Source organism: Zhihengliuella sp. (assembly GCF_031178195.1).
Taxonomy (GTDB): domain Bacteria; phylum Actinomycetota; class Actinomycetes; order Actinomycetales; family Micrococcaceae; genus Zhihengliuella.
This window is the reverse complement of sequence record NZ_JAPSJL010000011.1, coordinates 1-56,010: the sequence shown is the minus strand read 5'-3', so window position 1 is coordinate 56,010 and position 56,010 is coordinate 1. Positions and strand designations below refer to the sequence as shown.

Sequence of the window (56,010 nt, the reverse complement as noted above, 5' to 3'; positions counted from 1 at the left end):
GTGCCGAAGCGCTCCATGACGGTCTCGTAGCTGGTCAGCCCCGCGATGCGGACGGCCTCGAACAGTTCGGCGCGGGAGAAGGCGATGTGCTCGCACATGGCCCGGGAGACCTCGATGCCCGACTTGACCAGCTCCTGCTCCAGGAGCTTCTTGAGCATCGGCACGCAGGAGCCGCACTGGGTCCCCGCCTTGGTGCAGGACTTGAGGCCCGCGAGCTCGCGGACCGGCTCGCTCCCCTCGCAGGTGCCGCACCCTCCCACCGCGTCGCGGAGGGAGCCGGCGGTGACATTGTTGCAGGAGCAGAGGGTGGCATCGTCGGGCAGCTCGGACTCGGGCGCCGCTCCGCCGCCGGCGGCGGAGAGATAGGCGCCCGGCTCGGCGGGCAGCTCCCGGCCCAGCAGCGGGCGCAGAGACGTGTAGGGGGCGGCGTCGCCGACGAAGATGCCGCCGAGCAGCGTCCGGGCGTCATCGCTCACCACGACCTTCTGGTAGACGCCGCGGGCGGGGTCCGCATAGACGACCTCGAGCGCGCCGTCGGCCTTCGCGAACGCATCGCCGAAACTGGCGACGTCCACGCCGGAGAGCTTCAGCTTGGTGGCGGTGTCGAAGCCGGCGAACGTGGCCTCGCCGCCGTGGATGCGGTCCGCGACGATCTCCGCCATGGTGTTGGCCGGGGCCACCAGCCCGATGCAGAACCCGCCGAAGTTCGCGACCTCACCGGCCGCCCAGACGTGGGGGACGTCGGTCGCGCAGGTCTCGTCGATGACGACGCCGCCGCGCGGGCCCATGCGGAACACGGGGCGGTAGTCCTCGGCCGGCTCCTGGTCCGTCCCGACGAGTTCCTCGACCGGCTTGCCGGCCGCGGCGGCGGCAGCCTCGCGGGCCCGGCCGTTGACCTGGCGGATCAGCTCGTCGCGCGGACGGACGCCGATGGACACGATCACCAGGTCCGCGTCGATGACGCGGCCGTCGGCCATCTCGACGCCAGTCACGCGCGCCTCGCCGTCGACCTCCTCGGTGAGGACCTTGGAGGGGAAGACCCCGCTGTGCACCTCGAGGCCCCGGTCGGCGATCAGGCGGCCCATGGCCTGCCCGGCGCCCTCGTCCAGCTGTGTGCCCATGAGCCACGGGCCGCCGTCGATCACCACCGGCCGGGCGCCGAGCGCCTGGACGCCGGCCGCGGCCTCGAGCCCGAGGAGGCCGCCGCCGATCGTCACAGCGGTGACCGTCCGCCCGTACCGAGCGGTGAGCTCGGCGATCCGTCGGTTGATCGTCCAGACGTCCTCCAGATGCCGGTACACGTGCGTGTGCTCGTTGCCGGGGATCGGCAGCGTCGCCGCGTTGGAGCCGGTGGCGAGGACGAGCTCGTCGTAGGCGAACCGGCGGCCGTCGGCGGCGATCACCTCACGGGAGTCCAGATCCAGGTCGACGACTCGGGCGCCCGTGACCAGTTCGATCCCCTCGTGCGCCCACAGTGCGGGGTCGCCGAGGGTCAGGTCCACGTCCGTCGTGATCAGCGCCTTGGACAGCGCCACTCGGTCGTAGGGGGTGTGGGGCTCCTCGGTGAGGACCGTGACCTCGAACCCGTCGAGGCCCCGAGCCGCCATCGCGTCGGTGAACCGGTGCGCGGCCGGGCCGCCTCCGACGACGACGATGCGGCGGTTCTCCGTGCTGCTGGTGTTGGTCATGGCTGCCTCACTCGGTAGTTGGTGCACCCGGCCCGCGGTCGCCTCGTGCTGCTCGGCGGGCCCGCTCTGCGTGCGGTCTCGGTATCGAATGTAGGGATCGGGATTTGCCCGGCGGTTGCTGGGGTGTCACGCCATAGAAACATCTTCTCTGTTTCGACCATGCGACGGAGTGAGGAGCATGAAATCTGACCGAAACGCTGCGTCACGCCCGGCAACACGGGGCCGGGAAACGGCGAACGGAGCGGGCCCTCGGCAGCGATGCTCGGCGGCCCTCCTCCCGTCGTCGGCGGCTCACGGGGACCGGTCCGGCACCGTGAGGCAGCGTTTACAGCAGGGTGACGGCTCCCGGGGCCCGGCCGTAACAAGGGCTACCTAGTGTTCTCGGCAGGTCGCTGATCCGACCGTCCCGGGGGCAACCGCGCCGGGGACGCCAGCCAGAGTGAAGAGGAGTGGACCATGACGATCCTGCTCGACGAGAACGCAGACGCCGCCGTCACCACCGCCGTCGACGGGGCCGAGGTCCTCGACGCCTGCCGCATCGAGGACCTCGCCCCCGGCTGGGGCGAGGCGGCCTGGCTGAACGGCCGCCAGGTGGCCCTGTTCCGGTTCCCGGACGGCACCGTCCACGCTGCCGACCAGCGCTGCCCGGCCACCGGTGCCCCCGTCATGTCCCGCGGCATCACGGGCAGCCGGACCATCGACGGCCGGCAGGTGCGGACCATCGCCAGCCCCCTCCACAAGGAGGTCTACCGGCTGGACACGGGCGAATGCCTCACCGCCGACGGGGGCCATGCGGGCGCCCCGCCCCGGCTCGCGATCTTCCCGGCCCGTCTCGAGGGCGACCGCGTCCGCGTGGAGGTGTCGTGACATGAGCACGCTCCTCGTCCGGGATCCGTCCTGCCTCGCCTCCCCCGCCCCCGACGCTCCGTCCTCGACCGAGGCCTGGACGGGCTGGGTCCCGCGGGTCGCAGCGGCACCCTCGTGGCGGCCTCCCACGGCACGTCCAGCCCGGCCGGGCAGCAGGCGGTCCGCGCGCTGGTCCACGCCGTGGCCGCGTCCCGCCCCGGCGTCCGCGTCCAGGAGGCCTTCGTGGACGTCCAGACCCCCGGGGTCCCGCAGGTCCTCGCCGGTGCCGGAGAGGAGCCGCGGGTCGTCCCGCTGCTGCTCTCCAGCGGTCACCACACCCGCCACGATCTGGCGGAGGCCGCTCGGACGGTTCCGGGGGCCACCGTCGCTCGTGCGCTCGGCCCGGATCCCCGCCTCGCGTCGGTCCTCGCACGCCGGCTGCGCGAGGCCGGCCTCCGGCGCGACGACCACGTCGTCCTGGCCTGCGCCGGGTCCACGGATACCCGCGGCGTCGAGGAGTGCCGGACCACGGCCGCGATGCTGTCCGAGACGATCGGCCTGCGCGTCGAGGCCGCCTTCGTCTCCGCCGCCGAGCCGACCCTCGAGCACGCGGTCGGCGCCGGCGTCGCGCGCCTGGAGCGAGGATGGTTCCCGCGACGCCGGCCGGGCCACGGACGCGTGGTGGTCTCCACCTACCTTCTGGCCCCGGGGCACTTCGGGGCACGAGCGGCCGCCTGCGGCGCCCACGTGGTGGCCCAGCCGCTCCTCGTCCCCGGACGGCCCGTGCCGGAGGAACTCGTGGAGATCGTCCTCGACCGCTACGACCGCCCCTAGCGGTCCGGCCCGATGCGCCGGGGCCGTGACCGAAGACTCGCACTGCCCTTTCTGCCCTGGTCAGCAGCGCTTTCTGCGCTCGACCCAGCGTCTTCTCGGGTGCCGCCAGAGGCCCGGATTATGCTCTGAGCGTGCAGGGGGTACCCAAGCCGGGGTTTATCGCGTAGGCTCTAACGCGTAGTAGTCGTAGTTCTTCACGCAGTATTTGCAGTGCCATGTTCCTGACGGGGCTGGACCGTTGTAAGTCGCGGCGAATTTTCCGCATCTACAATTTGGCCACGAAACTGTGGCCTTATCCCAGGCGCTTCGGCGCAACGTCTCGAAAGGACATCATCATGGCAACAGGTACCGTTAAGTGGTTCAACCCGGAAAAGGGCTTCGGCTTCATCGCACCGGAGGACGGCTCGGCTGACGTGTTCGCACACTACTCCGCCATCCAGTCCAACGGCTTCCGCTCGCTCGAAGAGGGCCAGCGCGTCGAGTTCGATGTGACTCAGGGCCAGAAGGGCCTTCAGGCCGAGAACATCCGCGCGCTCTAAGCAGCCCGCGGCGATGCGCCCCTGAAGCCTGACGACTCGATCGTCAGCCGCTTCTGACGGGCACGCATTCTTCCAGCAGCCGACGTACTCGTCGACGCCACCGGTTCATCCGGCGGCCGAGACCGAGCACGTCGGCTGCTGTGTTTTAAGTCGCTCCCGTGTCGGTGGGAATGATTCGCCGACGCAACTGGTTGGCAACGGACGTGAAGCTCTCAGTCCTGGACCTGGCCCCCATCCGCACGAACGGCAGCATCGCCGAGACATTCGCCGAATCCGTCGAACTCGCGCAGGAGGCCGAGCGACTGGGCTTCGAGCGCGTCTGGTACGCCGAGCACCACAACATGGCGACCATCGCCTCCAGTGCCACCTCGCTCCTGATCGCGCACATCGCCCACCACACGGAGCGCATCCGACTCGGCTCCGGCGGCGTCATGCTCCCCAACCACTCCCCGCTCGTCATCGCGGAGCAGTTCGGCACCCTCGAGACCCTGTTCCCGGGCCGCATCGACCTGGGCCTCGGCCGGGCGCCGGGCACCGACCAGCTCACCTTCCAGGCATTGCGCCGCGACCCTCGCTCCTCGGACGCGTTCCCGCACGACGTGCTGGAGCTGCAGGGCTTCCTCTGCCGCGAGTCCCGTATCAAGGGCGTGCACGCCTACCCGGGCTTCGGCACCAACGTCGCGCTCTACATCCTCGGGTCGAGCCTGTTCGGCGCACAGCTCGCAGCGCAGCTCGGGCTGCCGTACTCGTTCGCCTCCCATTTCGCGCCCGACGCCCTGCACCAGGCCATCCGGGTCTACCGGGAGACGTTCCAGCCGTCGGAGCAGCTGTCCGAGGCGTACGTCATCGCCGGGGTCGGCGTCGTCGCGGCGCGCACCAACGCGGAGGCCCAGGCCCAGTTCGAGGCCGTCCGGCGCGACCGGGTCGCCAAGTTCCTCGGCCGCAACCGCATGGCGCCCGGCTCCACCGAGGCCCCGTTCACGGACGAGGAGATCGACATGCTGCTGGACTCCCCCGCCGGCGAGCAGGTCCTGGGCATGCTCAAGTACACGGCCGTGGGCACCCCCGAGGCCGTCGGCGCGTACCTCCGCGACTTCGCGAAGAGCGCGGATGCCGACGAGCTCATCACCGTCCAGTCCGCCATTACTCCGGCGGAGCGGCTGGAGTCGCTGCGGCTGACCGCGGAGGGCGTCGGCACCGTCCAGGTCTGACCCGGCGCACTCCCGGGCCGGCGCCCATGGCCACGCTGCGACGGCGCCGCCCGCACGCGGCTCAGAGGGCGCCGAGCAGGTCCTTCCAAATGGCCTTGCGGACGGCGACGCCGTCGGGAGCCGGGACGCGGGTGTGGGTCGCGGTCACGAGCACCCGGTCCTCGCCCCTCTCCTCGAAGGAGACGGCGACGCGCGTACCGTCGTCGAGGTCGAGGCGCCAGTAGGAGCGCTTGTCCGTGGCGGACGTCCGGGGCTCACCCTCCGGCCCGGCACCGGCGATGGATCCGGCGTCGGCGAGACGCCCGGCGGCGAGGTCCGCCCAGCGCTGGGCGACGCCGTCGCGTCGTCCCGCCACGGTGCGGCTGACGGAGGCGTCGAAGGTGCCGTCGGCTCGCTGGCCGGGCAGCCGGCGCCCGATGTGCTGCTCGTAGGCGACGGCGATGGACTGGGCCCACCAGCCATTGTTGCCGTTCGCCACGTCGAGCCGTTCGTGGGCGAGCTCCGCGATGCGCGGGTGCGGCTCCTCGCGCGCGCCGGCCTCGTCCAGCAGGGCGACCCAGTCGGCCCAGGAGCACCCGGACGCCTTCTCGATGGCGGCGACATTGGACGGGTTCACGGGGTTCGACGGCTCCACCATGCGCTCAGGATACGCCGACGGCCCGGCCCCGAGGAGGCCCCGGGGCCGGGCCGCCCGCCAGCGTCAGGCGGGGTCAGTTGCCGAACGTGTCCAGCAGGCGACCCTCCGCCGACCAGAGCCCGAGCGAGTCGCCGCCGTTGTTCAGGACCGCTCCGCCGTCGTTGTAGTAGGCGTCGTCTGCGTCGGTGCCGGAGGCGGAGTACACGCGCAGTGTCTCGCCCGGCTCCAGCACGTAGCCCTCGCCGATGCTCAGGACGTTGTTGGCGGCGTCGCGGAGGTAGTAGCCGGACACGTCGACGGGAGCGGCGCCGTCGTTCACGAGCACCACGTGCTCCCCGTGCTGGTCCTGCGTGTCCGAGCCGGGCGCGTCGTTGACGGCCCCCTGGATCCGCACGCTCCGGCCGCCGGGGAAGGGGTCGCGGCCGTCGAGGTAGCGCTCCAGCTGGATCGGGAAGTCGCCGGTGATCCGCTCGACGCCCAGGGCGAGCGCCTTCTCCATCTCATCCTCCGCGTTGACCGTGTAGACGCCGATCTCCAGACCGGCGGCCTGCACGCGGTCCACGGCGGCCTGGTCCAGCGTGCGGTAGTTGGTGCCGACCGAGTCGACGAACCCGGCCAGCCGCTCCAGCTCCGCCTCGCCGGGCACGGTCCCGGCCAGCTGCTGCAGCGGGACCTCGGGGGCCAGCTCCGCGAAGCGCGCATTCGATGCCGCGTCGAACCCGAGGACCTCCACCTTGTCCGCGGCGACGAGCTTCCGCCAGCTCGCGTCCCCGTGGAGCGCCCCGGCGACCACGGCCTCGACGCCGGGCGAGTTCTTCGGGGACTTGATCTCGATGTAGACGCCGGTCTGCGGGGTCGCGATCCGGGCGGCGTCGTCGAGGTGCGGGATCCTCTCGCCCGCGAATTTCTGCGAGAAGTAGGAGCCGACGTCCAGCTGCTGCAGCTCGTCCCAGGTGAAGGACGTGATCGGGTCGTCCTCGCGCCCCGGGAAGACCTCGGCGACGTCGGTGGTGCGCGCGGGCGTGTCGTCGTGGAAGAGGAACGGCACGCCGTCCGCGGAGAGCTGCACGTCGATCTCGAAGTAGTCCGCCCCGGAGGCCCGGCCGTCCTTGAACGCCGACACCGTGTTCTCCGGCGCGGTGCCGGCGGCCCCGCGGTGGCCGATCAGCACGGGCTGCTCGCTCTCCGGCAGACCGGCGTTGGGGCCTTCGGCGGCGGCGTGCGCGCCGGCGGCACCGGCCAGCAGGACGACGGCGCCGGTCGCCGCCGCGGCGAGTGTCCGGTTCAGGGGGTGCTTCATCGTGGGGTCCTCGTCTTCGTCTCAGGGGTGCTGGGTCGTGCTGCCGCTCGCGACCGTGGCGGGAGGCAACTGTGCCACCCTGCCGTGCCACGATGACGCTGCGCCGACGCCCGAGTTAATGCACCCCAAAGAGCGGCCCACATGTGGAAGACTCGGCGGAAACGGCCATGTCACGGAGAGAACAGCATGTCGCAGACCCAGAACCGCGCCGAACGGCTCGACCTCGCGGGACGGTCGGGACGATGACGGAGCGGCCCGCCCCCGCGCAGCACGTGCTCGCCCAGGTCGCCGACGGCGTCGGAATCATCACGCTCAACCGGCCCGAGAAACTGAACGCCCTGACCGAGGAGATGGTCGACGCCATTGGGCGGACCCTGACCACGTGGCAGGACGACGACGCCGTGCAGATCGTCGCGCTGCACGGCGCCGGCGAGCGCGGGTTCTGCGCCGGCGGGGACATCAAGGTGTTCTACGAGTCGATCACACAGGACCGGCACGGGGACTTCCTGCGCTTCCTCAGCCGCGAGTTCGAGGTCGACCAGCAGATCGCGCTCTACCCCAAGCCGGTGGTCGCCTTCATGGACGGGCTGTGCATGGGCGGCGGGGTGGGGCTGGCCGCGCACGCCGCGGTCCGCATCGCGACGCCGCGGTCCCGGATCGGCATGCCCGAGGTCCGGATCGGCTACAGCCCGGACGTCGGCGGGACCCATCTGCTCGGCCGGGCGCCGGGCCGGATGGGCGAGCATTTGGCGCTGACGGCTGCGGCGATGGGCGCCGCGGACGCGATCGACGCCGGGTTCGCCGACTTCTGCATGCAGGAGGACGGGTTGGACCAGTTGCTCGCCTCGCTGCCCGACCTGATGGGGCTGAGCTCCCCGGAGGTCGCGTCGGCCCTCGAGGTGCTCCACGGCGTGGCACCTCCCGCCGCCACCCGCACGCTCACGCCGGGCCGGACCTGGATCGACGTGGCCTACTCCGGCGAGACCGTGGCCGACATCCTCGTGGTGCTGGACCAGACGCCGGTGCAGGCGGCACGCGAGGCCGCCGCGGAGATCCGCAAGCACTCGCCACTGTCGCTGGAGACCGCGCTGCAGGCCGTCCGCGCAGCCCGCGACGACGCCTTCCTGCCGTCCGCCTTTACCCGCGAGCTGCGGATCGCCGAGTTCCTCATGGACCACCCGGACCTGCCGGAGGGGATCCGCGCCCAGGTGATCGACAAGGACCGCACGCCCCGGTGGAACCCGGCCGATGTACGCGAGATCGACCGGGAGGCCGTCGCCGCCGCGATCCAGCCGCCCGGCTAGGCGCCGCCGCCCCGTGCGGCGGACCCCAGCGCACCCGCCGCTCAGAGCTCGGAGACGTGGATGCGCTGCCCGTCCGCGCCGAACAGGGCCACGAGTTCCACGGCCTCCGGGCCTGCGGCGTCGAACCAGTGCGGGGTGCGCGTGTCGAACTCCGCTGCCTCGCCGGGCCCCAGCTCGAATTCGCGCTGGTCGGCGCCGACTCCGAGGACCAGCCGCAGGCGTCCGGAGATGATGTACATCCACTCGTGCCCAGGATGGCTGCGCGGGTGGGGACGGGCCGGCTCCCGCACGGCCGGCAGGATCTGCTTGTAGGCCCGCAACCCGGGGCCGTCGTCGTTCCCGCCGCCGACCACGCCGTGGCTGAGGGGCAGCACGGTCCGTCCCTGGCGGCGGATCGGCCGGATGTGCACGCGCGGGTCCCCGACGGGCGGCGCCCCGACGAGGTCGTCGAGCGGGCTGCGGTAGTGGCGCGCCAGGGGCAGCAGGAGCTCGAGCGTCGGCTTGCGCTGCCCGGATTCGAGGCGGGAGAGCGTGCTCACCGAGATCCCGGTTCCCGCCGAGACCTGGCTGAGGGTCAGGCCCCGGGCCTGTCGGATGAGCCGCAGCCGTCCTGCGACCCCGTCCAGCGCGGTCCGGTCATGTGATGGCTCCTCGCAGCGCCCATGCTCCTCGTCGTCCATGGTGCCAGTTTGCCATAGCAGCAAACATATTTGCCACCGGACACGGAGACGGGAACACTCATCTTGAGAACACTTCTCAAGAAAGGGAGGCACCATCGCCATGGACCATCACATCCCGCCTACCGCCACGATGCACCACAGCACGGAGATCGCCGACGTCGCCATCATCGGCGGCGGCTTCGCAGGGCTCGCGGCGGCGACCGCCCTCGGTCGCTCGCTCCGCAGCGTCGCCGTGCTCGACGCGGGACGGCCGAGGAACGCGGCCTCACCGGCCGCGCACAACGTCCTCGCGAACGACGGCGCCGCCCCCTCGGATCTCCTCGCCGCCGCGCGCTCCGATGCGGAGAAGTACGGCGTCCACTTCCGGCAGGCGGAGGTCACGGCCATCCGCCGGTTGGATCTCGACGGGGACCTCCTCGGCACCGACGACGCCCGGGCCCGCTTCGCCCTCGTCGTCGAGGACGGCGACGGGAGGCGCGAGCTGCGCGCCCGGCGGATCCTGCTGGCCACGGGACTGCACGACGAACTGCCCGACGTCCCCGGGCTGGCCGAGCACTGGGGCACGCAGGTCCTGCACTGCCCGTACTGCCACGGCTGGGAGGTGCGCGGGCAGCGAATCGGCGTGGTGGGGACCCACCCGATGGCGACCCATCAGGCGCTCCTGTTCGCCCAGCTGAGCCGGCGGGTGTCGCTGATCGCGCACGCCGTGGACCTGACATCCGACCAGCGAGCCGAAATGGCGGCGGCCGGCGTCGAGGTCGTCGAGGCGCGGATCGCGTCCGTCTCGAGCCACGACGGGAGGCTCGACGGCGTCGTGCTGGCGGATGGGGCGAAGCTCGATCTGGACGCCCTCACGGTCCAGTCGAGGATGCTGGCGCGCGCCGAGCTCTACACAGCGCTCGGCGGCGAACTGGCCGAGAACCCGATGGGCGAGTTCATCGAGACGGACCTGCGGGGCGCCACGGCGGTCGACGGCGTCTGGGCGGCCGGCAACAGCAGCAACCTGGCAGCGAACGTGGCGCACGCGGCCGCGGACGGGGTGACCGCGGGCGCGGCGCTGAACATGGACCTGATCCAGGAGGACCTGACAGCGGCCCTGTCTGCGGCGCCCGCCCTGTAGGCTCCGGCGCCGCAGGCGCGCCGGCCCGGCAGTCGGCTTCCTGCAGAGCGACGGATCCGCGAGGACCTACCAGTCGCTGGGCGCCGCCTGCCGAGTGCTGGGGAGTCGCGTGGCCTCCAGCCAGGCCTCCACCCAGTCGGGGACCCGGAGGTCGGCCGGGGGCTCGGTGCCGAAGACGGCCAGGACCTCGGGCATCGGCACCGCTCCCCCTCGATTGCGGAAGCGGGCCGCGATCATGCCGGAGGCGTAGATCTCGCCGTCGGAGACGATCCGCTGCTCGAGGAAGATGTGGCGCTCGTCGAGACCTGCGATGCGCGTCTCCATCGTGAACTTCTGGCCGAGGGTGACGGACTTCCGGAAGTGGACGGTCTCGGCCTGGACCACGGGCACCCAGCGCCGCTTGACCATCCCGTTCCAGACGCCGGCGCGGAGCATCAGGTCGAACCGCCCGAGGTCGAAGAGCGAGAAGTACATGCCGTTGTTGATGTGGCCGGCGGTGTCGATGTCGGTCGGCATTGCGCGCATGTCCAGGCGTGCGACGTCGAAGACCCCGACCGGCGAACGGCGCCGCCAGGTGACCATGAGCAGGAGGAGACGGAAGATCATGTGCATGTGACCCATGTTACTCACAAGTAACCTGTCATCCCGGGCGGAAGCCGGGGGCCGGCCCATCAGCGTCATCCATCGCTCACATCCACAACACCGGGGCATCACCGGCCCGTCACCTCCACCGCGCAGGCTGGACCCATGAGCGGAGACATCAGTCGGATCGCACACACGGCTCCACGGCCGCGCATCACCGTCATCGGCACCGGATACCTCGGAGCCACGCACGCCGCCTGCATGGCCGAGCTCGGCTTCGAGGTGCTCGGACTCGACGTCGACCCGTTGAAGATCGACGCCCTCTCCCGCGGTGAGCTGCCGTTCCACGAGCCGGGCCTGCCCGAACTCCTGATCAAGCACGTCTCGTCGGGCCGGCTGCGCTTCACCACCTCGTACCGCGAGGCCTCCGACTTCGGCGACGTTCACTTCATCGGTGTCGGCACACCGCAGCGGCCGGGCGAATCCGCGGCCGACCTCACCTACGTCGACGCCGCGGTGGCGCAACTGGCCCGGCATCTGGACCGGGACGCACTCATCGTCGGCAAATCGACCGTGCCCGTCGGCACCGCCCGCCGGCTTCGGCGCATGATCGACGACGAGCTCGAGGGCAGGGCGCTCCCCGCCGACTTCCGCGTCGGCCTCGCCTGGAACCCGGAGTTCCTCCGGGAGGGCCGCGCGGTCGAGGACACCCTCGCACCCGACCGCCTGGTCGTCGGCGCCGAGGACGGCGACACCGACTCGCGTGAGCTGCTGCGTCGCGTCTATGCCGCTCCCCTCGCCGGGGGGACACCGCTGATCGAGACGGACTTCGAGACGGCCGAACTGGTGAAAGTGGCCGCCAACGCCTTCCTGGCCACGAAGATCTCCTTCATCAACGCCTTCAGCGAGATCACCGAGACCATCGGCGGCGACATCACCACCCTGGCCGACGCACTCGGGCACGACGCCCGCATCGGCCGCAAGTTCCTCAACGCCGGCGTCGGCTTCGGCGGCGGCTGCCTCCCGAAGGACATCCGCGCGCTCCAGGCGCGAGCCGAGGAGCTGGGCGCAGGGGCCGCGATGCGGTTCCTGACGCAGATGGACGAGATCAACCTGCGCCGACGGGACCGGGTGGTCCATCTCGCCGAGCAGTCGGTCGGGACGCTGACCGGCGCCCGCATCACTGTTCTCGGGGCGGCGTTCAAGCCGGAGTCCGACGACGTCCGCGACTCCCCGGCTCTCGACGTCGCGGCGCGTCTCTACAATTCAGGCGCCGATGTGGCGGTCTACGACCCCCAGGCGAACCGCAACGCCGCCGCCCGCTTCCCGCGTCTGGACTACCCCGATTCCCTCGAGGAGGCCGCGTCGGGAGCCGACCTGACCATCCTGCTCACCGAATGGGACGAGTTCCGACGCCTGCAGCCGCAGGATCTCGAACCGCTGGTCCGGGAACGGCGCTTCATCGACGGTCGCAACGTCCTCCCCGCCGAGGAGTGGAAGGCCTCCGGCTGGGAGTTCTCCGCCCTCGGCCGCAGAGCCGATGTCGTCGGGCTCCACGCTCTGCCGGGGCGCGCGTTCGAGTCCTCTGCACGCTCGCGTCTCGCACCGATTGACTTCTTTCAATCGCTAGCGGCAGAATAGGCTCTCCACACACCTCGACGAAGGCTCGTCGCACCACGGACGACTCGATCGCACCCTGTGCTCCCGTGCGGTTCGCCCCATCCGTCAGCGCGCACGGTTACGAAGCGCGGAAGGGTCCGGGTCCGCCGGCTCGGCGGCCGTGGTGTGCCCGCCCGAAAGCTTCCCTTGGAGATCCGTTGCCCCGTCCTCGCACCCGAACAGACCGCTCGCTCCCCCGAGCCCTGCGGCCATTCGCGCACCGGGACTACACGGTGCTCGTCGGCGCGCTGATCGCGTCGGTCTTCGCGCACGGCATGTGGGCCGTCGCCATGGTGTACCAGGTGCGCGGGCTCGGTGGCGGCCCGGCTGAGCTGTCGGTCGTCGCGACGGCCACGAGCCTCGGGCTGGTCGCGCTCGTCCTCCTGGGCGGGATCGCCGCCGACCGGCTCTCCTGCCGTCGGATCGTGATCGCCGTCGAAGTGCTCAGCCTCGCCGTAATGGGAACGACGGCGCTGCTCGCCCTCACGGGCGCGCTCCAGCTCTGGCACCTGGGGGTCGTGGGCTTCCTGGTCGGGGCCGGGGCCGCGTTCTTCTTCCCCGCCTATTCGGCACTGCTGCCGAGGATGCTCCCGGCCGACGACCTGTTGGCCGCCAACGGCGTCGAGGGCACCATGCGCCCGGTCCTGCAGACGGCGGCGGGTCCGGCTGCGGCTGGCATCCTCGTGGCATCGCTCAGCCCCGCCCACGCCATTCTGGGCATCGCCTGCTGCCATCTTGTCGCCGTCGTCGGGCTGAATTTCATCACCCGCGATCCGGCGTACGACACCCACGGCGAGGGTCACCGCACCGGCCCTCCCCCGGCGGCCGGCGCCGATGGCCGCGACACTGCCGGCGAGGCCGGCGCCCGGCAGCGCTACGACGGCGAGCAGGCCGTGGGCCCCGAGGAGGCCCCCTGGTCGGCGGAGGAGTCCGGGGACCCACAGGGCCGGACCGCTCACCCGGCGACGGTGAGCACGGCGCCCTCGACAGGGGCGATCCCGATCGTCGCCACGTCCCCGACCGTGTACCGGGAGGGCGTCGACGGCGACTCGGGCGCCCACGCCGCCCCGGCCCACGCCGCGCCCGGTCCTTCGGCGCCTCCGACGGCGGCCGGGGCGGCGCGCGACGGCGGCGGGCCCGGCACTCCCCCGGCGGACGGCCCGTCGATCGGGACCGTCCACCGGCAGAGCGTGCTCGCTGACCTGCGCGAGGGCTTCGCGTACGCCGTCGAGACCCCGTGGCTGCTGTGGACCCTGATCTTCGCCGTGATCTCCGTGCTGAGCTTCATGGGGCCGATCGAGGTCCTGCTCCCCTTCGTCGTCAGCGACCGGCTCGGCGGCGACGCGCAGATGTTCGGCTTCGTCCTCGCGTCCTTCGGGCTCGGATCGGCGGTCGGGTCGATGCTCACCGCGTCGCTGCCCCTGCCGCGGCGCTACCTGACCGTCATGGTCGGCGTCTGGGCCTTCGGCACCATCCCGCTGGTGGTCGTCGGCTTCGTGACGAGCTTCTGGGTCCTCGCCGGGGCGATCTTCGTGGTCGGCGTGACCAGCGCCGTCGGCAACGTCATCTGGGGGACGCTGCTGCAGCGACGCGTCCCCGCCCGCATGCTCGGGAGGATCTCCAGCCTGGACTTCTTCGTGTCGTTGGCGCTCATGCCGGTGTCCATGGCCGTGGCCGGACCGCTGGGCGAGGTGGTCCCGCTGTCCGTCATCTTCGCGGTCGCGGCCTTCGTCTCGCCGGTCGTCGGCGCGATCGCGTGGTTCGCCGGGCGGATGCACCAGGACGAGCTCACCCACCCGCTGCGCCGGATCTGACACCCGAACCCCGCCGAGTCGGAGGCGGCAGAGACAGGGACAACAGCCTCGAACCCCGGTTAGGTCCGAGGCTGCTGCTCGTGCGGCGCCCACTCGTCCGGCGCGGGGAACCGGGCTACTCGACGGGGCTGTTCGCGTTGATCGCGTCGGCCGCGCGGATCAGGGCCAGGTGCGAGAAGGCCTGCGGGAAGTTGCCGGCCATGCGCTTGTGCTCGGTGTCGTACTCCTCGGCCATCAGACCCAGGGGGTTGGCGTAGCTGATGAGCTTGTCCATCAGCCGGCGCGCGTCCTCGATCCGGCCGGACCGCGCGTACTGCTCCACGAGCCAGAAGCAGCAGGCGAGGAACGGGTGCTCGCCCGGCGGGAGGCCGTCGAGCCCGGAATCGGTGCGGTACCGGAGGATCAGCCCTTCCTCGTCCACGAGGTCGCGCTCCATGAGCGCGACGGTGCCGAGCATCCGGGGATCGTCGTAGGCGACGAATCCCACCTGCGGCAGCACCAGCAGGGAGGCGTCCACTTCCTTGCCGCCGTATGTCTGGGTGAAGGAGTTCAAGTCGGGGTCGAAGCCCTGGTCCATGATCTCGTCGTAGAGGACGTCGCGCAGCTCCTCCCACCGGTCGACGTCGCCGTCGAGGCCGTGCTCGCGCACGGCGCGGACGCCTCGGTCGAAGGCCGCCCACATCATGACGCGGGAGTGGGTGAACTGCTTCTTCTCGCCGCGCATCTCCCAGATGCCGTGGTCCGAGCGCTCGAAGTTGCGCTCGACGTAGCCGAGCAGCGCCTTCTGCAGGGGCCAGGAGAAGTGGTCCTCCAACCCGCCCATGTTGCGGAGCTTCTCGAGGGCCACCATGACCTCTCCGACGACGTCGCCCTGGTACTGGTCGACGGCACCGTTGCCCTCGCGCACCGGCCGGGAGTCCTCGTAGCCGGCCAGGTGCGTGAGCTCGCGCTCGGGCAGCCGGCGCTCACCGGAGAGCCCGTACATGATCTGCAGGTCGTCCGGATTGCCGGCGATCGCCCGCAGGAGCCAGTTCCGCCACTGCATGGCCTCCTGCTGGTAGGAGTGCGTCATCATCGCCTCGAGGGTCAGCGCCGCGTCCCGGAGCCAGCAGAAGCGGTAGTCCCAGTTGCGCTCGCCGCCGAAGGCCTCCGGCAACGACGTCGTCGGCGCGGCGACGATGCCGCCCGTCGCCTCGTGCGTCAGGGCGCGCAGAACGAGGAGCGATCGCTTGACCATCTCGCCGTAGGTGCGCTGCTCGGGGAAGTCGCGGGCCCACTTGCGCCAGTAGGCGGAGGTCTCCTCGAGCGTCGCGCCGACGTCGATCCGCTCGGGGACCTGCCGGTGCGACGGGAACCAGCTCAGCTCGAAGTCGACGACCTCGCCGGCGGAGATGAGGAAGTCGCCCTCGTGGGCGAGTTCGCTGGCGCGGGGCAGACGGTCGCCGTGCAGGACCAGGCCGTCGGGACCGCCCACCGCGACGATGGACTTCCCGCCCCGTCCGGCCACCCCGTGGCGACGCACCCAGGGGACCACGCCGCCGTAGTCCAGGCGGAAGGTGATCTCCTGGTGCATCCGCACGCTGCCCGCGAGGCCCTCGACGCGGCGGATCAGCGCGGCACGGCGCGCGCCGATCGGCATGAAATCGGTGACGAGCGCGTGGCCGGTCGGCGTCTGCCAGAGCGTCCGGAGGACGAACGTGGAATTGAGGTAGCTGCGCTCGACGACCTGGGGGACGTCCGGACCGTCGACGTCCTCGACGCCGTAGCGGTTGTCGGGGGCGCCGGCGGGGGCCAGGAGCCAGCGCCCATGGGAGGGGTCACCCAGCAGGGCGGTGAACTGGGCCCCGGAGTCGAAGCGCGGGAAGCACAACCAGTCGACGCTCCCGTGCTTGGAGACGAGAGCGGCTGTACGCAGATCGGAGAGCAGTGCGTAGTCCTCGATGGGTGATGCCATTGCACCAGACAATCGCACGGGGACCAGCGATGCAAGATCGAGCGGCGGCAATTGAGCAACCCGTAACGGAGTTCACGACCGGGATCGGCGGGGCCCGCCGGCCGCCGTCGTGCCGTTCGCACAGCCGCGAGGCGGCGGCGGCGCGGCGAGGGGCACCCCGCCGCCCCAAATGCCCGCTTATGTTTGCCCTCTTGACGACACCACATAAACAGGCATAAGGTCATGCAAACACAGATCGCTGTGACGCCCGTTACTCCGAGGCTCCTCCCGATCCGGGCCCATCCCGGACGGCGGACATCCCTCCGGGGAGGCGGGCCGCGGCGGCACCGACGAAGAAGGGCGCCATGTTCGCCGAGGAACGCCACCACCTGATCGCGAGGCTGATCGAGGAGCACGGGAAGGTCACCGTCTCCGGGCTCGCCGACCGGTTCGGCATCACGCGCGAGACCGTGCGCCGGGACCTCGCCCAGCTCGAGACCGCCGACGTGCTCCGCCGCGTCCACGGCGGCGCGGTCGCCCGGACCACGGCCAGCACCACGGAGCAGAGCCATCTGGCCCGCACGGGCCTGCACTCCGACGCCAAGGAGCGGATCGCGTCCGCCGCGGCGGCCCTCCTGCCCTCCGGCCAGGTCTCGGCCGTCCTGGACGCGGGAACGACGACGGAGCTCCTCGCGACGCTCCTCGTCGGCGCCGCCGAGCGATCCGGGGAGTTGCTCGCCATCACGCACGCCCTGCCGGTGGCCCAGCGTCTGGCGGCGGCAAAGAATCTGCAGCTCGAGTTCGTCGGCGGCCGGGTGCGCGGACTGACGAGCGCGGCGATCGGCCCCCGCGTGGTCGCCCACTACGCGTCGCTGCGCCCGGATATCGCCTTCGTCGGCACCAACGGCCTCCACGCGACCTTCGGGCTCAGCACGCCCGACGACCTGGAGGCCGCGGTGAAGACGGCCATCGTCGACTCCGCCCGCCGGGTGGTGGTGCTGGCGGACGCCAGCAAGTTCGACCAGGAGACCCTGGTGCGGTTCGCGGCGCTCGACGCGGTGGACACGCTCGTGACCGATGCCCGCCCGGACGGCGACCTCGCCGAGGCACTCGAGGCGGCCGAAGTGGAGGTGGTGCTCGCATGATCGTCACACTGACCGCGAACCCCAGCCTGGACCGCACGATCGACCTCGCCGCACCGCTCGTCCGCGGCGGCGTGCAGCGGGCCACGGCGACCCACGCGCAGGCGGCCGGCAAGGGCGTGAACGTCTCCCGTGCCGTAGCCACCGCCGGCCAGCCGACGGTGGCGGTCCTGCCCGGAGACCCGTCGGACCCGTTGGTCCTCGGACTCGCCGAGGACGGGCTGGCCCATCGCGCGCTGCCGATCGGGCAGCCGCTGCGCAGCAACGTGACGGTGACCGAGCCCGATGGGACCACGACCAAGATCAACGAGCCCGGCCCGACGCTCTCCCGCGCGGACCAGGACGCCCTGGCCGCCCTCGTCGCCGAGGCGTCGGCCGGGGCCGCCTGGCTCGTGCTCGCCGGGTCGCTGCCGCCCGGCGTCGCGCCCGACTACTACGCCCGGCTCGCCGCCCAGCTGCGGCGGACTCTCGGCGAGCGCTGCCCGCGCATCGCCGTCGACACCTCCGGTGCCCCCCTGGCGGCGACGCTCGCCGCTGGGCCGGACGCGGCGCCGTCGCTCCTGAAACCCAACGCCGAGGAGCTCGCCGAGCTCGTCGGCGGCACCACGGAGGCCGAGCTCGAGGCCTCGCCGGAGCTCACCGCGGCCACCGCGCGGCAGCTGCTCGACCGCGGCGTCGAGACGGTCCTCGCGACGCTCGGCGCCGGCGGGGCCGTGCTGGTCACCCGCGACGGTGCCTGGCGCGCCTCCCATCCCCCGGTCGCGGCGCGCAGCACCGTCGGCGCCGGAGACTCCTCGCTGGCCGGCTACGTCCTCGCGGACCTCGCCGGCGTCGACGCCCCGGGACGTCTCGCCCGGGCCGTCGCCTACGGCGCCGCGGCGGCCTCGCTGCCCGGCTCCGTCATCCCCTCCCCGTCCCACACCGACCCCGGCGCCGTCACGGTCGTCGACATCACCCGCCAAGGATCACGCCATGACTGAAAACCACGCTCCGCAGGACTCCGGCAGCCCCGAGCTGATCACGGAGGACCTGGTCCGTCTGGACGCGGACTTCGGCGCCGACAGCGCCGCGGTCATCGACCAGCTCGCCGCCCTCGTCGCCGCGACCGGCCGTGCCGACGCCGCCGACGCGCTGGCGGCCGACGCGAAGGCCCGCGAGGCCAAGACCGCCACGGGCGTCCCGGGCGGCATCGCCATCCCGCACTGCCGCTCGGCCGCCGTGTCGCTGCCGACGCTCGCGATGGCCCGGCTCGCCCCCGCCGTCGACTTCGGCGCCAAGGACAGCGCCGCCGACCTCGTCTTCTTCATCGCCGCACCGGACGGCGCGGACAAAGCCCACCTGAAGCTGCTCTCCAAGCTGGCGCGTGCCCTGGTGCGCAAGGACTTCACGGCCGCGCTCCGCTCCGCGCAGACCCCCGCCGAGATCGTCGGGCTGGTCCGCGACGTCGTCGCGCCCGCCCCGGCCGAGCCGGCTCCCGGCGCCGCCCAGGGCACGCCGGGTACGACGGCGACCGCGGAGCAGGACGCCGCCGGCGCCTCGGCTGCCGGTACGACGGCTGCCGGTGCCACCGCTGCCCCGGGCGCGCCCGCTGGGGGCAGGCACAGCGCGGAGCACCCCGGCTCCGGGCCGGACGGCGGCGCCGCCGAGGGGGCGGAGGCCTCCGTGCCCGCGAGCGGCGACCGGCCGAAGCTCGTGGCCGTGACGGCCTGCCCGACGGGCATCGCCCACACGTACATGGCGGCCGACTCGATCGCCCAGGCCGCCGAGGAGGCGGGCGTGGAGATCGCCGTGGAGACCCAGGGGTCCTCCGGCGCCACCCCGCTCGACCAGTCCGTGATCGATGCGGCCGACGCCGTGATCTTCGCGGTGGACGTCGATGTGCGGGACCGGGACCGGTTCGCCGGCAAGCCCGTGATCCAGGTGCCGGTCAAGCGCGGCATCGACCAGCCGGACGAGCTGGTGCGGCGCGCCGTCGCCGCCGCCTCGGACCCGGACGCCCGGCGCGTCCCCGGTTCCGCGGGCGGCTCCGGCGCAGCGTCCGACGGCGCAGGACAGTCCGGGGGCCGGGAGAGCTTCGGCGCGGGCCTCAAGCGCGCGCTGCTCACCGGTGTGAGCTACATGATCCCGTTCGTCGCCGGCGGCGGCCTGCTCATCGCCCTGGGCTTCCTGCTCGGCGGCTACGACATCACCGACGTTGCCGACGAGATCCTCGGCACCAACACCCTGTTCGACCTCCCCGAGGGCGGCCTCGGCGCCTACCTCGGCGCGGTGGCGTTCAAGATCGGTGCCCTCTCCATGGGCTTCCTGGTCCCCGCACTGGCCGGCTACATCGCCTACGCCTACGCCGACCGCCCCGGCATCGCGCCCGGCTTCACCGCTGGCGCGGTCGCGGGCTTCATGGGGGCCGGCTTCCTCGGCGGCATCGTCGGCGGCCTGATCGCCGGGCTCGCGGCCCGCTGGATCAACTCGTGGACGGTCCCGCGCTGGCTGCGCGGCCTGATGCCCGTGGTCATCGTGCCGCTGCTGGGCTCGATCATCGCCTCCGGCCTGATGTTCCTCTTCCTCGGCGGCCCGATCGCCGCGCTCACCGTGGCCCTGAACGACTGGCTCTCCGGCATGACCGGCACCGCCGCGGCCCTGCTCGGCCTGATCCTGGGCCTGATGATGGCCTTCGACCTGGGCGGGCCGGTCAACAAGGTCGCGTACTCGTTCGCCGTCGCCGGCCTCAGCGCCGGCTCCCTGACGGACAACCCGGCCCCGATGATGATCATGGCCACCGTGATGGCGGCGGGCATGGTGCCGCCGCTGGCCATGGCGCTGGCGACCACCGTCTCCCCGCGTCAGTTCACCGAGCCCGAGCGGGAGAACGGCAAGGCCGCCTGGCTCCTGGGTGCCGCGTTCATCTCCGAGGGCGCCATCCCGTTCGCCGCCGCCGACCCGCTGCGCGTCATCCCGGCCTCGATGCTGGGCGCCGCGACCACGGGCGCGATGATCATGAGCTTCGACGTCGTCAGCCAGGCCCCGCACGGCGGCATCTTCGTCTTCTTCGCGATGGACGGCACCTGGCCGATGTTCATCGTCGCCACGCTGGTCGGCACGGTGGTCTCCGCCGCCGCCGTCCTGGCGCTGAAGAAGTTCGTCCGCAAGGCCCCGGCCTCCGCACCCGCCGAGGCCGCCCCGGCGGAGGTGTCGGCATGAGCGCCGCCGCAGAGGGCACCCTGCACGACGGCGACGGCCGGGTGCTCGCCGGCGTCGGCGTCAGCGCCGGCCGGGTCATCGGCCGCGTGAAGCGGATGCCGGACCCCGTGCAGCCTCCCGCCGACGGCGCCCCGCTGCCGGAGGGAGCCGACGTCGACTCCGAGACCGCGCGTCTGAAGGCGGCGACGCAGGCCGTGGCCGCCGGGCTGAAGGCCCGCGCCGCGGCCGCCACCGGCGACGCCGCGGCGGTGCTGAAGGCGACGGCCCTCATGGCCGGGGACCGGACCCTGCTGAAGTCGGCCACGACGCTGGTGGCCTCGGGCACCAGTGCGGAGTCGGCGATCTGGGAGGCGGCGGACGCCGTCGCGACCCAGCTGACGGCCCTGGGCGGCTACATGGCCGAGCGCGCCACCGACGTCCTGGACGTCCGCGCCCGGATCGTCGCGGAGCTCCGCGGCGTCCCCGCACCCGGCATCCCGGACTCGGACGAGCCGTTCGTGCTCTGCGCCGTCGATCTGGCGCCCGCGGACACCGCGACCCTGGACCCGGCCAAGGTCCTGGCCCTCGTCACGTCCGACGGGGGCCCGCAGTCGCACACGGCGATCATCGCCCGCTCGCTGGGGCTGCCGGCGATCGTCGCGGCGACCGGGACCACGGCCCTCGCCGATGGCGATCTCGTCTTCGTCGACGGCATCACCGGGACCGTGACCCGCGACCCCGGCCCGGCGGAGGAGGAGATCGCGGCGAGCTACGCCAACCGCGCCGCCCTCCCCGACTTCGACGGGGCGGGCACGCTGGCGGACGGGCACGCGGTGCCGCTGCTGGCGAACGTGGGCAGCGGCTCCGATGCGGTGGCATCCGCGGAGGCGGGCGCCGAGGGCGTGGGCCTGCTGCGCACCGAGTTCTGCTTCCTCGGCCGGGACAAGGAGCCCACGCACGAGGAGCAGGTCGAGGCCTACCGGGCCGTGTTCGACGCGTTCCCCGGCCGCAAGGTCGTGGTCCGCACGCTCGACGCCGGCGCCGACAAGCCCCTGCCGTTCCTGACCGACGACTCCGAGCCCAATCCCGCCCTGGGCGTCCGGGGCTACCGGACCGACGGGGCGACGCCCGGCGTGCTGGCCCGCCAGCTGGCCGCGATCGCCGAGGCGGCGGAGCTTTCCGAGGCCGACGTGTGGACCATGGCCCCGATGATCTCCACGCCGGCCGAGGCGGAGCGGTTCGCCCAGCTCTGCGCCGAGGCCGGTCTGCGGAGGCCGGGCGTGATGGTGGAGGTGCCGTCGGCGGCCGTCCTCGCCGGGCAGCTCCTGCAGCGCGTGGACTTCGCGTCCATCGGCACCAACGATCTCACCCAGTACACGATGGCGGCCGACCGTCAGCTCGGTGCCCTCGCCGAGCTGAACGACCCTTGGCAGCCCGCGGTCCTCCACCTGATCCAGGCGACCGCCGACGGCGGACGCGCCGCGGCGGGCACAGGTGCCGCGGCGGGCCCAGGTGCCCCGGCGGGCACCGAGGCTGCGGCGGTTGCCGTCGCGGCGGACAGCGCCGCCAAGCCCGTGGGCGTCTGCGGGGAGGCGGCCGCCGATCCGGCCCTCGCCGTCGTCCTGGTCGGCCTGGGCGTCGCGACCCTGTCGATGAACCGGAGGGCCCTGCCCGCCGTGGCCGCGATCCTCCGCACGGTAGATCTGGCCGAGGCGCAGCGCCTCGCCGGGCTCGCGCTCGGCGCGGCGTCGGCGACGGAGGCCAAGCAGCTGGTCCGTGCCGAGCTCCCGGACCTGGAGCGCTTCGGCCTCTGAGCCTCCGGCCCTTCCGTCGGGCACCCGCCCGCGGATCGCCCCGCCGCATCACCCGACGTCTGCGGTCCGGCCGGAGCAGCCGGATCGCTGGCATCATGAACCACAGCAACCCCTCGAGAACAGCACACCCGAAGGAGCCCACCATGGCCGAACGCACCGCCACCATCGCCAGCCGCGTCGGACTGCACGCCCGCCCGGCATCCATCTTCGCCGAGGCCGCCGCCGAGCAGCCCGTCGAGGTCACGATCGCCCTCGAGGGCGAGCCGGCCGACGAGGCCCTCGACGCCTCGAGCATCCTGTCCCTCATGGGTCTGGGCGCCGAGTACGGGACCACCGTGGTCCTGCGCGCCGAGGGCGACGGCGCCGACGAGGCGCTGGACACCCTCGTGAAGATCCTCGAGACGGACCACGACGCCGAGTAGCAGGACGACGGCAGGAGAACGCGCGTGGAGGAGGACCGCCGAGCAGTATGACGGCGTGACGCACACCGCGAACGCGCTCCGCGACCGGGCGACGGCGGCCGCTCTCCCCTCCGGGAGGGCGGCCGCCGTCGTCCGCTCAGCTGGTCGCCTCATCATCGGGCGAGTGGGATCAGCGTTCCGCCGGTGCGCCCACAGACCGTCGCCGCGGGCAGAGGGCCGTGATGCCCCGTCCGGCCGTCGCGCCGGACGGGCCGCGCGACGTCACAACCCTTGACGCCTCCCTGTGATCGCCCTAACGTTTCGGTGTTTACCCCAGCGCAACGCATGTTGGCCGGCAGTAATACATTGAGACGATAGGAACCGGCATGACCCCTTCCACCGACCAAGTCCGCGCCGCAGCCTCGGAGCTCGTCGACGCCTTCGCCGCCACGGACACGGAGCGCTACTTCTCCTGCTTCGCCGAGGACGCCAGCTTCGTCTTCCACACCGAGCCGGAGCGGCTGGACGGCCGCGCCGCCTACGAGGAGCTGTGGCACTCGTGGCTGCGCTCCGGATGGCGGGTGACGGCCTGCGAGTCCACGCACCAGCGCATCCAGCCGTTCCCCGGCGGAGCCGTGTTCTCCCACGACGTCGCCACGTCGGTCAGCACGGCCGACGGCGAGGAGTCGTATCGCGAGCGCGAGACGATCGTGTTCGCGTACGACGGCGAACGCCTCCTGGCCGTCTACGAGCACCTCTCGGCGGTGCCGGACGGGCCCGGGGCCGAGTCCCAGGCCGCCGCCCCCGCAGCCGGTCCCGCTGCCGGCCGGGACGGGGAGGGGCGGCTGTGAATCTCTACCGCCGCCTCAACGCGTACCTGGAGGCCCACACCGACAACGCGGGACCGCTGCGCGGCACGGCCTCCGCGCCGCGGCTGGGCATGATCTGGCTGGCCGCCAACCTGGTGGTCACCACGCTGCTGACGGGGACGCTCTTCGTCCCCGGCGTCGCCATGGGCACCGCCCTGGCGATGATCGTCGTCGGGACGCTGATCGGCGCCGTCGTGCTCACCCTGGTGGGCAACATCGGCACCCGGACCGGCCTGCCGACCATGGCACTGACCCGCGCGTCGTTCGGCACCCGCGGCACCTACGTCCCCGTGGCGGCGAACGTGCTGATCCTCATGGGCTGGAGCTGGGTGCAGGCGATGCTCGCGGGCGTCACCGTCAACGCGCTCGTGGAGCAGACCACCGGGTTCTCCAACCCGGTGCTGTTCTCCGTCATCTGCGAGGTGATCGTGGTGCTGCTGGCCATCTTCGGCCACGAGGGGATCTCCAAGGTCGAGCCGTGGCTGGCGGTCGCCATGATCATCGTCATCGGCACGATCTTCTACACCGCCTTCACCGCGTTCAGCGCGGCGGACTACGCCTCCATCGCCCCGGCGCCCGAGCTGGGCATGGCCCCGGCGATCGTGCTCGACATCGTGGTGGCCACCGCCATCTCCTGGACCGTGCTCTCGGCGGACATCAACCGGATGGCCCGCTCGAGCCGGGCGAACTTCCTGGGCGCCGGCATCGGCTACTCGGCCTCGACGATCGTCTCCATGTCGCTCGGGGCGATCGCGCTCGGCTACGTGATGCTCCAGGGCGACGAGGCCCCCGCCTTCGACCCCTCGATCCTCGTGACGGCCTTCGGCGCACCGTTCGCCGTCGTCGTCTTCCTCTCCGTCATGGCCACCAACACCATGGCCGTCTACGGCATGGTCACGTCCGCGGTGAATGCGCGGGCAGGCAGCCGCCTGAAGTTCCTGCCGACCGCGCTGGTCCTCGGCGGGATCTCCGTGGTGGGGTCCACCTGGATGGCGCTGCTGGACCAGTTCACGAGCTTCCTGGTGGTGATCGGCTCTCTGTTCGTCCCGGTCTTCGCCGTGATGCTCGTGGACTACTACATCCTCCGGCGCCGTTCGTACGCGGAGGACATCCTCAACGCCTCCGGCGGCCGCTACTGGTACCGCGGCGGCTTCAACGCCGTGGCACTCGTCGTGTGGGCGCTCGGCGCCGCGGCGTCGCTGGCCTTCACGTACCTGTGGCCGCTGCCGGTCGGTGCCACGCTGCCGACGTTCGCCCTCACCTTCCTGCTCTATCTCGGCCTGTCCTGGTCCCGCCGGGAGCACGGACACCCGGGCGGGCAGCGCCATCTGGCCGAGGCCGTGGGGTCCGGCGCCGCGAACGCCGACACCGCGGATCCCGCACCCGCCGGCTGAGCGCCGACGCACCGAGGCGGGCACAAGCGGCGGGTCCTGCCGGCGGGCACAGACTGGCGCACCAACAGGCGCACAGACAGACGCACAGACGAGGAGGGGCTCCTCCGGACCATGGTCCGGAGGAGCCCCTCCTCGGGTGCCGCTGCCGTCAACCGGTCGGGTCGGCGGCGGCGTCGCCGATCTCGGCGACTCACGCCGAGTGGATCAGCCCCTCGGCGCCGGCCGTCTCAGATCACGCCGTCGCTGAGGTGGTCCGGCGTGCCGAACCGGTGCGCGGTGATGGACACGGCCTGCTCCCGGAGGAACGGCAGCAGCTCCACACGGCCGGCCGAGACCACCGGGTGGTCGTAGACGGCGACGATGGGGGCGCCGTCGGCCGCCTCGTAGGTCTTGACCGGGTCAGCACCGATGAGTCGCAGGCGGGCACCGGCCTCGGGGCCGGTCATGGCGGCGAGCCGCGAGACGCGCAGCTCCCAGTCCTGCTCGTTCTCCTCGACCACCAGCGCGCCGGTTCCGCGGAGGACGCGCAGCACGTCCTCGCCGACCTCGTCGACGCTCACGGTGACCCGTGCGCCCGGGGCGGCGTGGCCGTGGGCCTGCCAGACCCGGAGGCCGGCCCCGACGACGCGGAAGAGCTCCGCGGTCTGGCGCGATGTCGGCTCGCCGGCCAGGCGGACGGTGACGGGCATCGGGCGGTAGCGGAACACGTTGCGCTCCGCGATGAGGCCGGTGGGATCCTTGGCCACGCCGAACTCGCGCGCCCACTGGTCGGCGTCGTCGGACAGCGCATTGGCCAGCCAGTCGGCGTCGGTCCGGTCCAGGACGTCGCGCGCGGCGTCCAGGAGGGCGGCCGGTGCACCGGCGATGGGGGCGGACATACCCTCCAGCGGCTTGTCCCTCCAGTCGCCGAGGCCCACCAGGTAGTTGGGGCCGCCGGCCTTGGTGCCGGCGCCGACGGCGGACTTCTTCCAGCCGCCGAACGGCTGCCGCTGCACGATCGCGCCGGTGATGCCGCGGTTGATGTACAGGTTGCCGGCGTCGACGCGGTCCACCCAGTACGCCATCTCGTCCGGGTCCAGCGAGTGCAGGCCGGAGGTCAGGCCGAAGTCGGTGGCGTTGACGTACTCGATTGCCTCCTCGAGGGTGTCGGCCGTCATGACGCCGAGGATCGGGCCGAAGTACTCCGTCAGGTGGTACTCGCTGCCCGGCTTCACGCCGGAGCGCAGGCCCGGGCTCCACAGCTTGCCGCTGTCGTCGAGCTGCTTCGGCTCCAGGACCCAGCGCTCGCCCTCGCCGAGCTCGGTCAGGCCGCGCAGCAGCTTGCCGGCGGCCGGCTCGATGATCGGGCCCATCTGGGCCTCCGGGTTGGTCGGGTAGTCGACCGTGAGCGACTGGACGGCGTCCACGAGCTGGTCGTGGAAACGCCGGCTGGTCGCGACGGAGCCCACCAGGATCACCAGGGACCCAGCCGAGCACTTCTGCCCGGCGTGGCCGAACGCGCTGTAGGCGACGTCCTTGGCGGCCAGGTCGAGGTCGGCGCTGGGGGTGACGATGAGGGCGTTCTTGCCGCTGGTCTCCGCGAGGAGCGGCAGGTCGGTCCGGAAGGAGCGGAACAGCTCGGCGGTCTCATAGCCGCCGGTGAGGATCAGCCGGTCGACGGCGGGGTGCCCGACCAGCTGCCGGCCGAGGTCGCGGTCGTCGACGTGGATGAGCTGGACCAGGTCGCGGCCGATGCCGGCCTCGTCGAGCGCCTCCCACACGGCCTGCACCATGACGGACCCGGTGCGGGCCGCCTGACGGGCGGGCTTGATGGCGACGGCGGAGCCGGCGGCCAGCGCCGCGACGACGCCGCCGCACGGGATCGCGGTCGGGAAGTTCCACGGCGGGATGACGGCGATGAGCTTGCTCGGCACGTACTCGGCGCCCTCGACCCGGTCGATCTCGCGGGCGAGCTGGGCGTAGTAGTGCGCGAAGTCGATCGCCTCGGAGACCTCCGGGTCGCCCTGGTCGAGCGTCTTGCCGCACTCGACGGCCATGACCTCGAGCATCTCGGCGCGGTGGTTCGCCAGCTTCACGCCGATCCGGTCGAGCACGCGGGCGCGCTCGGCACCGCTCATCGCACCCCAGGCCTCGGCCGCGGTCAGGACCGAGCCGATGCGCCCCTCGAGCTCCTCGCCGCTGCGGACCTTGTGCTGCTCCACCAGGTCCTCGCCGATGCGCGAGCCCGGGACGCGGTCGAGGATCTCGCGGCCCCAGTCGCGGTTGGCCGGCAGGTCCGGGTCGGTGTCCGGGGTGTTCGTGAAGCCGGCCTCGAACGCCGCGGCCGCGGCGTCGTCGTACCGGTGGATCTCGGCGGCGCGGTTCTGGACCCGGTTCGGGGCCGGCACGATGCCGGCGAAGCCCGGGCCCTCCAGCGCCTCGACCGAGGCGAGGAAGCGCTGCTTCTCGCGCTCGAAGAGCTCCTCGTTCTTGTCCAGCTCGAAGACGGCGGACATGAAGTTCTCGTGGCTCGCCCCCTCCTCGAGGCGGCGGATCAGGTAGGCGATGGCGACGTCGAACTCGCGCGGGTGGACCACCGGCGTGTAGAGGAGCAGGGAGCCGACGTCCTTCTTGACGGCCTCGGCCTGACCGGTGGCCATGCCGAGGAGCATCTCGAACTCGAGGTCCGGGATCTCGCCGTGGGTGGAGATCCCGCGGCGCTCGGCCAGCAGGTGCGCCAACGCGATGTCGAAGAGGTTGTGGCCCGCGACGCCGAGGCGCACGTTCCGGATGCGCTCCGGGGTGAGGGCGTAGTCCAGCACCGCCTTGTAGGAGGTGTCCGAGTCCTGCTTGCTGCCCCAGGTGGCGAGCGGCCAGTCGCGCAGGTCCGCATCCATGCTCTCCATGGGCAGGTTGGCGCCCTTGACGAGGCGGACCTTGATCGGCGCGCCGCCGTCGGCGACCCGCTGCGCAGCCCAGTCCTGCAGCTCGATCATGGCGCCGAGTGCGTCCGGCAGGTAGGCCTGCAGGACGATGCCGGCCTGGAGGCCCTTGAACTCGTCGCGCTCCAGGAGCCGCTTGAACACGGCCATGGTCAGCTCGAGGTCCTTGTACTCCTCCATGTCCAGGTTGATGAACTTGGCGGGGCTGAAGGACGCGGCCTGGCGGTAGAGCGGCGCGAGTTTCTCGATGATGTGGTCGACGGCCTCGTCGAACGCCCAGTGGTTGTGCGGCGCCACGGTGGAGGAGACCTTGATGGAGACGTAGTCGACGTCGTCGCGGGCGAGCAGCTCGGCCGTGCCGGCGAGACGGCGCTCGGCCTCGTGCTGGCCGAGGATCGCCTCGCCGAGGAGGTTGATGTTCAGGTGCGTGCCGGGGCGCTGGATCTTCTCGATCGCCGGGCCGAGGCGGTGCTCGGTCGCGTCCACGATCAGATGGGACACCATCTGGCGCAGCACGCGGCGGGCGATCGGGATCACGACGGAGGGCGCGAGCGGGGCGACGCGGCCGCCGAGCGCGACGGCGGTCTTCATGTACCAAGGCAGGAACGCGGGGACCTTGGGCGCGAGCGAGCTGAGCTTGCGGGCGGCGACCTTCAGGTCCTCGGGGCGTACGACGCCGTCGACGAACCCGACCGTGAAGTCGAGCCCGTTCGGGTCCTTGAGGACGCCGGCCAGCCGTGCAGCGGCCGGGTCGACAGGGTGATTCGCGGCTTCGCTCAGCCAGCGACGGACCAACGCGATCGCCTCGTCGGCGAGGTCCTGCGGACGCACGGAATCCGTGGCCGCATCGGGGGTGGAGTGCAATGTCATGTCTCGATTATGAGTCAGACCTTTCGCCGTGAAAAATGAACAATCACGAACGGTACTGTTAAGCAAAACCGAAGGATTCAGGAGGTCGTCCACGTGCTCGAAGTCAGGCGTCTGAGACTGCTCCGCGAGCTGAGCATCCGCGGCACGATCGCGGAGGTCGCGGCCGAGCTGAACTACTCCCCGTCGTCGGTCTCGCAGCAGCTGAGCACGCTCGAGAAGGAGGCCGGCGTGAAGCTGCTCCGGCGCAGCGGCCGCCAGTTGCAGCTGACCCCGCAGGCGCACGTGCTCGTCGCCCACACGGAGGAGCTCCTCGCCTCGCTCGAGCGCACCGAGGCGGCCCTCGCGGCGAGCCAGACGGAGGTCATCGGAACGGTGCGCGTCGCGGTCTTCCAGACAGCCGCGCTCTCGCTGCTCCCGAACACGCTCCGCCGACTGCGCGCGTCCCACCCGGAGGTCCGGGTGGAGATGGTCCAGCACGAGCCGGAGGCCGCGCTCCGGGAGACGTGGATGCGGGACTTCGACCTGGTGATCGCGGAGCAGTATCCCGGGCATTCCGCCCCGCTCTACCCGGATCTGGACCGGCAGCCCCTGCTGCGGGACTCGATCCGGCTGGCGGTCCCCGCGGCGCCCGACTCGCCGGAGGAGTACTTCCGGATCGACCGGCTGGAGGACGCGGCCCATCTGCCCTGGGTCATGGAGCCACCGGGGGCGGCGATCCGGCACTGGGCCCTGCAGGCGTGCAGGATCGCCGGCTTCGAGCCGGACATCCAGTTCGAGACGGCGGATGTCCAGGCTCAGATCCAGCTGGTCGAATCGGGCAACGCCGTGGCCTTCCTGGCCGATCTCGTGTGGGCCCGGCGCGGCACCACGGCGCGCCACATCGAGCTGCCCGACCTGCCGCGGCGGGAGGTGTTCACCTCGATCCGCAGCTCGACGTCGTCGTACCCCGCCGTGGCGGCCTTCCGGGCCGCACTCGAGGAGGAGGCGACGCTACTCGAAAGGGATACGGACATCCTCGCAAATGTATAACGCTTGCATAACGATGTGGTCTGGGCCACCGGTCGGAGTGTCATACTCAGAAGCTGTTCATTCCGCCAACTGAGGACGACATGACTGATACCACGTTCCAAACCATCGCGATCGTCGTGTACTTCGCCGCGATGATCGCGATCGGCGTGTACGCCTACCGGCAGACGTCCAATATGGACGACTACATGCTCGGCGGACGCCGCCTCCGGCCCGGCACCGCCGCCCTCTCGGCCGGCGCGTCCGACATGTCCGGCTGGCTGCTCATGGGCCTCCCCGGCGCCATCTACGCCAGCGGCCTCGTCGAGGCGTGGATCGCCATCGGCCTGACCATCGGCGCGTGGCTGAACTGGAAGTTCGTGGCCCCGCGCCTGCGCTCCTACACGGAGATCTCCAACAACTCCATCACGGTCCCGTCCTTCCTCGAGAACCGCTTCCGCGACAAGTCGCGCCTGCTGCGCATCATCGCCGGCGCGATCGTTCTCGTCTTCTTCACGTTCTACGTCTCGTCCGGCATGGTCGCGGGCGGCACGTTCTTCGAGGCCTCGTTCGACCTCCCCTACCTCTGGGGCATGCTGCTGGTCGCCCTCGTGACCCTCAGCTACACCCTCTTCGGCGGCTTCCTCGGCGCGACCCTGACGGACGTGGCACAGGGCATCCTGATGCTCCTGTCGCTGATCCTCGTGCCGATCATCGCCTTCGTCATGCTCGGCCCGTCGGGTGTCTCCGAGGGCATCGCCACGGCCGACGCCGAGGCCGGCATCAACCACATGTCGCTCTTCGGCGGCGCCACCTTCATCGGCGTCGTCTCCGCCGCCGCGTGGGGCCTGGGCTACTTCGGCCAGCCGCACATCATCGTCCGCTTCATGGCCATGCGCTCCGCCAAGGACGCCAAGGTCGGCCGCCGCATCGGCATCAGCTGGATGATCCTGACCGCCCTCGGGGCCGTCGCCACGGCCTTCATCGGCCTGGCGTACTTCACCCGCGAGGGGACCCCGCTGGACAACCCGGAGACGGTCTTCCTCCAGCTGTCGCAGGTGGTCTTCCACCCGCTCGTCGCCGGCTTCGTGCTGGCGGCCGTCCTCGCGGCCATCATGTCCACGATCTCCTCGCAGCTCGTGGTCTCCTCCTCCGCCCTCGTCGAGGACCTCTTCCTCATGACCGGCAAGGAGCTGACCCCGAAGCAGCAGGTCATCTACGGCCGCATCGGCGTGCTGATCGTCGCCGTCGTCGCGGGCCTGCTGGCGCTCGACACGGACAACTCGATCCTCGACCTGGTCGGCTTCGCCTGGGCCGGCTTCGGCTCGGCGTTCGGCCCCGTGATCATCCTGGCCCTGTTCTGGAAGAAGATGACCAGCACCGGCGCCCTCGCCGGCATGATCACCGGCGCCGTGGTCTCGTTCGTGTGGGGCCAGTTCGGCTGGCTCGGCCTGTACGAGATCGTCCCGGGCTTCGCGGCCTGCCTGATCGTGGCGCTGATCGTCTCCTCGATCTCGCCGCAGAAGAACACGGCGATCCACGAGGAGTTCGACACGATGACCTCCGAGATGGAGCAGATCAAGAACTAAACAGACCTGCCCGTGGTGCCCGCCTCTCCGGGCAGCCACCCCGGGCGGGATATCCGGTACGACGGCGCACGGCGGGTGGAGTGCAAACCTTCGCCACATCGTCGGACAGGATCTCCAACGCCTCAGGGGCGTCGGTGGGAGCACTCCCCCCGGCGCCCCTGAGGTGTTTCCTCCCACCCGCCGCGTGACCAGTGCGGACGGCCCACCCCCACGCTTCCTGCAAGCTCCCTGAACACTCTCTTGCAGCTTCCCCGAGAATCTGCCGGGCTGCTCTGCACATCCGGCGGGACCGGTGTTACGCTCGCACCAGTGATCCTGACATCCACCGAAGTCAGGTCTACTTCAGAGGAGGAACAATGGGTTTCTTGAGCTGGATTCTCATCGGACTTATCGCCGGCGCGATCGCCAAGGCGATCCTGCCGGGCAACCAGGGGGGCGGCTGGATCGCGACGCTGATCATCGGCGTCATCGGCGCACTGCTCGGAGGCTGGATCGGCTCCGCCATGGGCTTCTCCACCAACGACGGTTTCTTCGATCTGGCGACTTGGATCTGGGCCATCATCGGCGCACTGATCGTCCTGGTGATCTGGGGCTTCATCGTCAAGCGCCGCGCCTAGCGGTCGATCGGCAAGATCAGAGGGGCGGTGGCCCGGCGGACTCGTCGGGCCACCGCCCCTCTCGCGTCTCCGGCCGCTCCCGGTCGCTCCCGGTCACTCCGGGCCACGGCGCCGCGGCGGCACTACAGTGAAGCCCATGGCGTGGACGAGAACCCGACAGCACTTCCTGGCCCTCGAGCCCGCCCGGCTCTGGCGGATCCTCGCGGATCTCTCCCGCCTGCCGGAGTGGAACCCGGCCGTGGCGGCGATGACGCCCACCGACGGCCGGACGGGCCCGACCCGCGCCGGCGACGAGTACCGCTTCATCCCCCGGCCGCCGCTGGCCGGCGGGATCATCGGGGCCGTCCACGCGCGCACGGCCCCGCCCGTCCGGGTCACGGAGTCCGAGCCGGGCGCGGCTCTCGCCTGGCGACAGGCGCAGCCCGGCGGTGGGATGCTGGTCCGCTGGACGCTGCGCGAGCACGACGGCGGCACCGTCCTCCAGCAGCGCGTCTCCGCCGACGGCCCGATCGCCGTGGCGGCCGCCGGTGCCGCGGCGGGACCGATCGCCGCGGACTTCGCGCAGAACGCCGCGCGCCTCTACACCCTGGCCGGCGCCGCCCCCGCCGACGACGGGCTGAAGGCCGTCATCGCGGGCGGCTCCGGATTCCTGGGCCGCCGGCTGGCGGCCGACCTGCTCACCCGGGGGCACGACGTCGTCCTGCTCACCCGGCGGCCCGACCCCTCCGTGCCGTTCCGGCAGACGGCGTGGGACGGCCGCACGGTGGGCGCGTGGGCCCGAGAGCTCGAGGCGCCGCGGCAGCGGGTGGCCGTCGTCAACCTGGCCGGGAGACTGGTGGACGTCCGGCCCACCCAGAGGAACATCGCGGAGCTGCGCCGCTCCCGGGTCGAACCCACACGTGCGCTGGTGGAGGCCAGCCGGCAACACCCGGTGGACACCTGGATCCAGGGGAGCACCACGGCGATCTACGGGGACGCCGGCGAGACGCGCCTGACCGAGTCCTCGCCGCTCCCCATCCGAACGGACGGCTCCGGTCTGGGCGCCGCCTCCGCTCCACGGGCCCTGGAGCAGATGACCGGCGTCGCGGCCCCGTGGGAGGAGGCGGCGGTCGGTGCAGCAGCCGACACCCTCCATACCCTGCGCACGTCGATCGTGCTCGATCGCGGCTGCCCGGCCTTCGATCGCCTGGCCCTGCTCGGCCGGGCCGGGCTCGGGCGGATCGGCACGGGGCGCCAGTGGTTCTCGTGGATCCACGTGGACGACTGGCTCGCCGTCGTGCGCGCGGCGCTGGGCCTGACCGACGGCGTCGTGCTCCCGGCCGGCCCGCTCATCGCCGCGGCACCCGAGCCCGTGCGCAACGAGGAGCTGATGGCTCTGCTGCGCACCGGCCTGGCGCCGGGGCCACTGCGGAGTCTCGGGGTCCCGACCCCGGAACCGCTGCTGCGGGTCGGCGCGGCCGCACTGCGGTCCGATCCGGCGCTCGCGCTCACCGGGCGGCATGCGACGTCCCGAGTCCTGGCCGAGGCCGGCTTCCGCTTCGAGCACCCGGCCCTCCCCGGCGCCCTGGAGGAGATCCTCAGCTAGGCCGGCGTCCCCCGCGTGATCAGGCAGTTGCCAGCCCGGCTCCGTATCTTTCCGGGCTGGGCTCGCGTACGCTGGGGGTACTTGACCTTTCAGCTGCGGCTTCTCTCTACCCACCGCGGCGGACTTCAACATCAAGATCGTCTGCGTCGCATACGCCTTCGATTTTCATCTGTTCAGGACGTAACACCGCATGACAAGTACAGCCGTTGCACCCTCCACCCGCTCCGACACCGCCGGCCAGCCGGCACGCTTCCGAGCGACGAGCGACTACTCCCAGCTCCTCAAAGAGGTCCGTGCCGCGGGCCTGCTCGCCAAACGACGGGGCTTCTACCTCTGGCTGCTGGCCGGCCTGACCGCCGCCCTGACGGCCTGCGGGGTCGCGTCGGTGCTCATCGGCCACTCGTGGTTCCAGCTCCTGATCGCCGGCTTCGTCGGCATCCTGCTGACCCAGATCGCCTTCGTGGGCCATGAGGCGGCCCACCGCCAGGTCTTCAAGAGTCACAAGACCAACGAATGGGTCGGGCTCGTGCTCGCGAACCTCGTGGTCGGCCTGTCGTTCGCTTGGTGGAACAACAAGCACAACAAGCACCACGCGAACCCGAACACCATCGGGCACGATCCGGACATCGAGGATCCGGTCGTCGCCTTCACCCCGCAGCAGTTCGCCACGCGCAAGGGACCGCTGCGCTGGATCGCCCAGCGCCAGGGCTACCTGTTCTTCCCGCTGCTCCTGCTCGAGGGCCTGAACCTCCACCGCGATGCGCTGCAGACGGTCTTCGGCCGCAGCGACATCAAGCGCCGGCCGATGGAGATCATCACCCTCATGGTGCGGCTGGTCGCCGTGCCGGCCGTGCTGTTCATCTTCCTGCCGCCGGGCATCGCGTTCGCGGCCTGGGGCGTCCAGCTCGCGGTCTTCGGCTTCTATATGGGCGCGTCCTTCGCGCCGAACCACAAGGGCATGCCCCTGCTCGAGGAGCGCGGGATGCTGGACTTCCTGCAGCGCCAGGTCCTGACCTCGCGCAACGTCCGCGGCGGCTGGTTCAACACCAGCCTCATGGGCGGGCTCAACTACCAGGTGGAGCACCACCTGTTCCCGAGCATGCCGCGCCCGCACCTCGCAGAGGCGCAGCGGATCGTGCAGCGCTTCTGCAACGAGCGCGGGATCCCCTACACCGAGGTCTCGCTGGTCACCTCCTACAAGGCCGTGGTCCAGTACCTGAACCGCGTGGGCCTCGGCGCCCGCGATCCGTTCGAGTGCCCGCTGCAGCAGATGCGCAAGACCGGCTGACCACCGCGGTCACAGCAGCCAGCACAGGAGAGGGACCGGCGTTCGCGCCGGTCCCTCGTGCATTCGCCTCCGGGGCTCGCCGCCCGTCGCCCAGACGGACGCCTTCGGGCCTCGGAGTCGCACCGCTCAACGCGCTTGGGCCGGGACCTGCTCGGGCACCCATAATGGACCGGTGACTTCCTCCGCTCTGCACGTTGCCGCCCCCGCCTTCGGCCTGCTCCTCGACGTCGACGGGCCCATCGCCAGCCCCGTGACGCGCACGGTCGCCATCGACTCGATCGCCCGGGACCTCGCCGCGATGGCCAATCGCGGCATCCCGGTGGTCTTCAACACGGGACGCTCGGACGCGTTCATCGCCGAGCAGGTCGTCCCGCGGCTGCGGGAGTTCGGGCTGCTCCCCGGGACCCCCGTCTTCACCATCAGCGAGAAGGGCGCCGTCTGGGCCGAGGTCTCGCCCGACGGGCTCGGCGAGGTGAGCATCGACGAGGACCTGGCCCTGCCGCCGTCGTTCGGCGCGGAGGTCGCCGACCTGATCCGCGAACGGTTCGCGGACACCATGTTCTTCGACACCACCAAGCGCGCCATGGTCTCCGCCGAGATGAACGTCGGCGTGGGCGCCGAGGAGTACTGGGCCGCGCAGGAGCAGTTCGACGCCGCGATCCCGGGCCTCATCGAGCGGCACGGGCTCACCGGGGTGCGGATCGACCCGACGATCATCTCCACCGACATCGAGTCCGAGCGGCTCGGGAAGGACCTCGGTGCGCGGCGCGCCCTCGAACTACTGGCCGCCCGCGGCGTGGAGCCCCGGTCCTGGTACACCATGGGTGACTCACGCACCGACTACGCGATGGCCGACTGGCTGCACCGCAACGGCCACCCGGTGACCCACGTGGACGTGCGCCCGGCCGACGGCGTCCCCGAGACCGACTACCCGGTCCTCACCCACGACGACGTCGTCCACGACGCCGCCGGCGCGCACTTCCTGACGCTCTGGGCCGCCGACGTCGCCTAACGTCCACTCGGCGCCGAGGGACTTCCCAGCGATCTCCGGGCCGCAGTCCCCTCGAAGCGGCCGGAGGGCTGTGATAGCCATGGAGGTGTGGCGCCCCAGCGGGACATCCCCGCGGCATCCGTCCGGGCGCTCCCTCCGTCGAAAGGAAGCACCACCATGGCATCCGCATCGAACAGCAACGCCAACCCCTCCGGCGACGGGTCCCTGGCCGGCCGCAAGGTCCTGGTCATCAGCACCAACTACGGCACCGAGAGCGACGAGCTCACCAAGCCGATCGAGGCCCTGAGCGAGGCCGGAGCCGACGTGACGGTCGCCGCCGTGGAGGCGGGCCCGATCAAGACCATGAAGAGCGACAAGGACCCCGGCCCCGACGTCCCGGCGGACACGACCCTGGGCGACGTGGCGGCGGCCGAGTACGACGCCGTCGTGGTCCCCGGCGGCACGCTGAACGCGGACCAGCTGCGCGTGAACAGTGACGCGCAGAAGCTGGTCAAGGGATTCGCGCAGGCCGGCAAGCCGGTCGCGGCGATCTGCCACGGGCCGTGGCTGCTGATCGAGTCCGGCCTCGCCTCGGGCCGGCGGCTCACGTCCTACTCCTCGTTGGGCACGGACCTGAAGAACGCCGGAGCCACGTGGGTGGACGAGGAGGTGGTGCTCGACACCTCGGCCGGCTACCCGTTGATCACCTCCCGGAACCCGGGTGATCTGGACGCCTTCAACCACCAGCTCATCGAGCAGCTCTCCGGCGGCGCGTAGACCGGTAGCGACGACAGACGATCCCGGCCGGCACTCGGAGGAGTGCCGGCCGGGATCGTCGGCGCCGGCGTGCGGCGCCTGGCCGGGCCGGGCGTCTGAAGCACCCGCCCCGCCAGTCCGGGTTCCGAGCGTCTACGTGTACGGGCAGAGGTAGGCGACGGTGTCCTCGATGCGGACCGTGAAGGACTCGTTCCCCTCGATCTGGAACGACTCCCCCTCGCCGAAGGTCTTCCACTCCTCCGTGCCGGGCAGCTGCACGTCCCAGGATCCGCGGGTCAGGATCATCCACTCCCGCGTGGGCGCCTCGAACGTCCACTCGCCAGGCTCCATCACCCCGACCGTGAACTTGCCCTGCTCGTTGGCGAACTCGATGCTGCGCACCTTGCCGTCGTAGTACTCGTTCTGCTGGACGATCACGTCTGAATCCCTTCGCTGTACTGCTGGCCTCCGGCCCTGACCCTCGTCATGCTATGGACGCGGGATCGGGGCGCACCAAGGCCCCGGCGTACAAACGGCCACACCCGTTCTGGCCCGCAGGGACAGTCCGAGGAGTAGGCTGACGTGATGCAGGACACAACGTCGGGTGTGACAGTGGGGACGGTCGCCGCGCTCCCCGGCCTCCACCTCGAACTCCACACCGGCGGACTGGGCGTCGAGCGCGCCGTCGAGACGCCGCTGGCAGCCGAGACACCGCCCCCGCCGCGCTGGCTGCACGGGGGCGAGCTGATCCTGACGCGCGGCGCTGCCCTGGGCACGGAGACGGGGGCCTGGGACCAGTTCCTGGGGCACGTCGCCGCGGGCGGCGCTGCGGGCGTCGTCGTCGGTCTCGGCCCGGGAGCCGCCTTCGAGCACGTGCCCGACGTCCTGATCCAGCTCGGGCGCCGGCACGACGTGCCGCTGCTCTCGGCTCCACCATCGACGTCGTTCTCCCGCATCGCCCGCGCCATCACCCAGCAGCGGATCGATGCCGAGCGGTCGGTCCTGGAGGCCGCCTCCTCCCTGCAGGTCCGCCTCCTCGGGATCGTGACGCGCGGCGGGAACATCGACCGCCTGCTGGAGCAGTGGCGGACCTCGACGGGCGAGGAGTCGGCCGTCTTCGACCGCGTCGGGCGCCTGGTCGGCCGCAGCTCCGGCTTTCCGACCCCGCTCGTCGAGACCGCGGCCGCGCACTTGCGGCAGGAGCCTCCCCGCCTCGGCGAGAGCACCGTCTTCGACCTCGGCCGGGGCGAGGGTCCGCGGCCCGATGCGGGCGCCGGGGCCCGCGCCGGCGGCGACGCGACGCTCACGGTCGAACCCTTCGCCGGTGAGACCACGGTCCGCGGCTTCCTCGTCCGCCACGCCTCGACGGCCCCCGCGGCCCGGCTCGCGGTCCCCACCCTGCTCTCCCTGCTGGCGCTGGAGTTCGAGCGGCGCTGGTTCCTCGACGAGCCCACCCGCCGGCGGCGCGCGGCCCAGTTCGCCCGGCTCGTCGAGAACGACGACGCCGCCCGGGCCCGGGCCGTCCTCAAAGCCCTCGGCGTCGACACCCAGGAACTGTGGGGCGTCGTGGTGGAGGCGGAGTCCGCGACGCGCGCCGAGGTGCTCCTCGACGACCTCGCCGTCGTGCTGGGCACACCCCTGCTCCGGCTCCAGGGCCGCCGGGTGGAGGCACTGGCCGTGAACGATCCCGCCCGGGCCCTGGAGGACTTCGGGCTGGAGGGACCGGTGGGGTTCGGCACGCCGGCGATCCCCGCCCACGCCGGGCAGACGCTCCGCCAGGCGCACGCCGCCATGGAGACGAGCCGCCGGGCGGGGCGCCCGGTGCTGTTCACCGACGGGGCGGCCCACGACTTCCTGCTCCATGTGGCGGACAGCGACTATCTGACGGCCTTCGCGGATGCCGTCCTCGGACCGCTGGACCGCGCGGACCACGGGGCCGCACTGCTCAACACCCTGCACCTCTGGCTCTCCGAGGCCCGCTCGATCGACACCACCGCCCGACGGCTCGACGTCCACCGGCACACGGTGCGCAACCGCATCCAACGAGCCACCCAGCTGCTCGGCCGCGACCTCGGCGGCGTCGACGCGCAGACCGAGATCTGGCTCGCGTTGAAGGCCCGCGGCTACCGGGACGACGGGCATCCCGCCGCGCGGCCCGAGCAGCCCGCTCCCGCGACGAGCGGTGCGGGCTGACCGCCGTCGACCGTGGTTGTACGTGGATTCCAACGGGGCCCGCGAGTCTTGTCCACCGCGGCCATCGGCCAGACCCCGACCCGCGGGGATGATCTACATCACAGGAGTCGGATGGATCGGATCCGGCCACAGCCCGCTCGCACCAGGAGGACCACCATGTCGACGAAGACGGCGGCCAAGCCACCCACCCGAGAGGAACGCGCCGTTCTGCGGCGCGTGATCACCGCCAGCGGCCTCGGGACCATGCTCGAGTACTTCGACTACGCCTCGTACAGCTATCTCGCGACGACCCTCGCCGTCGTGTTCTTCGCCCAGCAGGACCACTCCGTAGCGCTCCTGAGCACATTCGCGATCTTCGCCCTGTCGTTTGTCATCCGGCCCCTCGGCGCCCTGCTCTGGGGGACCCTCGGCGACCGGATCGGCCGCAAGCGCGTGCTGGCCACCACCATCCTGCTCATGTCCGGCTCCACGTTCCTGATCGCGTTCATCCCCGGCTACGCCGCCATCGGCATCGCCGCGCCGGCCCTACTCCTCCTGCTGCGGATGACCCAGAGCTTCTCGGCGGCCGGCGAGTACGCCGGCGCCGGCATCTTCATCGCCGAGTACGCGCCCGACCATCGCCGCGGCATCCTCACCAGCGTGGTGCCGATGAGCTCGGCCGCCGGGTTCCTGCTCGCCTCGCTCATGGCGACGGTCCTCTACTCCAGCCTCTCCACCGACTCGATGGAATCGTGGGGCTGGCGGATCCCGTTCCTGATCGCCGGCCCGCTGGGGCTGATCGGCCTGTACCTGCGGTTCCGGCTCGAGGAGACGCCGCACTATCGGCGCCTGATCGAGAAAGAGCAGGAGCGTCGCGCCTCCTCCCTCCCGGAGCGGCGCGAGCCGGCGGCGCGACGCTTCGCGGCTGCACTGCCCGGCATGGGCCGGCTGCTGCTGGTCATGGCGCTCAATGCCGGCGGCTACTACCTGCTGCTCGGCTACGTGCCCACCTATCTCATCGAGGAGGCGGGGATGAGCCAGGCCGACTCGAACCTCGCTTCGACCGTGGCGCTGGTCCTCTACATCGGGATGCTGCCCGCAGCCGCGGCGCTCTCGGACCGGTTCGGACGCCGGCGGACGCTCTTCGCCGCCTCGGCCCTCCTGATCGTGTTCAGCTACCCGCTGATGACGCTGCTCTCCAACGGCGGTCTCCTGGTGGCGGTCGGCGTCCTGCTCCTCTTCCTCGGGATGTTCTCGCTGAACGACGGCGTCTTCCCCGCCTTCTTCGCCGAGACGTTCGCGACCCGCTCGCGCTACCTCGGGTTCTCCCTGCCGTTCAACGTCGGCGCCGTCCTGTTCGGCGGCATCGCCCCCTACACCGCCACGTGGCTCATCGCGCAGACCGGCAACGCCCACTCGCCGGCCTTCTTCCTCATCGGGGTGGCCGTGCTGTCCCTGATCGGCGTGATCCTCTCCCGGGAGACGTCCCAGACGCCGCTGCGCTCCGAGGACTGACCGGCCCGAGGACTTCCCCGCCGGGACTCCCGACCGCTGCGAGCCGCGCCATCGTCCGGATGGCGCGGCTCCGTCGTCGTCGGGGACAATCGGCACCATGATCAAGTGGCTCTCTCTCGGCGCCGCCATCCTCGGCGAGGTCGCGGGGACCCTCGCGCTCCGCGCCGCGGTGGACGAGCGCGGCTGGGCGGCCCTCGCCGTGGCCGGCTACGTCTTCGCGTTCGCCCTGCTCGGCCTGACGCTGCGGGCCGGGATGCCGGTCGGGGTCGCCTATGGCGTCTGGGGCGCGTCCGGGGTCGCGCTCACGGCGGTCGCCGGTGCGCTCCTCTTCGGGGAGGCGCTGGGCCCGACGGCGGTGGCCGGCCTCGTGCTGATCGTCGTCGGTGTCGTGCTGATCGAGTCCGGCTCCCATCCCCGGGGCACCGCGGGTGCGGATGGTGCCGGCCCGGGCGACGGATCCGCCGGCGACCCCACCGACGCGCCCGGCGCGGGGAGGCGGACCGCATGAGCTGGATCTACCTCGCCCTCGCGATCGGCTGCGAACTGTTCGCGACCCTGAGCCTGCGCGCGTCGGACGGCCTGCGGAGACGGCGCTGGCTGGTCCCCGTCGTCGTCGGCTACGCGGGGGCCTTCGCCCTGCTCGGGATGGCGCTACAGGCCGGCATGGCGGTCGGCGTCGCCTACGCGATCTGGGCGGCGACCGGCATCGCGCTCGTCGCGCTCCTGGCCCGAGCCATCTGGAACGAGCCGCTGACCCGGCGCATGATCCTCGGGATCGTCCTCGTGATCGCCGGCGTCGTCCTGGTGGAGACCGGCGCCCACTGACACACTCCCACCCGTGCGCTACCGGTTCGTCGTCGACGCCGCCACGCTCCAGCCCGCCGCCGCTACTCCGGCTCCCGCCGTGCCAGGCCCGCGACCACGCGTACGCCGCCGTAGGCGAGCACGATCAGCCCGGCCGCGACGAGCAGCCAGCCCCCGGCCCAGACGAACGCGCCGGCGCCGAAGCCCGCGCTGCCGAGATGACGGACGACGATGACGAAGTCCGCGACACCGCCGGGGCTGCCCGTGGCCGACATCATGACGAACCCGGCGAGCGCGGCTACAGGGCCGGCGATCAGCGGCCACAGCGGCCCCGATCTGCGGCGCCGGCGGGGGTCGTCCGACGCATCGCGCCCGGTTCCGGCGCGCCTGGCCGCGGTGGGTCCCCGGCCGACGTCGGGTTCCCGGTCGACGGCGGTTCCCCGGGCGACGACGGGTTCCCGGGCGGCGGGATCGGGGCCGCGGAGAGCCGCCCGCAGTCGAAGGAGCGCCACGCGGGCCACCGGGTAGGCCATCACCAGGAGTCCACCCGCGAACATCGCCCAGCCGAGGATCCAGACGCCCCAGTCGAGGTAGAACCCCGAATCCAGCATGAGCCCGATGCGGCGGGTGAGATCCTCGAGGCCACCCAGTCCCTCGGTCACGGCCATCAGGATCAGCCCCACGACGCAGACGGCCAGGCCGATGCAGACGAAGGCGACGGCGTTGCTGCGGGTCCGGCCATCGGCGATCCGCTCCAGGTGCGAGCCAGCGGCCACCAGGCCGGGCCGTCGAATCGAGAGGATCGGCAGGACGATCACGATGAAGACGAAGAGCGCGCCCAGCATGCCGCCGATCCATCCGCCCAGGCCGACCAGCACGATCTGCAGTCCGAGGCCGCCGTCCCACCAGGAGTGGTAGCCGGGGTACCCGGCGACGGCGGCGCGGTTCGCCGGCACGGACCAGGCGACGATCAGGAACACGACATTGAGGAGCACGAGCGGGACGGCGGCCAGAGCGCCGGTGAGGAGGAAGCGCGCGGAGAGTGCCTGCGCGGACGGCCCCGGGCGCCAGGCCGAGGAGACGAGCGCCCCGCCGGCCAGAGCCGCCGGGGCGAGCATGAACATCGCTCCCCACAGGCGCTCGCCGTCGCCGTCGTGGAAGGAGTCCCAGGTCCCCCAGGCCGCCAACGCGAACAGCAGCACCGACACGGCGGCCCACCGTGTCGCGTAGAGGGTCCGCCAGAGGTTCGCCACCGGTGACGCGCCCCGCCCGCCGGCCGCGTTCGTCGTCTGCATGCGCCCATTCTGCCGCGCCCGCGCCACCATGCCGAGGGAGGCAGTCGACGACGATGTTCCCCCAGACGTCGTTCACCAACCTGTCACCGCGCGCTGGTACGTTCCGGACATGATGAGGACTCCCGCAGCCCGAAACCAACGGGCGACAGACGGCGCGGCCGACGGCGTCACGGCTGACGGCGCCCTGGACGGCGGCTCCGCCGCCGAGGAACTGGCGAATCGTCCAGGGTTCGACGAGCAGTTCCTCGGCGAGCGCCTGCCGATCCCGGCGCTCGACGGCGTCGAGACCACCGTCCTGCCGTACACGCACTTCTCCGTGTCGATGCGGCCGGACCGGCGCCTCGCGGCCGTGACGGCGCTCGGGATCGACGGCGCCAAGATGTTCGGCCTCGGCCGATCCGGCATCGACTGGCGGCTCGACCCGCGACTGCCCGGAGACCAGCAGGCCGGCCCGGAGCTCTACGCCCGGAACGACCTGGACCGTGGGCACCTGGTGCGGCGGGCCTCCGCCGTCTGGGGTGACTCCCGGGCCGAAGCCGCCCGCGCGAACGAGGACACTTTCTTCTACACGAACGCCGCCCCGCAGGCCGCCGCCTACAACCAGAGCCTCGAGCTGTGGCTCGGGCTGGAGACCTACCTGCTGCGGAACGCCGCCGACCACGGGCGGCGGATCGTGGTGTTCACCGGTCCCGTGTTCGGCGACCGCGACCCGGTGTACCGGGGCGTGGGGATCCCGCTCCAGTACTTCAAGGTCGCCGCCTTCCTCCACCGGGGCGAGCTCGCGGCCACCGGCTACGTCGTCGACCAGACCCCGCAGCTCGCGGACGTCCCGGGGGTGCCGCGGCCGGGCGCGGTGGGCGAGGCACCGCCGCTGGGGCCGTTCCGCACCTTCCAGGTGCCGATCACGGACATCGCCGCCCGGACGGGCCTGGATCTCGCCCGGCTCGTCGCCGCGGACCGCCTGCCCGCTGCGGTCGGGACCCGCGCCGCGGGCGTGCCGGCGACGTGGCGCGAGCTCGACGGAGCGGGGTCCCTCCGGCTCGACGGCGTACGGCTCGTCGGGGCCGAGACGCCCTGACCGTTCCGGCCTGTCTGGTCCCTCACAACCCCGGGCCGGGCGGAGGGGGCCGGAGTATCGTGCGGAGCAGACACCTCTCGAGGGAAGGGACATCATGGTCACGGTTGCAGAGAACATGGTCGGCACGCTGCGCGCGAATGGCGTCGAACGCATCTACGGGCTCCCCGGTGACTCGCTCAACGGGCTGACGGACGCGTTGCGCAAGGACGGCAGCATCCGCTGGGTCAATGTCCGGCACGAGGAGTCCGCCGCCTTCGCGGCGTCGGCCGAGGCGCAGATGACGGGCGAGCTCACGGTCTGCGCGGGCTCGTGCGGGCCCGGGAACCTGCACTTGATCAACGGGCTCTACGACGCCCACCGCTCCCGCGTCCCGGTGCTGGCGATCGCGGCGCACATCCCCACCCCGGAGATCGGCTCGAATTACTTCCAGGAGACGCATCCGCAGGAGATCTTCCGCGAGTGCAGCGTGTACGCGGAGTACGTGGCGCACCCGTCGCAGATGCCGCGCATGATGGAGATCGCCCTGCGCACGGCCATCGAGCGGCGCGGGGTGGCGGTCCTCGTGATCCCGGGGGATGTCGCCCTCGCCGAGGCCCAGTCCGATCGGACCACGGTGATCACGCAGGCGGGTCCCGTCGTCGTGCCCTCCGACGACGAACTGGACCGGGCCGCGGAGCTCCTCAACCGCCGCGGCAGGACGACGATCCTCGCCGGCGCCGGTGTCGCCGGCGCGCACGCCGAGCTGCTCGCTGTGGCGGACCGGCTCGGTGCCCCGATCGTGCACGCGCTGCGCGGCAAGGAGCACGTCGAGTACGACAACCCGTACGACGTCGGTATGACCGGGCTGCTCGGATTCTCATCCGGCTACCGGGCGATGGAGAACGCGGACACCCTGCTGATGGTCGGGACGGACTTCCCCTACCAGCAGTTCTTCCCCGAGGACGCGACGACCCTCCAGATCGACCTGCGCGGGGAGCAGCTGGGACGCCGGCACCCACTGGATCTCGGCCTGGTCGGCGACAGCCGGGCGACCCTCGCGGCGCTGCTGCCGCGGCTGGCGGAGGCCCGGAGCCGCAAGCATCTGGAAGACTCGCGGCGCCACTACGCCAAGACACGGGAGCGGCTGGACGACCTCGCCGTGCCGAGCCGCGGCAAGGCCGACATCCACCCCCAGTACCTGGCCCGGCTCCTCGACGAGAAGGCGGCCGACGACGCCGTGTTCCTGCCCGACGTCGGCTCCCCCGTGGTGTGGGCGGCCCGCTACCTGACGATGAACGGGCGGCGGCGGCTCATCGGATCCTTCAGCCACGGTTCGATGGCCAACGCGCTGCCGCAGGCGATGGGCGTGCAGGCGACTGAACCCGGCCGCCAGGTGGTCGCTCTCTCCGGCGACGGCGGACTGAGCATGCTCATGGGCGAGCTGTCCACGCTGGTGCAGGAGAAGCTGCCCGTGAAGGTGGTGGTCTTCAACAACTCGTCACTGAACTTCGTGGAGCTGGAGATGAAGGCCGCCGGATTCGTCACGTACGGGACCGACCTGGCCAGCCCGAACTTCGGCGACGTCGCGCAGGCGCTGGGGCTCTGGGGCCGGCGGGTCGAGTCCTCCAAGGAGCTGCCGAAGGCGGTCGACGAGTTCCTCGCAGTCGACGGTCCCGCGGTGCTCGACGTGCGGACCGAACGGCAGGAGCTGTCCATGCCGCCCTCGATCACCGCCGAGCAGGTCAAGGGGTTCACCCTGTACGCGGTGCGCACGGTGATGTCCGGGCGCGGCGATGAGCTCCTAGAGCTCGCCAAGACCAACCTGCGCCAGCTCTTCTAGGCTGCGGCCCCTCTCCCCGGCGGTCCGCCGAGACCCACCGAGGCTAGACTGAGGAACGGAATCGCCAGCGGGACGACCCGCCGGCGGACGTCAGAGCGGGGACGGCCCCGCAGGAAATCGTGTATCGCCTGTGCGCATCGCATCGACCCTCCACACCGTCCTGACCGCTCCCGCCCTCGCAAGCCTGGGGCTGGGCTGGGCCGCCTACGCGGCCACGCTCCTCGCCCATCCGCTGCTCGAGGGCCCCCTGGCCGCTCCCCCCTTGGTGTCCGTCCTGGTCGCCATCGTCCTCGTGATCGTCGTCTGCGCCTTCGGCGTCGTCGCGCAGGCCGAGCACCTCGCCCACCGCCTCGGAGACCCGTACGGCACGCTCGTGCTGACGCTGTCGATCGTGCTGATCGAGGTCATCCTCATCTCCGCGATCATGCTCGGCCCGGGCGAGCACGCGACGATCGCCCGCGACTCCGTCATGGCGGTGTCGATGATCATCCTCAACCTCGTCGTCGGTGCCGCCCTGCTGGTGGGCGGCCTGCGCCACGGCGGCCTCCGCGCGAACACCACGGGCGTCTCCGCCTACCTGTCCGTCCTCGTGGTCCTCACGGCGGTCGCCTTCGCCGTGCCCGGCCTCATCGGGCGCGACGGCGCGTACACCCCGGGCCAGGCGGTGCCGATCGCCGCGGTCACCGTGGTCCTCTACGCGTTCTTCCTCCATCGACAGATGGGCGCGCAGCGCGCCGACTTCCAGGAGCCGGGCCCGGCCGGCGACGGCCCGACGGCGGTGCCGCCGTCGGAGGGCACGACGGCGGGCGGTCCGGGTACGCACGGGTCCGTCGCCACCGTGTCGTCCGCCACGCCGACATCCATGGCCTCCGTGCTCGCCGAGCACCGGACGGAGCTGCTCGCGCGGACGGCGGTGCTGGTGCTGACCGTGGTGCCGATCGTGCTGCTCTCCCACGACATGGCCGCGCTCCTCGACGAGGTGCTGTACCGCGCCGGCGCCCCGGTGGCGTTGTCCGGCCTCCTGATCGCCCTGATCGTCTTCCTGCCGGAGACCATCACCACCCTCCGGGCCGCGCAGTCGGCGGAGATGCAGCGGGTGAGCAACCTCTGCCACGGCGCGCTCGTCTCCACGGTCGGCCTGACGATCCCCGCCGTGCTGGTCATCGGCCTGCTGACCGGGCAAACGGTCACGCTGGCGGAGAGCCCCACCAATCTGGTCCTCCTCGGGACGAGCCTGCTGCTCACGGTCGCGACGTTCTCCGGACAACGCGCGACGGCGCTGCACGGAGCGAGCCACCTGCTGCTGTTCGTGGTCTACGGGCTCACCGTCTTCGCGTAGCCGGCGGCTGCCAGCGCTCGACCGGGACGAGCTCGACGTCCAGCCGTCCGCCGTCCACGGTGGCCCGCATCATGGTGCAGACGGGCTGTCGGCGCCGGTCCGTCGGCGACCCCGGGTTGAGCAGGCGCAGGCCGCCGGGCGTGGTCGTGTCCCAGGGGATGTGCGAGTGGCCGAAGACGAGGACGTCGACCCCGGGGAACGCCGCGTCCATGCGCTCCTCGCGCTTCCCGGCCGGCCCGGTCTCATGGACCATCGCGAACCGGAGGTCCTCGACGGTGAAGCGCGCGACCTCCGGCAGCCGGGCCCGCAGCTCGGGGCCGTCGTTGTTCCCGTACACGCCATGGATCCGGCGGGAGCGGGACTCGAGGAGATCCAGGGTGGCCGCGTCCACCCAGTCCCCCGCGTGCACGACGACGTCGGCGGCGTCCACCGCCCGGAGAACGTCGTCGCTGAGCCGCCTGGCGCGCGCGGGGAGGTGGGTGTCAGCGAGGAGGAGCAGCGTGGTGGTCATCCGTCGGCCGAACCGCTCCTCACGCCGAGATCCTCCGCGTGCCCGCTGATGATCCTCGCCAGGTCGATGTCGCGGCTGGTGATGCCGCCGACGTCGTGGCTGGAGAGCGTCACGCCGACCTCGGGGTAGGTGAGCGTGAGGTCCGGGTGGTGATTGGCGTCCTCGGCCGAGGCGCCGATGCGGTTCACCAGCTCCAGCCCGGTCGCGAACTTCTTCGTCAGGAATCGCGCCGTGAGGGTCTCCTCGACCTGCTGCCAGTCGGCCAGCCCGGCATCGGCGATCTCGGAGGGGGACAGCTTTCGCTTCGAATCACTCATGCAGCCATGGTGGACCTGACGAGGCCCTGCGGGCTAGCCCGTCCGACGGGCCGGACGACTTGCGGGTGCACGGACTGCGCTGGAACGGGAGAGGGCCCGCACGCAAGAAGGCCCGGACCGAAGTCCGGGCCTTCCATTCATTCGGTGGAGGTAAGGGGATTCGAACCCCTGACCTTCTGCATGCCATGCAGACGCGCTACCAACTGCGCCATACCCCCGAGGGAATGCGTCCATCGCCTGAGCGGTGAACCGAGTAAAGACTATACAGCATCCGGGCGGGCGCCTCATAATCGGCGCCCGCTCCACGGGCTCCGGACTCGCGCGGCGCCCCGTTAGCCCTGGTGCGCTCACGCCCACCCTGCTGCGCCGTCGTCGTGCTCTTCCCAAACGGCGGCTCCTGGCAGAGACTGAGCGCAGGGCGGGACGGCCCCGGCGGCAATCGGCCGGACCGCCTCCCGACCCGCCCTCCTCGGCCGGTGCCGACTCGCGAGAGCGCGCCGCCGCACGTTCCGACGAAAGGCTCCTCCCATGACGATCGGCTTGACCCCCTACCTCCAGTTCCCGGGGACGGCACGCGAGGCCCTGGACTTCTACCACGCGGTGCTCGGCGGCGAGCTGGACACCAGCACCTACGCCGAGGGCATGGGCGAGGAAGGCGAGACGAAGGACCTCATCATGCACGGCTCGCTCTACGTGGACCGCGGCACGCACATCATGGCCTCCGACCTGCCGCCCGGCATGGAGGGCAACGGATTCGGCACCATGGCGCTCAGCTCCAGCGGCGACAGCACCGAGGAGAACGGGCGTCTGGAGCAGTGGTGGGAGGGGCTGTCCGACGGCGCCACGGTCAACCTGCCGCTCGAGACCGCGCCCTGGGGTGACAAGTTCGGTCAGCTCACCGACCGCTTCGGGGTCAGCTGGATGTTCAACATCGCCGCGTCGGCCTCGTAAGCCCCGGCCCGGCGACTCGGGCGCTCGCGGGAGGCCAACCGCTCTCCCCTGCGCCGGCCCGCGGCGGCGCGGTCGCGCGGTTACGCCGACGTCGTCCGCGCCGCCGGGGCGCTCGCCACGGCGGCCCCGCCCGCCGATGCCGTCCCGTCGGCGGGCGAGGAGGTGCGGCGGCGGTGCAGCCACCCCGCGAACAGCGCGAGGGCCAGACCCATCAGCGCCAGGATGGTTCCGGCGTAGGCCGGCGCCTGGTAGCCCAGCCCCGCGCGGATAACCTCTGCGCCGAGGGCGGCTCCGAGGGCGTTGGCCACGTTGAGCGACGAATGGTTCAGCGACGACGCGAGCGACTGCGCGCGCGGCGCCGAGTCCATGAGGAGCGACTGCAGCCCGGGGGCGAGGAGCGAGCCGACGCCGCCCATGATGAACACGAAGACCATGGCGAGCCACGGGATCGGCGAGACCAGGCCGAACGTCGTCATGACGATGGCCATGGAACCCAGGGAGATGTAGAGGCTGCCGAAGACCGACCAGTCGGCCAGGCGACCGCCGACGAGGTTGCCGGCCACCATGCCGAGCCCGTAGAGACCCAGGACCACGGGCACGACGGTGATCGGCAGTCCGGTGACGTCAGTCAGGATCGGGCTGATGTACGAGTAGACGGCGAAGAACCCGCCGAAGCCGACGACGCCCGTGAGCATGGCGACCCACACGCCCCCGCTCTTGAGCGCCGAGAGCTCTGCACGGATGCTGGCCTCGGCGTGGGAGGGCCTGAAGGGCACGTTGACCTTGATGAGGATCCACGTCAGCACGCCGATGATGCCGACCGCCACGAACATCGACCGCCACCCGAGCCACTGCCCGATCCAGGTGAGTGCCGGGACGCCGACCACGTTGGCCGCCGCGAGGCCGAGGAAGATCCATGCGATGGCCCGCCCCCGCATGGTGGGCGGCACCAGCGTCGCCGCCAGGATCGCGGCGAGGCCGAAGTAGGCCCCGTGCGGGAGGCCGGACAGGAACCGGGTGAGCACCATGACCTCGTAGGTCGGCGCGAAGAAGGACGACACGTTCGCGATGGTGAAGAACCCCATCAGCCACAGGACCATCGTCTTCTTCGGCACCCGCGCCCCGAGTGCGGTCAGCGTCGGGGCACCGACGACCACGCCCAGGGCGTAGGCGGTGATGAGCAGGCCCATGTCCTCGTTCCGGACGCCGAGGTCCACCGCGCCTTCCTGGAGGAGGCCCATGATCGTGAACTCGGTGGCGCCGATGCCGAATCCGCCCATGGCGAGGGCGACGACGGCGACGAGCAGCCGGCGCCCGGTCAGGAGCGACGTGGCTGTCTGCGGTGTGGCAGGAGTCTGCATCGGTACTTTCTGCGGTGGGGAGCGGTGCAACGGGTGGAGCAACGGTGTGTTCAACCAGCTGCCGGCGCTGCTTCTTCCCCATTGTCTCGCACGCCACAGGGGATGGGCAGCGGCCTGGGCAAACGTTTGGTGTTATCCACAGCACGTCGGCAGCCTCGTCGGCACAGACCGCCGCAGTGGCAGGATGGAGCCATCCCGCTCCCGACGTCTCCGGAGGAACCATGCCCGACGCTACCCTGCCGCACCAGTCGGTCGAGAGCGATCCCGTCGCGGACACGGGCCTCGTCGTGGGGGCGGACGGCCTGGCCCGCCCGGCCTGGGCGTCGCGCGACCCGCTCCTGCGGGACTACTACGACACGGAGTGGGGCCTGCCGGTCCGCGACGAGCAGGGCGTGTACGAGCGGCTGACCCTGGAGGCGTTCCAGTCCGGGCTCTCCTGGGCGACGATCCTGCGCAAGCGGCCGGCGTTCCGTGAGGCGTTCGCGGGATTCGATCCCGACGCGGTGGCCGCGTTCGGGGCGGAGGACGTCGACCGGCTCCTGCAGGACGAACGCATCGTGCGCAACCGTCGGAAGATCGAGGCGGCGATCACGAACGCGCGGGCAACCATCGCGCTCCGAGCGGACGGCGGGCTGGCGGCCTTCGTCTGGTCCTTCCAGCCGGAGACGACGCCGGAGCCACGCACGTGGCTCGAGGTGCCGTCCCGCTCGGAGGAGTCGGTCGCGCTGTCGAAGGCCCTGAAGAAGCGGGGATTCAGCTTCGTCGGCCCCACCACGATGTTCGCCCTGATGGAGGCCATCGGGATCGTCGACACGCACCTGGTGGGCAGCCATCGCCGCGGCTCCAGCGGCGTCTGGGCCTGACGGGATGGTTTGCCCCTGCAGCTCGAGGGGTCTGCACCCGAGGCCGTCCGCGGTCAGCGGCCGACGCCCCGCGGGCCCTGCAACGACCGTGCTGGGCCCGAGAGGACTACCGTTCCGGCTGGCCGGCCCAGATACCGCGGATGTGCCGCAGATGCGCCGTCATGATCTCTGCGGCCCGGGACGCTTCCCCGGCCTCGATCACGTCCAGCAGTTCGGTGTGCTCCCGGGTCGAGTCGAGGAAGTGGGAGGTGCCGGCGACCTTGTCCAGGCCGAAGAGCCGGCTCTGGTCCCTGAGGTTGCCCACGATCTCGACGAGCTTCCCGTTGCCGAGTGCCGCCAGGAGACTGAGATGGAAGTCGCGGTCCGCCCGGAGGAACTGCTCCCACTGTCCGGCCTCGGCATGGGTCTGAGTCTCGCGTGCTCTCCGGCGCAGGTCCTCGAAGGACTCGACGAGGCGTCGTTCGGCGATCTCCCGGACGGCCGGGACCTCGAGCAGAGTGCGCACGTGGACGATCTCATCCAGTTCGTCCTCCGAGAGTGTCCGCACCAGGAATCCCCGGTTGCGGCGCATCTCCAGGAGCCCCTCTTTCGCGAGGTCATGCACCGCCTCCCGGACGGGGGTGATGGAGACTCCGAGCCGCTCCGCGATGCTGCCGATGGAGTGGAGCTCGCCGGGCGCCAGCAGTCCTGAGACGATTTGCGCACGGATGATGTCGATGGCCTGCTGCCGGTAGCTCTGCCGGGCGACGGTGCGGCCGTCCGACTCGTCCCGCGCGGCCCCGAGTGTCCTCTCCATGATCCCCAGCCTACTGGTTCGAGGTCTAATACCTCAGGTTACTGCCCAGGGGGTGCTCCAGGTCTTCTGTCCTCGAGCCGCTCCCCAACCGGGTCAGGCGGCCAGGCGGTCCTTGCAGTCGGGGCAGACGCCCCAGTAGAGGACCTCGGCCTCGTCGATCTCGAAGCCGTGGTGGTGGGACGGGGCGAGGCAGGGGGCCTCGCCGACGGCGCAGTCGACGTCGGCAATGTTCCCGCAGGACCGGCACACCACGTGGTGGTGGTTGTCGCCGACGCGGGCCTCGTAGCGGGCGTTGTGACCGTGCGGCTGGATGCGCCGGATGGCGCCGAGGCGGGTCAGGAGCCGCAGCGAGTCGTAGACCGCCTGATGGGAGACGGCGGGGTGCTCCTGCCGCACGGCCTCGATGATCGTGTCCGTGTCGGCGTGTGGATTCCCGGCGACGGCGGAGAGCACTGCGCGGCGCGGCCGCGTCACCCGCAGGGACGCGTCGCGGAGCACTCGCTCGAGATCCACCGTTTCAGTCACGGGTAACAGTCTGCCCGGTCTCTTGAAATAGTCAAGATAAGAGGCGGGAGTGTAGGCGACGACACACCGCTCGCGAGGCGCGTCAGACGGGGCGGTCGTCGATGAGTCGAGCCGCGCCGTCGTACTCGACGGCGGTCCGGATTCGATCCCGCATGCGCTGCGGCATCTCGGGCAGATCACCCAGGGGGAACCAGTCGGCCGCGGTGGACTCGTCGTCGGCCGGGCGCGGCTCCCCGTCGAGGTGGCGGCAGAGGAACGTGTGGTCGAGGTACTGCGCCCGGTCGCCATTGACATGGACGACCTCCGGGGAGACGCCGACGGCGGCGAGCCCGACGACGTCGCACCGCACCGCGGCCTCCTCCTCCACCTCGCGGACGGCCGCGACGGCGGGGTGCTCGCCCGGGTCGACGATCCCGGTGACGGGCGTCCACGCACCGGTGTCCGATCGCCGGACCAGGAGCACCCGGTCCTGCCGGACGACGACGGCGGTGACGCCGATGAGCCAGAGCGGATCGTGTCCGATGTGCTCGCGGAGGCGGAGGACGAAGTCGGGAACGGGCATGCGGCCAGACTAGCGCTGCAGCGACCGCGGTGCCCGGACCGATTCTGATCCGAGGTCCCGGAAATGTTGTACTGATCCTTCGACGCGTTCGACGCACCCATCGAGACGATGGGGCGGAGCGGCCGCAGCAACGGCCGGTTCGCAGCAGTTCCCCGACGAGGAGGTCCCCGTGAAGAAGTTCGACCGACGCCCCCTGGCCCTGGCCGCCACCGCTCTGCTGCTGGGGCTGACGGCCTGCGGGTCCGGTGACAGCGGCCAGAGCGCAGGCAGCGACGCGGGCGTTTCGGCACCGGCGCCCGGGACAGAGAATGCCACCGCCGAGTCGGAGTCCGCGGACGAGACCTCAGACGCGGCCGACAGCGGAGATCGGGAGATCGCCGTCGAGGCCGTCGGCGACGGGCCCATCGGACTGACGGCCACCGAGCCGGCCGAGAACGCCGAGGACGTGTCCGGACGCCTGATCACGGGCCCGGGCGGCTGCTTCGCCCTGGTCGACGACGGGGAGCCGCAGCTGCTGCTGTTCCCGGACGACGCGGAGTTCGTCCTCCGCGACGGTCAGCCGTCGGTGACCACGGCCGCGCTCGGCACGGCGAGGGTCGGCGATCCGTTCGAGTCCTCCGCCGAGCCCGTCGCGCTCGAGGACACCACCGGCATCCCGGATCGCTGCGCCCACGGGGAGGCGACCGAGGCGCTCCTGCTCGCCGAGTAGTCCGAACCCCTCACCGAGCAGTCCGAGCCGGGGCCGGCACTCTGTCCTGACGGGCAGTCGAACTCCCGGCGAACCACCGGCCGGAGCGGCACGTCAGTCGGGCAGGCCCGAATTGTCGCCCCCGGCGGCGAGGCCGGCCTCGATCTTCCGGCGGTGGGCCGCCTCCCAGTCGTCAAGGCGCTGCGACTCCTCACCGGCCTCGCGCTCGGCGGCGGCGTCGAGCAGCTCGACGGCCCGGTGCCCCTCGACCACCACGATGCCCTCCTCGTCGGCCACGACGACGTCGCCGGTGCGCACCCGGACTCCCCCGACGGCCGCCTCACCGGACGGGACGACGTCGTGCTTGGTCCCCGGTTTCGGGAACACGCCGCGAGCGAAGACGGGGAACCCCGCGTCGCGGGCCTCCTGGAGGTCGCGGATGTTGCCGTCGATGACGAAGGCCGCGATGCCGCGGCGCTGAGCGACCGCGCAGACGTTACCGCCGGCGACGGCGAGCGGCGATCCGCCGGAGTCGACGACGATCACCGAGCCCGGCTCGGCACGGTAGATCGCCGCATGCATCATCAGGTTGTCGCCCGGGGCGCAACGCACCGCGTAGGCGGGGCCGATCACCCGCGGCATACCCGGCCAGAGCGGGCGGATCCCGGGATCCATGACGCGGTCGACGTCGACCAGGTCGGCGACGGAGGTGGGCGAGACATCGGGCAGCGGCACCCGCGCGAGGTCCGGCTGCGTCTGGGTCGGCACGGAGTCCGGAGGCGACTGGTTCTGCGTCATACCGCTAGCAAATCACGCGCGGGATGGTCCGGACAGCAGAAGACTCCGCCGGCCTCCTGACCTGCAGGAAACCGACGGAGTCGGGATGTGGAGCTTAGGGGAATCGAACCCCTGACCTTTTCATTGCGAACGAAACGCTCTACCAACTGAGCTAAAGCCCCGTACCGACCGCTGCGAGTCGGACGAAAGCTAGATTAGCCCCGGAACAGGCCTCGGCCCAAATTCTGGCGTCGCCCCCGCCGCAGCGCCCACGTGGCGCGGCCTACTCGGCCGGCTGCTCCGACTTGTGCTTCTCCGCGGCCTCACGGGAGGCGGCGTACTGGCGCTCCACGTACGCCTCGAACTCCGAGCGCTCCACGCGCCACAGGCCGCGCCCGCCGATCTGGATGGCCGGCAGCTCGCCGGAGCGCACCAGCCCGCGGACCACGGGCATGTTGACGTTGAGCTCCTCGGCCACGTCTTCGAGTCGCATGAATCGCATACACATGAATTTACAGCCATCAAACGCTCTCATCCATCCCACGCGGCCACCTGTGGACGGACAACCGTCACGACCGCCACGAACGGCCCTGCGGCGCAATACTTTGAGCCCCTCACGCGGCAGCGCCTACCGTTAGAGCACACCCGATCCTGACGAGGAATCCCATGTCAACGCAGCGCTACCAACTCGACGCCACGGACAAGCGCATCCTGCTGGCGCTCGACGAGGATCCTCGCGTGCCCACGCTCATGCTCTCCCAGCAGCTCGGCCTCGCGCGCGGCACGGTCCAATCCCGGCTGGAGAAGCTCGCCGCCGCCGGGGTGCTGCTGGAGAACAGCATCCGGGTCTCCCCCGCAGCCCTGGGCCACCCGGTCTCGGCGTCCGTCGACGCGCAGGTGGAGCAGTCCCAGCTGGACGACGCCGTCGCGGCCCTCGCCGAGATACCGGAGGTCCTCGAGTGCCTGGCCCCGGCCGGCGACACGGACCTGCGGATCAGGATCGTCGCCCGCGACAGCGACCATCTCTACCGCGTGTCCGAGCAGATCCGACTGTGCCCCGGCATCGAGCGCACGTCCACCACCATGTTCCTGCGCCAGCTCATCCCGTTCCGGACCCGCGGCCTGCTCCAGGACTGACGCCCGGATCGACGGCGCTCCCTCGGTGCACCCGGGCCCGCTGACGCGGCGGAAGGATCAGAAGCCGACAGTCACCTCGGAGAGGGGCACGTCGGAGACGGTCACCGCCCACCAGTAGACGGCCCCCATCAACACCGTGCTGGCCGCGACCCACACGCCGGTCAGCTTCAGCAGGAACCTCGCCTCCTCGCGCCGCACCGGCGCGCGGTCGTTCCGGAAGTCGTCCACTCCGCGGACCAGGCGCGCGATCGGCGTCGCCGGCCCGCCGCCGTCGGTGGGCTGCGCGACGACGGGGAGCGTGTCCGCCCCGTCCGTCCCGTCGGTCCCGCCCAGGAGGCGCGGTGCGCCGCCGCGGTCCGCATCGCCGTCGTACCCACTCCCGGCATCCCGCCCCGGGACGCGGATCTCGTCGCCGGCCGCCGCCAGGGCGCGCCGCCGTGCCGGGGCGAGGAACGTGTTCGGCGCGTAGTCGGTGGACCCGTCGGCGAGCAGCGCGATGGTGACGTCGAAGTCGCGGCTGCGGAAGAAGCCCACCGCGCACTCGCCGTGGCGGGCCAGCAGGACGTCGACGGCGACGCCGTGACCGGCATCCCGCCGGGCCGCCTCGGCGGAGACGAACCGGGTGCGGGGCATCCGGACGCGGGAAGGGCGCACCGAGGACGTGCGGGACGCTCGGGTGCCCTCTGGCTGGGCGGAGGAGGAGGAAGTCACGGTCAGATCATAGGTTCGCCGACGGCGGAATTGGGCGGGGAGTTGCCGATTTCACGGTCCCCTGTGACCGGGGGCGCTCGCACGGCCTCCGGAGTGCTAGGTGTTCTGTCCTTGGAGGTTGGGTACGCGGTCTGCCGGTGAGGCGCCTGCGAGTGCGGTGTGGCCGCGGTGGTGATTGTAGTGGTGTAGCCAGTCCTGGAAGGCGGCGACGCGTTCGGCTTCG

At 71.6% G+C, this 56,010-nt stretch carries 51 protein-coding genes, 2 tRNA genes and 1 pseudogene (1 of these 54 only partly in view); 33 read left to right on the top strand and 21 right to left on the bottom strand.

Going from position 1 to position 56,010, the window contains the following annotated elements; genetic code table 11:
• Positions 1-1,688, bottom strand: the 5' portion of a protein-coding gene (nirB, locus tag RIN46_RS13495) for a nitrite reductase large subunit NirB (RefSeq protein ID WP_309082377.1). 1,009 nt of this gene lie to the left of the window's left edge; only the first 1,688 of its 2,697 coding nucleotides appear in the window; it begins with the start codon at positions 1,686-1,688; its stop codon lies beyond the left edge, outside the window.
• A gap of 456 nt (positions 1,689-2,144) precedes the next feature.
• On the opposite strand from nirB, the gene RIN46_RS13490 reads away from it, so the two are divergent.
• The 4 genes from RIN46_RS13490 (at position 2,145) to RIN46_RS13475 (ending at position 5,118) form a co-directional block, all read left to right on the top strand.
• Positions 2,145-2,555: a nitrite reductase (NAD(P)H) small subunit gene (locus RIN46_RS13490; protein WP_309082378.1), complete on the top strand. Its 411-nt coding sequence runs from the start codon at positions 2,145-2,147 to the stop codon at positions 2,553-2,555.
• 114 nt (positions 2,556-2,669) lie between these two features.
• On the top strand, positions 2,670-3,368 hold the full coding sequence (locus tag RIN46_RS13485) for a CbiX/SirB N-terminal domain-containing protein (RefSeq protein ID WP_309082379.1): 699 nt from the start codon (positions 2,670-2,672) through the stop codon (positions 3,366-3,368).
• 335 nt (positions 3,369-3,703) lie between these two features.
• On the top strand, positions 3,704-3,907 hold the full coding sequence (locus RIN46_RS13480) for a cold-shock protein (RefSeq protein WP_309082380.1): 204 nt from the start codon (positions 3,704-3,706) through the stop codon (positions 3,905-3,907).
• A 203-nt stretch (positions 3,908-4,110) separates the two neighbouring features.
• Complete coding sequence (locus tag RIN46_RS13475; RefSeq protein WP_309109471.1) at positions 4,111-5,118, top strand: LLM class flavin-dependent oxidoreductase; 1,008 nt, start codon at positions 4,111-4,113, stop codon at positions 5,116-5,118.
• Between the two features lie 61 nt (positions 5,119-5,179).
• Here RIN46_RS13475 and RIN46_RS13470 read toward each other — a convergent pair whose 3' ends face one another.
• Positions 5,180-5,755, bottom strand: a complete 576-nt coding sequence (locus RIN46_RS13470; RefSeq protein WP_309082381.1) for a hypothetical protein — start codon at positions 5,753-5,755, stop codon at positions 5,180-5,182.
• Between the two features lie 73 nt (positions 5,756-5,828).
• The gene (locus RIN46_RS13465) at positions 5,829-7,055 is read right to left on the bottom strand and encodes a glycerophosphodiester phosphodiesterase family protein (RefSeq protein ID WP_309082382.1); all 1,227 of its coding nucleotides are present in this window, start codon (positions 7,053-7,055) and stop codon (positions 5,829-5,831) included.
• 242 nt (positions 7,056-7,297) lie between these two features.
• Here RIN46_RS13465 and RIN46_RS13460 point away from each other — a divergent pair, with 242 nt between their 5' ends.
• The gene (locus RIN46_RS13460; protein WP_309082383.1) at positions 7,298-8,359 is read left to right on the top strand and encodes an enoyl-CoA hydratase/isomerase family protein; all 1,062 of its coding nucleotides are present in this window, start codon (positions 7,298-7,300) and stop codon (positions 8,357-8,359) included.
• A gap of 41 nt (positions 8,360-8,400) precedes the next feature.
• On the opposite strand, the gene RIN46_RS13455 is transcribed toward RIN46_RS13460, so the two are convergent.
• Positions 8,401-9,039, bottom strand: a complete 639-nt coding sequence (locus tag RIN46_RS13455; RefSeq protein WP_309082384.1) for an XRE family transcriptional regulator — start codon at positions 9,037-9,039, stop codon at positions 8,401-8,403.
• Positions 9,040-9,139: 100 nt separating this feature from the next.
• On the opposite strand from RIN46_RS13455, the gene RIN46_RS13450 reads away from it, so the two are divergent.
• Entirely contained in the window at positions 9,140-10,159 is a 1,020-nt protein-coding gene (locus RIN46_RS13450; protein WP_309082385.1) for an NAD(P)/FAD-dependent oxidoreductase, read from the top strand.
• Positions 10,160-10,225: 66 nt separating this feature from the next.
• Here RIN46_RS13450 and RIN46_RS13445 read toward each other — a convergent pair whose 3' ends face one another.
• Positions 10,226-10,771: a thioesterase family protein gene (locus tag RIN46_RS13445; protein WP_309082386.1), complete on the bottom strand. Its 546-nt coding sequence runs from the start codon at positions 10,769-10,771 to the stop codon at positions 10,226-10,228.
• A gap of 135 nt (positions 10,772-10,906) precedes the next feature.
• On the opposite strand from RIN46_RS13445, the gene RIN46_RS13440 reads away from it, so the two are divergent.
• Positions 10,907-12,382: a UDP-glucose/GDP-mannose dehydrogenase family protein gene (locus tag RIN46_RS13440; protein WP_309082387.1), complete on the top strand. Its 1,476-nt coding sequence runs from the start codon at positions 10,907-10,909 to the stop codon at positions 12,380-12,382.
• Between the two features lie 176 nt (positions 12,383-12,558).
• The gene (locus RIN46_RS13435; protein WP_309082388.1) at positions 12,559-14,214 is read left to right on the top strand and encodes an MFS transporter; all 1,656 of its coding nucleotides are present in this window, start codon (positions 12,559-12,561) and stop codon (positions 14,212-14,214) included.
• A 115-nt stretch (positions 14,215-14,329) separates the two neighbouring features.
• On the opposite strand, the gene RIN46_RS13430 is transcribed toward RIN46_RS13435, so the two are convergent.
• Positions 14,330-16,168: a glycoside hydrolase family 15 protein gene (locus tag RIN46_RS13430; RefSeq protein ID WP_309082389.1), complete on the bottom strand. Its 1,839-nt coding sequence runs from the start codon at positions 16,166-16,168 to the stop codon at positions 14,330-14,332.
• Between the two features lie 344 nt (positions 16,169-16,512).
• On the opposite strand from RIN46_RS13430, the gene RIN46_RS13425 reads away from it, so the two are divergent.
• From RIN46_RS13425 to RIN46_RS13395, 7 genes are all read left to right on the top strand, one after another.
• The gene (locus RIN46_RS13425; RefSeq protein ID WP_309082390.1) at positions 16,513-17,292 is read left to right on the top strand and encodes a DeoR/GlpR family DNA-binding transcription regulator; all 780 of its coding nucleotides are present in this window, start codon (positions 16,513-16,515) and stop codon (positions 17,290-17,292) included.
• Positions 17,289-18,269: a 1-phosphofructokinase family hexose kinase gene (locus RIN46_RS13420; protein WP_309082391.1), complete on the top strand. Its 981-nt coding sequence runs from the start codon at positions 17,289-17,291 to the stop codon at positions 18,267-18,269. The genes RIN46_RS13425 and RIN46_RS13420 overlap by 4 nt, the downstream gene beginning before the upstream one ends.
• A complete protein-coding gene (locus RIN46_RS13415; RefSeq protein ID WP_309082392.1) occupies positions 18,262-20,487 on the top strand; it encodes a fructose-specific PTS transporter subunit EIIC in 2,226 nt (741 codons plus the stop codon). The genes RIN46_RS13420 and RIN46_RS13415 overlap by 8 nt, the downstream gene beginning before the upstream one ends.
• A complete protein-coding gene (locus tag RIN46_RS13410; RefSeq protein ID WP_309082393.1) occupies positions 20,484-22,280 on the top strand; it encodes a putative PEP-binding protein in 1,797 nt (598 codons plus the stop codon). The genes RIN46_RS13415 and RIN46_RS13410 overlap by 4 nt, the downstream gene beginning before the upstream one ends.
• A 143-nt stretch (positions 22,281-22,423) precedes the next feature.
• Positions 22,424-22,702, top strand: coding sequence for an HPr family phosphocarrier protein (locus RIN46_RS13405; RefSeq protein WP_309082394.1), 279 nt, complete (start codon positions 22,424-22,426; stop codon positions 22,700-22,702).
• Between the two features lie 365 nt (positions 22,703-23,067).
• Entirely contained in the window at positions 23,068-23,532 is a 465-nt protein-coding gene (locus RIN46_RS13400) for a nuclear transport factor 2 family protein (RefSeq protein WP_309082395.1), read from the top strand.
• Positions 23,529-24,944 carry a cytosine permease gene (locus RIN46_RS13395; RefSeq protein ID WP_309082396.1) on the top strand — a complete coding sequence of 472 codons (1,416 nt, stop codon included), beginning with the start codon at positions 23,529-23,531 and terminating at the stop codon, positions 24,942-24,944. Before RIN46_RS13400 ends, RIN46_RS13395 begins: the two co-directional genes overlap by 4 nt.
• A gap of 227 nt (positions 24,945-25,171) precedes the next feature.
• Here RIN46_RS13395 and RIN46_RS13390 read toward each other — a convergent pair whose 3' ends face one another.
• Entirely contained in the window at positions 25,172-28,735 is a 3,564-nt protein-coding gene (locus RIN46_RS13390; protein ID WP_309082397.1) for a bifunctional proline dehydrogenase/L-glutamate gamma-semialdehyde dehydrogenase, read from the bottom strand.
• Positions 28,736-28,828: 93 nt separating this feature from the next.
• Between RIN46_RS13390 and RIN46_RS13385 the strand changes: the two genes are divergently transcribed.
• From RIN46_RS13385 to RIN46_RS13355, 7 genes are all read left to right on the top strand, one after another.
• Positions 28,829-29,764: a LysR substrate-binding domain-containing protein gene (locus tag RIN46_RS13385; protein ID WP_309082398.1), complete on the top strand. Its 936-nt coding sequence runs from the start codon at positions 28,829-28,831 to the stop codon at positions 29,762-29,764.
• Positions 29,765-29,844: 80 nt separating this feature from the next.
• Complete coding sequence (gene putP / locus RIN46_RS13380) at positions 29,845-31,329, top strand: sodium/proline symporter PutP (RefSeq protein ID WP_309082399.1); 1,485 nt, start codon at positions 29,845-29,847, stop codon at positions 31,327-31,329.
• Between the two features lie 356 nt (positions 31,330-31,685).
• Positions 31,686-31,946, top strand: coding sequence for a GlsB/YeaQ/YmgE family stress response membrane protein (locus tag RIN46_RS13375; protein ID WP_309082400.1), 261 nt, complete (start codon positions 31,686-31,688; stop codon positions 31,944-31,946).
• A 136-nt stretch (positions 31,947-32,082) separates the two neighbouring features.
• Positions 32,083-33,531, top strand: a complete 1,449-nt coding sequence (locus tag RIN46_RS13370) for a DUF1731 domain-containing protein (protein ID WP_309082401.1) — start codon at positions 32,083-32,085, stop codon at positions 33,529-33,531.
• A gap of 190 nt (positions 33,532-33,721) precedes the next feature.
• On the top strand, positions 33,722-34,819 hold the full coding sequence (locus RIN46_RS13365) for an acyl-CoA desaturase (protein WP_309082402.1): 1,098 nt from the start codon (positions 33,722-33,724) through the stop codon (positions 34,817-34,819).
• 172 nt (positions 34,820-34,991) lie between these two features.
• On the top strand, positions 34,992-35,831 hold the full coding sequence (locus tag RIN46_RS13360) for a hypothetical protein (protein ID WP_309082403.1): 840 nt from the start codon (positions 34,992-34,994) through the stop codon (positions 35,829-35,831).
• Between the two features lie 156 nt (positions 35,832-35,987).
• Positions 35,988-36,587 carry a type 1 glutamine amidotransferase domain-containing protein gene (locus RIN46_RS13355; RefSeq protein ID WP_309082404.1) on the top strand — a complete coding sequence of 200 codons (600 nt, stop codon included), beginning with the start codon at positions 35,988-35,990 and terminating at the stop codon, positions 36,585-36,587.
• A 132-nt stretch (positions 36,588-36,719) separates the two neighbouring features.
• On the opposite strand, the gene RIN46_RS13350 is transcribed toward RIN46_RS13355, so the two are convergent.
• Complete coding sequence (locus tag RIN46_RS13350) at positions 36,720-37,004, bottom strand: pyrimidine/purine nucleoside phosphorylase (protein ID WP_309082405.1); 285 nt, start codon at positions 37,002-37,004, stop codon at positions 36,720-36,722.
• A 147-nt stretch (positions 37,005-37,151) separates the two neighbouring features.
• Here RIN46_RS13350 and RIN46_RS13345 point away from each other — a divergent pair, with 147 nt between their 5' ends.
• From RIN46_RS13345 to RIN46_RS13330, 4 genes are all read left to right on the top strand, one after another.
• Positions 37,152-38,759, top strand: coding sequence for a PucR family transcriptional regulator ligand-binding domain-containing protein (locus RIN46_RS13345; RefSeq protein WP_309082406.1), 1,608 nt, complete (start codon positions 37,152-37,154; stop codon positions 38,757-38,759).
• Between the two features lie 156 nt (positions 38,760-38,915).
• Positions 38,916-40,253: an MFS transporter gene (locus tag RIN46_RS13340; protein ID WP_309082407.1), complete on the top strand. Its 1,338-nt coding sequence runs from the start codon at positions 38,916-38,918 to the stop codon at positions 40,251-40,253.
• Positions 40,254-40,350: 97 nt separating this feature from the next.
• Positions 40,351-40,761 (top strand): SMR family transporter, encoded by a 411-nt coding sequence (locus RIN46_RS13335; protein WP_309082408.1) that lies wholly within the window; start codon positions 40,351-40,353, stop codon positions 40,759-40,761.
• Positions 40,758-41,078: a multidrug efflux SMR transporter gene (locus tag RIN46_RS13330; RefSeq protein WP_309082409.1), complete on the top strand. Its 321-nt coding sequence runs from the start codon at positions 40,758-40,760 to the stop codon at positions 41,076-41,078. The genes RIN46_RS13335 and RIN46_RS13330 overlap by 4 nt, the downstream gene beginning before the upstream one ends.
• A 62-nt stretch (positions 41,079-41,140) precedes the next feature.
• Here the strand turns inward: RIN46_RS13330 and RIN46_RS13325 are convergent, their stop codons facing one another.
• Entirely contained in the window at positions 41,141-42,352 is a 1,212-nt protein-coding gene (locus RIN46_RS13325) for a hypothetical protein (RefSeq protein ID WP_309082410.1), read from the bottom strand.
• A 109-nt stretch (positions 42,353-42,461) separates the two neighbouring features.
• Between RIN46_RS13325 and RIN46_RS13320 the strand changes: the two genes are divergently transcribed.
• The 3 genes from RIN46_RS13320 to RIN46_RS13310 all read left to right on the top strand — a co-directional run bounded on the left by RIN46_RS13320 (position 42,462) and on the right by RIN46_RS13310 (position 46,588).
• Positions 42,462-43,430, top strand: coding sequence for a DNA/RNA non-specific endonuclease (locus RIN46_RS13320; RefSeq protein WP_309082411.1), 969 nt, complete (start codon positions 42,462-42,464; stop codon positions 43,428-43,430).
• Between the two features lie 94 nt (positions 43,431-43,524).
• A complete protein-coding gene (gene poxB / locus RIN46_RS13315) occupies positions 43,525-45,249 on the top strand; it encodes a ubiquinone-dependent pyruvate dehydrogenase (protein WP_309082412.1) in 1,725 nt (574 codons plus the stop codon).
• 136 nt (positions 45,250-45,385) lie between these two features.
• The gene (locus tag RIN46_RS13310; protein WP_309082428.1) at positions 45,386-46,588 is read left to right on the top strand and encodes a calcium:proton antiporter; all 1,203 of its coding nucleotides are present in this window, start codon (positions 45,386-45,388) and stop codon (positions 46,586-46,588) included.
• On the opposite strand, the gene RIN46_RS13305 is transcribed toward RIN46_RS13310, so the two are convergent.
• From RIN46_RS13305 to RIN46_RS13295, 3 genes are all read right to left on the bottom strand, one after another.
• Positions 46,572-47,099: a metallophosphoesterase gene (locus RIN46_RS13305; protein WP_309082413.1), complete on the bottom strand. Its 528-nt coding sequence runs from the start codon at positions 47,097-47,099 to the stop codon at positions 46,572-46,574. The two genes, RIN46_RS13310 and RIN46_RS13305, sit on opposite strands and share 17 nt — an antisense overlap.
• On the bottom strand, positions 47,096-47,416 hold the full coding sequence (locus RIN46_RS13300) for a 4a-hydroxytetrahydrobiopterin dehydratase (protein WP_309082414.1): 321 nt from the start codon (positions 47,414-47,416) through the stop codon (positions 47,096-47,098). The genes RIN46_RS13305 and RIN46_RS13300 overlap by 4 nt, the downstream gene beginning before the upstream one ends.
• A 145-nt stretch (positions 47,417-47,561) precedes the next feature.
• Positions 47,562-47,634 (bottom strand) — tRNA-Ala (locus RIN46_RS13295).
• A gap of 310 nt (positions 47,635-47,944) precedes the next feature.
• Between RIN46_RS13295 and RIN46_RS13290 the strand changes: the two genes are divergently transcribed.
• The gene (locus RIN46_RS13290) at positions 47,945-48,367 is read left to right on the top strand and encodes a VOC family protein (protein WP_309082415.1); all 423 of its coding nucleotides are present in this window, start codon (positions 47,945-47,947) and stop codon (positions 48,365-48,367) included.
• A gap of 80 nt (positions 48,368-48,447) precedes the next feature.
• Here the strand turns inward: RIN46_RS13290 and RIN46_RS13285 are convergent, their stop codons facing one another.
• A complete protein-coding gene (locus tag RIN46_RS13285; protein WP_309082416.1) occupies positions 48,448-49,728 on the bottom strand; it encodes an MFS transporter in 1,281 nt (426 codons plus the stop codon).
• 221 nt (positions 49,729-49,949) lie between these two features.
• On the opposite strand from RIN46_RS13285, the gene RIN46_RS13280 reads away from it, so the two are divergent.
• Complete coding sequence (locus RIN46_RS13280; RefSeq protein ID WP_309082417.1) at positions 49,950-50,591, top strand: DNA-3-methyladenine glycosylase I; 642 nt, start codon at positions 49,950-49,952, stop codon at positions 50,589-50,591.
• Positions 50,592-50,697: 106 nt separating this feature from the next.
• Here RIN46_RS13280 and RIN46_RS13275 read toward each other — a convergent pair whose 3' ends face one another.
• The 3 genes from RIN46_RS13275 to RIN46_RS13265 all read right to left on the bottom strand — a co-directional run bounded on the left by RIN46_RS13275 (position 50,698) and on the right by RIN46_RS13265 (position 52,474).
• Complete coding sequence (locus tag RIN46_RS13275) at positions 50,698-51,387, bottom strand: GntR family transcriptional regulator (protein WP_309082418.1); 690 nt, start codon at positions 51,385-51,387, stop codon at positions 50,698-50,700.
• Between the two features lie 93 nt (positions 51,388-51,480).
• Positions 51,481-51,912, bottom strand: coding sequence for a Fur family transcriptional regulator (locus RIN46_RS13270; RefSeq protein WP_309082419.1), 432 nt, complete (start codon positions 51,910-51,912; stop codon positions 51,481-51,483).
• An 82-nt stretch (positions 51,913-51,994) separates the two neighbouring features.
• Positions 51,995-52,474, bottom strand: coding sequence for an NUDIX domain-containing protein (locus tag RIN46_RS13265; RefSeq protein ID WP_309082420.1), 480 nt, complete (start codon positions 52,472-52,474; stop codon positions 51,995-51,997).
• Positions 52,475-52,643: 169 nt separating this feature from the next.
• Here RIN46_RS13265 and RIN46_RS13260 point away from each other — a divergent pair, with 169 nt between their 5' ends.
• A complete protein-coding gene (locus tag RIN46_RS13260) occupies positions 52,644-53,183 on the top strand; it encodes a hypothetical protein (protein ID WP_309082421.1) in 540 nt (179 codons plus the stop codon).
• Between the two features lie 93 nt (positions 53,184-53,276).
• Here the strand turns inward: RIN46_RS13260 and RIN46_RS13255 are convergent, their stop codons facing one another.
• The 3 genes from RIN46_RS13255 to RIN46_RS13245 form a co-directional block, all read right to left on the bottom strand.
• Positions 53,277-53,960, bottom strand: coding sequence for an RraA family protein (locus RIN46_RS13255; protein ID WP_309082422.1), 684 nt, complete (start codon positions 53,958-53,960; stop codon positions 53,277-53,279).
• Positions 53,961-54,048: 88 nt separating this feature from the next.
• Positions 54,049-54,121 (bottom strand) — tRNA-Ala (locus RIN46_RS13250).
• A 101-nt stretch (positions 54,122-54,222) separates the two neighbouring features.
• Entirely contained in the window at positions 54,223-54,441 is a 219-nt protein-coding gene (locus RIN46_RS13245; RefSeq protein ID WP_375141900.1) for a helix-turn-helix domain-containing protein, read from the bottom strand.
• Between the two features lie 164 nt (positions 54,442-54,605).
• Between RIN46_RS13245 and RIN46_RS13240 the strand changes: the two genes are divergently transcribed.
• Positions 54,606-55,076, top strand: a complete 471-nt coding sequence (locus RIN46_RS13240) for an Lrp/AsnC family transcriptional regulator (RefSeq protein WP_309082424.1) — start codon at positions 54,606-54,608, stop codon at positions 55,074-55,076.
• 57 nt (positions 55,077-55,133) lie between these two features.
• Here RIN46_RS13240 and RIN46_RS13235 read toward each other — a convergent pair whose 3' ends face one another.
• Both RIN46_RS13235 and RIN46_RS13230 read right to left on the bottom strand, forming a co-directional pair.
• Positions 55,134-55,787, bottom strand: coding sequence for a hypothetical protein (locus RIN46_RS13235; protein WP_309082425.1), 654 nt, complete (start codon positions 55,785-55,787; stop codon positions 55,134-55,136).
• Between the two features lie 96 nt (positions 55,788-55,883).
• Positions 55,884-56,010 (bottom strand): annotated as a pseudogene (locus RIN46_RS13230) (IS481 family transposase); the annotation flags it as partial.

What these genes read in the sequence shown, in the direction of transcription:
- RIN46_RS13480 (WP_309082380.1), top strand. Translation starts at nt 3,704, where the DNA reads ATGGCAACAGGTACCGTTAAGTGGTTCAACCCGGAAAAGGGCTTCGGC.
- RIN46_RS13470 (WP_309082381.1), bottom strand. Translation starts at nt 5,755, where the DNA reads ATGGTGGAGCCGTCGAACCCCGTGAACCCGTCCAATGTCGCCGCCATC.
- RIN46_RS13340 (WP_309082407.1), top strand. Translation starts at nt 38,916, where the DNA reads ATGTCGACGAAGACGGCGGCCAAGCCACCCACCCGAGAGGAACGCGCC.
- RIN46_RS13410 (WP_309082393.1), top strand. Translation starts at nt 20,484, where the DNA reads ATGAGCGCCGCCGCAGAGGGCACCCTGCACGACGGCGACGGCCGGGTG.
- RIN46_RS13375 (WP_309082400.1), top strand. Translation starts at nt 31,686, where the DNA reads ATGGGTTTCTTGAGCTGGATTCTCATCGGACTTATCGCCGGCGCGATC.
- RIN46_RS13440 (WP_309082387.1), top strand. Translation starts at nt 10,907, where the DNA reads ATGAGCGGAGACATCAGTCGGATCGCACACACGGCTCCACGGCCGCGC.
- RIN46_RS13305 (WP_309082413.1), bottom strand. Translation starts at nt 47,099, where the DNA reads ATGACCACCACGCTGCTCCTCCTCGCTGACACCCACCTCCCCGCGCGC.
- RIN46_RS13330 (WP_309082409.1), top strand. Translation starts at nt 40,758, where the DNA reads ATGAGCTGGATCTACCTCGCCCTCGCGATCGGCTGCGAACTGTTCGCG.
- putP (WP_309082399.1), top strand. Translation starts at nt 29,845, where the DNA reads ATGACTGATACCACGTTCCAAACCATCGCGATCGTCGTGTACTTCGCC.
- RIN46_RS13445 (WP_309082386.1), bottom strand. Translation starts at nt 10,771, where the DNA reads ATGCACATGATCTTCCGTCTCCTCCTGCTCATGGTCACCTGGCGGCGC.
- RIN46_RS13280 (WP_309082417.1), top strand. Translation starts at nt 49,950, where the DNA reads ATGCCCGACGCTACCCTGCCGCACCAGTCGGTCGAGAGCGATCCCGTC.
- RIN46_RS13320 (WP_309082411.1), top strand. Translation starts at nt 42,462, where the DNA reads ATGATGAGGACTCCCGCAGCCCGAAACCAACGGGCGACAGACGGCGCG.
- RIN46_RS13420 (WP_309082391.1), top strand. Translation starts at nt 17,289, where the DNA reads ATGATCGTCACACTGACCGCGAACCCCAGCCTGGACCGCACGATCGAC.
- poxB (WP_309082412.1), top strand. Translation starts at nt 43,525, where the DNA reads ATGGTCACGGTTGCAGAGAACATGGTCGGCACGCTGCGCGCGAATGGC.
- RIN46_RS13370 (WP_309082401.1), top strand. Translation starts at nt 32,083, where the DNA reads ATGGCGTGGACGAGAACCCGACAGCACTTCCTGGCCCTCGAGCCCGCC.
- RIN46_RS13240 (WP_309082424.1), top strand. Translation starts at nt 54,606, where the DNA reads ATGTCAACGCAGCGCTACCAACTCGACGCCACGGACAAGCGCATCCTG.
- RIN46_RS13285 (WP_309082416.1), bottom strand. Translation starts at nt 49,728, where the DNA reads ATGCAGACTCCTGCCACACCGCAGACAGCCACGTCGCTCCTGACCGGG.
- RIN46_RS13425 (WP_309082390.1), top strand. Translation starts at nt 16,513, where the DNA reads ATGTTCGCCGAGGAACGCCACCACCTGATCGCGAGGCTGATCGAGGAG.
- RIN46_RS13255 (WP_309082422.1), bottom strand. Translation starts at nt 53,960, where the DNA reads ATGACGCAGAACCAGTCGCCTCCGGACTCCGTGCCGACCCAGACGCAG.
- RIN46_RS13365 (WP_309082402.1), top strand. Translation starts at nt 33,722, where the DNA reads ATGACAAGTACAGCCGTTGCACCCTCCACCCGCTCCGACACCGCCGGC.
- RIN46_RS13415 (WP_309082392.1), top strand. Translation starts at nt 18,262, where the DNA reads ATGACTGAAAACCACGCTCCGCAGGACTCCGGCAGCCCCGAGCTGATC.
- RIN46_RS13400 (WP_309082395.1), top strand. Translation starts at nt 23,068, where the DNA reads ATGACCCCTTCCACCGACCAAGTCCGCGCCGCAGCCTCGGAGCTCGTC.
- RIN46_RS13275 (WP_309082418.1), bottom strand. Translation starts at nt 51,387, where the DNA reads ATGGAGAGGACACTCGGGGCCGCGCGGGACGAGTCGGACGGCCGCACC.
- RIN46_RS13405 (WP_309082394.1), top strand. Translation starts at nt 22,424, where the DNA reads ATGGCCGAACGCACCGCCACCATCGCCAGCCGCGTCGGACTGCACGCC.
- RIN46_RS13355 (WP_309082404.1), top strand. Translation starts at nt 35,988, where the DNA reads ATGGCATCCGCATCGAACAGCAACGCCAACCCCTCCGGCGACGGGTCC.
- RIN46_RS13490 (WP_309082378.1), top strand. Translation starts at nt 2,145, where the DNA reads ATGACGATCCTGCTCGACGAGAACGCAGACGCCGCCGTCACCACCGCC.
- RIN46_RS13345 (WP_309082406.1), top strand. Translation starts at nt 37,152, where the DNA reads ATGCAGGACACAACGTCGGGTGTGACAGTGGGGACGGTCGCCGCGCTC.
- RIN46_RS13390 (WP_309082397.1), bottom strand. Translation starts at nt 28,735, where the DNA reads ATGACATTGCACTCCACCCCCGATGCGGCCACGGATTCCGTGCGTCCG.
- RIN46_RS13325 (WP_309082410.1), bottom strand. Translation starts at nt 42,352, where the DNA reads ATGCAGACGACGAACGCGGCCGGCGGGCGGGGCGCGTCACCGGTGGCG.
- RIN46_RS13245 (WP_375141900.1), bottom strand. Translation starts at nt 54,441, where the DNA reads ATGCGATTCATGCGACTCGAAGACGTGGCCGAGGAGCTCAACGTCAAC.
- RIN46_RS13290 (WP_309082415.1), top strand. Translation starts at nt 47,945, where the DNA reads ATGACGATCGGCTTGACCCCCTACCTCCAGTTCCCGGGGACGGCACGC.
- RIN46_RS13460 (WP_309082383.1), top strand. Translation starts at nt 7,298, where the DNA reads ATGACGGAGCGGCCCGCCCCCGCGCAGCACGTGCTCGCCCAGGTCGCC.
- RIN46_RS13430 (WP_309082389.1), bottom strand. Translation starts at nt 16,168, where the DNA reads ATGGCATCACCCATCGAGGACTACGCACTGCTCTCCGATCTGCGTACA.
- RIN46_RS13300 (WP_309082414.1), bottom strand. Translation starts at nt 47,416, where the DNA reads ATGAGTGATTCGAAGCGAAAGCTGTCCCCCTCCGAGATCGCCGATGCC.
- RIN46_RS13455 (WP_309082384.1), bottom strand. Translation starts at nt 9,039, where the DNA reads ATGGACGACGAGGAGCATGGGCGCTGCGAGGAGCCATCACATGACCGG.
- RIN46_RS13265 (WP_309082420.1), bottom strand. Translation starts at nt 52,474, where the DNA reads ATGCCCGTTCCCGACTTCGTCCTCCGCCTCCGCGAGCACATCGGACAC.
- RIN46_RS13335 (WP_309082408.1), top strand. Translation starts at nt 40,351, where the DNA reads ATGATCAAGTGGCTCTCTCTCGGCGCCGCCATCCTCGGCGAGGTCGCG.
- RIN46_RS13450 (WP_309082385.1), top strand. Translation starts at nt 9,140, where the DNA reads ATGGACCATCACATCCCGCCTACCGCCACGATGCACCACAGCACGGAG.
- RIN46_RS13465 (WP_309082382.1), bottom strand. Translation starts at nt 7,055, where the DNA reads ATGAAGCACCCCCTGAACCGGACACTCGCCGCGGCGGCGACCGGCGCC.